Source organism: Parabacteroides sp. AM17-47 (genome assembly GCF_003434625.1).
Lineage (GTDB): Bacteria > Bacteroidota > Bacteroidia > Bacteroidales > Tannerellaceae > Parabacteroides > Parabacteroides distasonis.
In genome coordinates this window covers 57,449-115,119 of sequence record NZ_QTLI01000004.1, presented here as the reverse complement: position 1 = coordinate 115,119, position 57,671 = coordinate 57,449, and the positions used below count along the sequence as shown (strand labels likewise).

Here is a 57,671-nt window from a genome sequence, read left to right as displayed (position 1 = left end):
AAGTAACTTGATTCCATAATTGCGCAGCAATGCGTAAAATCGGCAATAAAGCTCACGGAAGGCTTCCTTATCTCCCTTCAGACACGATTCCCATAGCTTCTCATCGGATATTCCCATATAAATAAACTCCCGAAGATTTCCCGCAAACATACACAAAAAACATTCAATTTCAGTTAAGAGCAATAAAAAAATACAAAAAAGCACGTACACCACCATGAATAACGATGTACGTGCTTCTAAAAAATCACATGGGAAAATCACTTATACCGTTTGCCTTGCCACGGTATCATACCCGTCTGACGGATATGCTCCATCAAGCCATTGAACAAGTTTTTATACGTATCCGAAGATCGTTCCCCTATCGGACTTTGTTCCTTCGGATCTTCCTTTATATTAAAGAATTGGATAGGCTCCCAAGGAGTATTTTGTAAAATCTTGAAATCCCGGTATTGAGATGCGTAATATGCCTGACCTCCATATCGGGAATTACCTTCCCTTCGTACCCAATGCACCATTCGATCTCCGGTATCTTGTTCCTCACCCCGTAAAAGAGGCAAGATACTGATACCGTCGATCTCATGCGATACAGGCACGGCTGTCAGATCGCATAAGGTCGGGAACATATCCGAAAGCATGACGAAATTATCACGTACCGCCGGACGGATCTGGTTCTTCCAATAAATACCTCCGGCTACCCGGATCCCTCCCTCATACATATCCTGCTTCGCGCCTCTGAACGGGCCGTTATTCGCACCCGCATCGTCCTGCCCTCCATTATCAGAGGTAAATATAATGATCGTATTCTCCAACTGGCCATTCTGTTCCAAGGCCTCATACACACGTCCGACGTTATAATCCAAATGCTCAATCAAGGCGACAATCTTAGCACGCTTCTCAGGAAGTGACGGTTCACGCTTTTTCACCTTTTCCAGCCATTCCTGAGGAGGTTGTATCGGGGTATGTGGGGCATTATAAGCTAGATACAAGAAGAAAGGCTCTTGCTTTTGCTTCATATCCGACAGGTAACGGATCGCCCAATCAGAGAAAATCTCTGTAGCATGTCCTTGTGGATCGATCTCTTTCAAGTTCTCACGCATATAATTATTTCCGAAACGACGATGGGTATAATAATCATCCATCATATCCCCTAAAAATCCCCGGTAGAAATCGAAACCCCTTTCCGTAGGGGTATTCGGAGACTCCAATCCTAGATTCCATTTTCCAACCATCGCATTATGATAGCCTCTTTTCTTCAACATCTGGGGTAATAATACGGCATCCTCCGACAGATACCCCCAACTATCCTCTTTATGCGTACGAATGACTCCCGGCACGCCTACCATATCCGGATAACGCCCGGTTAATAACGAGGCTCTACTAGGAGAGGAGACCGGACAGTTCGCATGGAAATTCGTGAAACGAACTCCTTCATTTAATAATTTATCGATATGTGGAGTTTGAATGTCCTTGGCGGCTCCTTGACAGGACAAATCGCCATATCCCAAATCATCCACCAAAATCAGCAGGATATTCGGGCTATCCGGCAAAGCCTTTGTTTGTGCGGAAGCTGCGGAAAAAGCCAATCCGCAAGCCGCTGTTAGTATATATTTATTCATCTAATCTAGTGTTTTTAAATGTCCCATTACATCATATCACATACGGAAGGCTTGATCTTCATTCCTTTCTTATGTTTCTCACCGGCCTCGATCAGTAATTTCACGATCTCCGGATGCTTATCCGCCTGATTGAATCGCTCTGAGATATCTGTCTCCACGTTATACAACAAGGGTTCTGCCGGAGTCTCGATCTTACAGGTACGCAGATATTGGTCCTTGATCGTCTTAAAATAATACTTCCACTCCCCTTTACGGATCGCCATCAACTCACTGCCCCACCAATAATAAACCTCATCACGGGCGGAATGCTTTTCCTCAAACAATAATCCGGTTTGATTCACGCCATCCAATACAAGATCTTTCGGTTGCTCGATACCCGCCATCGAGAGGAAAGTCGGATATAAATCCATCGAGGTCATAATCTCATCGTTGATCGCCGGATTGATTTTTCCCAGCATCCAGCAAATGGCCGGAACCCGGAAGCCACCTTCCCACCAAGTACCCTTGCCATCCTTCAACGGACCTGCGGAACCACCATTCTCATGCTCCGTCAGCCAAGGGCCGTTATCGCTGGTAAAAATAACAAACGTATTCTCGTCCAAGCCATTTTCACGCAGAGCCTTCAACACTTCACCAACGCTCCAGTCTATTTCCTCAACCACATCTCCGTACAGGCCTCGTTTGCTCGTTCCCTCGAAACGGGCATTCGTGTACAATGGGATATGCGGGAAGGTATGAGCGAAATAAAGGAAGAAAGGCTCCTTTGAATGATCCTTGATGAACGATACCGCTTTCTCCGTATAGCGACGGGTTAATTCTCCCTGATCCGGTTCCGATTCGATTTGCTTACCATCCAATATCAATGGAGTCGGAGGAAAATTCCGGGCATGCGCGCCTTTATTCCGAACAGGGCTCATATCATTGGAATAAGGTATGCCGAAATAGGTATCAAAACCATGATCCGTCGGTAAATAGGGAGAAAACGCACCTAAATGCCATTTGCCTACACAGCCGGTCGCATACCCGTTTTGTTGTAAAACTTTGGCGATCGTGACCTCATCTTGTCCTAACCCAGCCTTTGAGTTAGGGAAAAGTACGGCTACCCGATCTCCATATAATCCATTTCGAACCGGCAAACGTCCGGTCATTAACGCGGCCCGACTTGGCGTAGAAACTCCGGCCCCCACATAAAACTGGGTCAGCTTCATTCCTTCACAAGCCATACGGTCTATATTCGGTGTGCGGATCGTGGGATTCCCATAGCAACTCAAATCCCCATATCCCATATCGTCACAGAATATGATTACAAAATTAGGCTTATTGGCCGCATCCGAGGCAGCGTTCAAGCTCAAGCTGTTCGATAATACCGCCGCTGTTAAAACAGACAATGATTTCAGTGTTTTCATATATGTATCTTTTTATTTAAGTAAACGGGGAAAAGGTTCATCTATGATACCGGCAGGACGCTGGTTCCGGCCTTCATATCCCCAATCTCCCATATCACTACGAACCTGTTCGATCCATTGATTCATCTTCGTTACTACTTCGGGATGTTTATCGATGACATTGGTTGTTTCCGACAAATCATTCGCCAAATTATATAAACGAGCTTCACCGACTTCCGTATCCGGGAAGTGAGGGCCTTTGATACGTTCCTTCAAAGGTAAATGATACTTCCAGTTTCCCCAACGTACCGCCTGTAATTGTTGTTTCTGGTAATAATAGAAAGTCTCCGTGGGCGATGCCATCGATTCTCCCTCCAAGATTCCAGACACATTATGTCCATCTATCACCCGGTCGGAAGGAACCGCATAACCGCAATAATGCGCCAATGTCGGTAAGAAATCCATCGAAGTCACCAGATTATCAGTCTCCTGTCCCGCCGGTATTTTAGCGGGCCATCTCATTATACAAGGCACCCTGAATCCACCTTCATACGTCGTACCCTTTTGGCCTCTCAACGGACGGTTCGTACCGCCGAAGTGTTCATCCGCACCATTATCGGAAGTAAAGATAACCAAGGTATTTTGATCCAATCCTTCCTCCTTTAAAGTCTCAAGCAAGACTCCCATCGACCAATCCAATTCCTCGGTCGCATCTCCATAGAGTCCGTTCTGAGACTTTCCCTTGAAAGCGGGAGAAGCCGCTAACGGATTATGAGTCATATTATGGCACAAATAAATAAAGAACGGTGATTCCTTATGAGACTTTATAAACTCCACAGTCTTATTGGTATAACGAATCGTCAAGGAATCATGACCGACAGGAGCCACTATTACCTCCTCCTGTTCCATCAAGGGTAACGGACAATACGTACGATCCATATCGTTACTATAAGGAATACCATAATAATAGTCGAAACCCTGCCGGGTAGGAAGAAATGGCAATTGATCCCCTAGATGCCATTTCCCGATACAAGCCGTCGCATACCCCTGCTCCTTCATCAACTCGGCGATCGTTATCTCACCGGGATTCAAGCCTTTATGCGAAGCTGGAAATAGCACTTGCCTCCCTTTGGACATCAAAGGTGTAGGGTCCGCATTTACATGCATGGAGACTCGCCTTGGATAACACCCTGTCAATAAAGCCGATCTGGAAGGTGTACTCACGCTCGAACCCACATAGAAATCGGTCAGTCGTATTCCCTCTTTAGCCATCTGGTCGATATGGGGAGTACGATGCTTCGTACTCCCGTAACAACCTAAATCCCCATATCCGAAATCATCGATAAATACGATGATCACATTTGGCCCTTCCGCCGCTTGAGTAGCCACGGCCACTCCGGAAAGGGCTAATACCGGTATCAATTTAGATATAAATTTCATTTCATCCTTCTTTTAGTTGAACATTACCAACCCGGGTTCTGATCCAAATTCGGATTCAAAGAGCGCTCGCTATCAGGAATAGGCAGTAAATCGTAATATTCCAGATATCCATTCGGGAACTTCGTCTCGATCACGCTTCCTTCATGATCTTTTATAATCATAGGATAAAGCGTCTTCCCGATTTTCCAACGTTTCACGTCTGACCAATAACGACCTTCCAACGCCAACTCAATTCGTCTCTCATGCCTTACTTTCTCACGAGCCTCTTCACGGCTCATAGATGTCGGCAGCAAAGAGATCTTAACGTCATCCCTTTCCGTACGGATCCGGTTGAGGATAGCGATCGCATCCGCTACACTTCCATTCGTCTCTATAATCGCCTCCGCTTTTGACAATAAGACATCCGCATATCTCAGTATGATATCATTGATATAAGACTGCCCGGAAGGAGGAAGCTTTGACTCATCCTGAATCCGATATTTACGGGTACTTAAATGTTTCAACCGATTACCGGCATGATTAAACGCACCTCCCGGATACAGGTAATTAGGGAAACGATAGCCCAAGAAATAAGAACCCGGAAGTACAGCCGTGAAACCTAAACGAGGATCCCGGTTCTCATAAGGATTATCGGGATCTACAGGAGAGCCGTCGATCGTCTCATAAGCCGCTACCAAATCATCCGTAGGGACATAACGGCTTCCACGGGTCCAACTTCCGGTACCCGTTCCGCAATACTGGTCAATATAGGAACCTTGCGAATTCTCGCCTTCAATATATTGGATATCAAACAATACTTCCTTATTGTTCTCATTAGCCGGATCAAACAAACCCTCATAACTATGGAATAGACCATATTTCTTCAACGCATCAATTTGCTCGACACAAGACAGAACCTCCTTGTATTTACCTTGGTATAAGTAGGCTCGCATTTTCATACCTAAAGCCGCCCCCTTAGTAGCACGCCCCGGCTCAGGAGCATCCACTCCCAGATTGGTGATCGCAACCTCATAATCATCCAGCGCTTGTTGCCAAGTCTCCTCCAAACTCGCCCGCTTCAAGCTACGAGCTTCTTCCGTGGAAATGTCCGTCAATATAATAGGTACCCCACCATAGGTTTCCGCTAGCACGGAATAAGCCAGTCCCCGTAGAAAATGAGTCTCACCTGAATATTTGGCTTTCGCTTCTTCCGATAAATCCACTAAATCCATACAGGCCAACAAATAGTTTGCCCGGGAGATTATCTCGTAACATCTTTTCCAACGATACGTTACGACTCCTCCGTCACTAGAGCTCAATCGCCCGGCACCCAGCTTATTAAAAACCTCATCCGTTCCCCAGTTAAATGCGTTAGGGGTAGCTCCATCCGTTATGCCAAAGCCAAACAAGCCTTGATTATAAACCTCTTTTTCCCTCAATTGAGCATAGACACCATTTAAAAGGAGTTTGATATCCGATTCATTTTCCGGGAAACTCGCCGAAGTAATCTTATCCTCAGGATACAAATCCAAATAATTCTCCATACATCCCGTGAAAGAGACACATAGTATAATTGATAAGCAATATGCTAATAACTGTTTCATACTTTTAGAAATTAAGATTTATACCAAATGTAAATATTCTCGGAGTCGGGTAATAATTGGTACCCGAATCAAACGTATTTCTTTCCGGATCATATCCTTCATACCCTTTTTTCCACATAATCGTAAACAGGTTCTGGGCATTCGCATATACGTACAACCGTTGCATTTTTAGCTTTGAGGTAATCCATTCAGGGAACGCATAACCTAATTGTAAGTTCTTCAATTTCAAGAAATCGATACGATGCACCCAAAATGAGGAGTCATACGTGTCCCATGAAGAGTCAAACCGAAGCATCGGTATATTTGAGTCCGGATTCTCTGGGCTCCACGCATCCCGCCATTTATCAGAAATAGTCAGCCATTCGTATTGCATACGGGTCATGCCGCTCTTCGTAAACGCATTCGCCTGTCCCAAACCTTGGAATAAGATATTTAAGTCAAACCCTTTATAGCGTAAGCCGGCAGTAAGTCCATACGTAATTTTAGGAATCGTATTACCAAGTACTTGTTTATCTTGATAGTCTAATTTTCCATCGTTATTAACATCCTCGTATTTCAGATTTCCCATTTCCGGCTTAAGCCCATTGCTATGCATATGTTGAGCGGCTTCTTCGTCCGATTGATAGATGCCAACCGCTTTATAGCCATACAAAGCCTTATACGGATATCCCTCACGAATCAAATAAAGCTGGTCCGGAGAGTTTCCTCCTTGAAATTTCGTTACTTTATTATCGATATACGTAAAGTTTAGTCCTACGTTAAATCCAAGGCGATCTCTGCTCGTCTCAAGATTATCATAATTCACGACTAACTCAAAACCATTATTTTTCATTTCGCCCACATTCTCAAACGGTGCGGTCTTATCCCCTAATACATTTGGTATTGGCAATTGAACGATAATATCGGTTGTCTTTTTATTGAAGTAATCAGCTTCAATATTCAACTTATTACCTAAGAAGCCCAAATCCACGCCAATATCCAAGGAAGAAGTAGTTTCCCAAGTAATATCCTCATCCACCAAAGCGGTTACGGCAGCACCCGGAGCCAATGAACCTCCATAATTATAACTCAAGTCATAATTTTGGGAGATCACTGTTAAATAAGGCCAATATCCTTCAATGGTTTGATTACCTAATTGTCCCCATGACGCACGTAGTTTCAAATTAGAAAACAGATTCAGGTTCTTAATAAACGCCTCTTCACTCAAACGCCATCCTGCAGAGAAACCCGGAAAAACACCCCAGCGATTTCCCCGTTTAAAACGAGAGGAGGCATCGGCACGGAGATTCATCTCAAATAAATATTTATCCGCAAAGGCATAATTCAATCGACCAAAATAAGATGCCATGCGTAGACCTTCAAAATTTCCCTCTCCCTTGATACCTTCCGTTCCCGCGTCCACTTGGGTTAATCCTTCTTTGGGTGGGTTGGTTCTTCGGGCAAATACGTTCTTTATACTGTAATTCTCCAATTGGGTACCAAGGATAGCGGCAACATAATGCTTATCCGCAAATCGCTTGCTATAGTTTAATGTCGCTTGGAAATTATTACGCATGGTCGATACTTGCTCTCTACTCAACACAATACCATCACGATTGTAATTTTTCGGTATCGTCTCTATGCCAGAATCCGTATATCCATAAAGGGTCTCATTATATTTATCAACCATTTTCCAATTGCCATTAGAGGCCCATGTTACTTGTAAGTTCAAGTCTTTCGTAAAATCCACGGTAGCGAAAGCATTTACAGCCATATAATCCTTGGATGTTTTAGTCGCCCCGTTCGAAGCGTCTATAACCGGCTGATAAGTCGTATACAATAAAGTGCCATCATCCTTAATCGCCTCTACTGAACCGAAACGGCCATCCCGGGTATATGGAGCGATGAAAGGAGCCGCGCCTTGTTGCTGTTCGAATACACGGAACAAATCAAAAGGCTCTTGGGAATTCCTACGAGTATAATTCAAACGAGCGCCAACTCTCAACCATGAATTCACTTTATACTCCACATTTGCCCGGATACCGAACCGCTCCGCCTTAGAGTTCATCAAAATACCTTCCTGACTCAAATAGTTCAAAGACAAGAAGGAAGATAGTTTCTCCGATCCACCGCGAATGGATAAATTATGCCCTGTTATTAAAGCATTCCGATAAAGAGAGTCATACCAATCCGTATTCGGGTATTTATAAGGATCTGTTCCATTAGCGAAATTAGAGATCAATGTTTCCGAGAAAAGAGGGTTCTCTCCCCCATTCACCAAAGCTTGATTCGCCATAGTCATATGCTCGGCGCTATTCGTCACTAAATCAAAATGACGTCCGATCTGCTGCATTCCGACGTAAGAGTTCAACTCTACTTGGGTTTTCTCATTGTTCTTTCCCATCTTCGTCGTAACCAAAACGACACCGTTAGCGGCCTTTGATCCGTAAATAGCCGCACTAGCCGCATCCTTCAAGACTGTGATACTTTCGATGTCACTCGGGTTTACTTGGCTGAATACCCCTTCTACTCCGTCAATAATCACCAACGGGTCCGAATTATTCAATGTACCCCAGCCACGAATTCTCAATTGCGCTCCATCATCTCCCGGCTTACCCGAATTCTGGCTGATCCACACGCCGGAAACCTTTCCGGAAAGTGCTTGAGAAGCATCAGTGATCGGACGATTCGCCAATTCCTCATCAAATTTGACTGAAGAAACAGAACCTGTCAAATTTACTTTCTTCTGAGTTCCATAATCAACAACTACGACCTCATCCAAAGCCTGTGTATCCTCACGAACAGTGATTATTATTTCCTTATTTCCTTGAACCGGGATATCCTGCGGCATATAACCGATATAAGATACCTGCAAGACATCATTTTCCGAGGCCTCAATCAAGAAGTTTCCACCCAAATCGGTAATTGTACCATTATTCGTACCCTTCACCATCACATTTGCCCCGATTATCGGACTACCTAAGGCATCCACCACCGTACCTGTAATTTTATGAGGCGCTTTCCCTATCGGGGAACCAGCATTCTGCTTACTGAATAAGGCGATCTGCTTATTGGTGATCTCAAACGTAAGTTTCGTGGTCTTCAGCATAGAATGCAAGGCTGACTCAATCGGTTGGTCGGATACGCTCAAACTTACTTTCTGACCCAAGTCGATTTTATTACCGTCATAGAAGAACGTGTAACCACTGGCAACCTCTATTTTTAAGATCGCCTCCTTCAACGGTATATTCGAGAATGAAACGGATATTTTCTTGCCTGCAACCTCACCGGCTAACAAACGTAAAGAAAAGAATAGAAGAAAGAATATCGCACATAAACTGTTTCTTCCTTTCATAAATTGTCTTTTATTCTTCATATATTTGCATGATATTTAAAGTTAACATCTTTACGGCTTTACACAAACGGCCAAATTTGAGATAAGCTGTAAATAGATTTTAATTTGAATCAGGGATTTCTCCCGGAAGGCTTAAGTTTCTGCTTAAGCCTTTTTCTTGCATATTATCCGGTTTATCTCATAGGCATTATTTTTTAGAAGGTTCGACATGTGTTATTTTTACGTGATCATTCCCATCGAACATATAGGAAATCGGATTGATACGGGACATGATCCGCAAGATCACTTCCAGCGATTCATCCTTGATTGTAAAGGTATAGGCTTGCGAATCCGGAATGGAAGGATCTACCTCAATCTTCACGTTATACCATTTCTCCAGATAGCGGGTGATGTATCGTAATGATTTCGCCTCAAACCTCACACTCTCGCTTGCCCAGAATGAGTCATAGAACATATCGGCTGAGGTTATATCCAAAGTTCTGTATTTCTTGCTCACGGAGGCTCGCTCGCCCGGATGCAGATAAGCCTCTTGCCCTCCGGCCTCTAAGGATACAGAACCTTGGAAAAGTGTAACCAAGATATTTTCCTCCTTTGAGTAAGAGTTTACGTTAAAGCGGGTTCCATGTACCCTCACTTTCACCCCGGAAGTTGATACGACAAAAGGATGTCGACTATCTTTTGTCACATCAAATAAGGCTTCCCCGCTTAAATCCACCTCACGATTCTCAAAGAAGTTCACCGCATATCGCAAAGAGGAACCCGAGTTTAGCCAAACCACGCTACTATCCGGCAATATAATCTTGGATTTACCACTTAAAGAGGAATAAGACAATTTGCAGGAAGAGTCCGTCCAATATTCCGTCTTGTTATATAAAAAAGAAAAAGTGAGCGAAAGCACCAATAACACTGTAGCTACAGATACCGCCATCCAAAACTTCCACAATGGCACAGATTTCGGCTTTTCATCCTTCCGCAACATCCGGCTTTCCATTTGCCTCCAATAATAATCAGTATCTGGCGTATAGGTCGAAGTCTCCTCCCTAATCTCTCGCCACAATGATTCAAGTTCCCGGAACAGGAGCGTATTCCTTTCCTCTTGAAGCCATTCGCAGAACAGCTTCTCCTCCTTTTCATCCACATCGCCTTTCAAATGAGAGATAATGAATCGCCATGGTATATCTTTATTCATAAAGCATCATTTTTATAGTATGACACTTCAAAAGAGGATAACCCTACATGCTTTTTAGTATTTTTGTTGAAAAGAGAATATCACCACAAATAATGATAGGCATCTCCCAAGTAAGCCCGGATATGTTTCAAGGCTCGCGAGATATGTCCCTCAACAGCTTTTACGCCGATATTCATTTGATCGGCTATATCCTTATTGGATAAGTTCTCCATGCGGCTCTTGTTGAAAATGTCTTGGCACTTTGGGGGAAGAGATAAAATAGCCTCTTGAATCAAACGTTGTAATTCTCGTGTTTCTAAGGTATCATCGTTCTCAAAGCGTTCTAGGGATGAGAAATCATTTGTCGGGACAAAATGCTCGTTGTCTCTCAGATAGTTTAAGGCCCTATTTCGTGCGGACTGAAAAAGATAGGCTTTTATGGTTACTTGAATTTGCAATGTCTCCCGTTTTTCCCAGAAACCAGTGAATATATCCAATACGATATCTTCCGCCGCTTCCGGCTTCTTTATATATAAATGAACGAAACGGCATAAGGGAGCGAAATATAACTCAAACAAATGCTTAAAGGCCAGCCGGTCACCTGCCCTTATCAATCTCAAAATAAACAAATCGTCTATCAAGTCATCCATTACTCCATCCACCTTGTTTATCAACCTAAATGTTCGCTACAAAAGTAATGATTTGTTTGAGATTGAGAAGAAAAAACACGTACATAATACCCTATGAGTAACGTACGTGTTTCTACCAATCTTGTACAAGACAATTACAGATTAATTATCTGCAAAGTCTCCCCTTTTGTATTCAAGGCTTTCAGTGTCATAACTTTCCCTTTTTTCGACAAGATCATGACGGTCGCATTCTCCGGTCGATTCCCCCCTCCTATCACAACTGGGAAATTATTTCCTACGGAACCTTTTGGCCAATAAGCGAAACGATGTGTATGCGCATTTATACTTACATCGAACGGAGCTTTAGCCAGCAAGCCCCCCCACAAGTCCAAACAAGGAAGATAGCTTTTCTCAGACATACCATAAAGAGGGATATGATGTATCAAGACCTTCTTCGCCGCTTTTTTATAGGCTTTTCCTGATAGCTCAGCCTTTAAAAAACCAACTTGCTCCATACGTAAACCCGCAAAATCATTCAAGTCATAATATACCCAAGTTGAATCGGGTTTATCCTCACCACAGTCCAAGATAACGAAACGAGTATCCCCCCAGTTGAAAGCTCCATATGTTTTATCACCAACGTAATCAAAAAGCTCTCTTAACTGAATCGAGTAAGCATTTCGTATTTCATGATTTCCCCGCAAATAAAAAACAGGAACATTTTCCGCCTTGACCTTCTTATTCAAATAAGAAAGAAAATGAACTACTTCCGATTCGTTTCTAGGATCATCTATACAATCCCCATTAAACATTACAAAATCGTAATCAATCCCTTCTATTTGATCTGCCAACAGGTCTAACACTTCGTTTTTCTTATGCAAGTCATTAAATATCAAAGCCGTAAAATCCGTCTCCACCGAAGTAGGTATCGTAAATGAATAAATATCCGAATAAGCGGTTTCGCCAAATTCTTTCTTATAAGCCTCATATAGTGTTATTTCACGGGAACATACCCGATAATAATAAGTTTCTCCCGGTTTAAGACCTGTCAAGCGAACCTTATGATGCTTGTTGTTGCAAATAACCTGTCCGTCAACGATCGTCTCCGCACGTTCTCCCAAATTACGATCCGTACCATACTCCACCCAGCTATGTACAGGCACATTCGTAAACCAAGAGACCGTAATCCCATTCGACAGCGGATTCTGCAAATAAGGTTTTGTCCGGAAAATATCAGCCACACCCGCTTTCAATCGCACATCTACGAAAAGAGGCAAATGATCCGAGGCGATCGGTTCGTCATAAAGCACCTGACGACGTAAGACAGAATATTGATTTCCATTATCAAATCCATAAATAAAATCGATACACCGGTTCGGACTCTGGCCCGGAATCGTGTTATCCTTGTAATTGTTCAATGGCATAAACTTCTCTTGCAAGGCATTTTGAGTAGGAGAACCTTGGATAGAGTTCATATCTCCCGCCAAGAACAAAGGTTTACGTATATCTTTCAACGCATCAAGAATAATCGGAACCGATAGCACCTGATCCTCCTTCGTCAATGAAAAATGCGAACAACACATCACATACTCCTTAAACTCTGCCACCAACAACAAACGCCGCTCTTCCCTGCCGGGAAGGGGCAACATCCAATAGCTCAAAGGTTTCTCCTTCGACAAGATGCCAATACCATACTTTCCTCCTTGGTAATCGATCGAAGGCCCATAAGTATAATACATACGAGTACGATCCGCCAACTCTTTCAGTGCGAAAACACCATTACTCCGAACCGACGCACTATCCAACTCCTGCACAGCTATCACATCCGGATCTACCCGGTTCATGATATCCGCCACACGCTGATAATCCACCACTTCATCCATACCCCGGCAATTCCGCACATTATAAGACATCACACGAAGAGAATTCTCCTCCTTTGACTCAATGGTCGTTTTCTGCGCGCTTAACGTAAACAAACAACTCACCCATAAACAGGCTGCAAACACTACTGACCTTTTCATATTATATCCTTTTTTAACGGGTTGTAAAAATACAACCCGCTTTCCATTCCTCCAATCATATACCATCATTCCAACCCGGATTCTGTGTCAAATTCGTATTCAGCAAACGTTCCTGGATAGGTATCGGATATAGATAATCCTTTTTCTCATCCCAAGTCTTCTTGATATGAGGATTCACCACAATACATCCATGATTTCCATGTTCCAACGTAACATCACTATTCAGTTTCAGATACTGGATTCCTTTTCCTCCTAAATCAGGTTTCTCATTTTCATAGATACAGACATCAATATTGCCATCTCCATCCAAATCAAAAGGACCGATATTCGGGAAATACATACCCTTAAACTGCTCCGTAAAAGTAGCACCCTCTTTCCAGCGCATCATATCATCCCAACGGAAGCTCTCCATCACCAGCTCAATCCTACGCTCCCGACGGATCTCCAAGATCACCCCCTTGTTGCCACCGTTTACATGCGGATATTGTTTTTCCAAATAAGGATCCGGGTTTGCGTTAGCCTCCGCCATATTGATAGAAGGCATATCTACCCGATCTCTAAGCAGCTTAACCGACTTATCCAAATCGGCTTGTGTCAATGTACCTAGCTCAGCCTTTGCTTCCGCATAAATCAATAAAGCTTCCGCAAAACGAAACAAAGGCATATCATTTATATCCTTATTATTCGTATCCCACTTACGTTCCGTCACGAATTTAATCATCTGATATCCAGTCACGGTTGATCCAAACTCCTGCACCAAAGTTTCGTTCTCCCCAATTCGGGTATATCCCGGCGTACGTACCGTCTGGCTTAAACGAGGATCTCTACCTTTCATCTCTTCCGTAAAAAACATCGTATCATAGCCCGGTTGATCCGTAAAACGTTTTCCGTCACGCATCAAATAACTGTTTACGAGTCGTTTCTCCAAACCCGGACGACCGAAAGAGGCAGTCATTGTATAATAATTGAGATTATGATACACTTGGAACTCATCGCTATATCCACGAGCAAGGATCACCTCATCCTTAATAGCCTCGTGCGAAGCAAAAAAGTTCAGATAATCGCTTTCCGGTTTTCCCATACTATAAATCTTATACCCGCTCTTTGTCATCAACTCGTCCGCAGCACTCACCGCCTCATTCAGAAAACGCTCGTAATCTGGCAAATTAAACTCATCGTGATATTTCCGGAAAGTACCCTCATACAAACAGATACGTGCCTTCAACGCCAAAGCCGTCCAATGCGTAACCTCATTAACCTTTTTCTCCTCAGGCAAAAAGGCAATCGCATTATCAATATCGGCCAAAATATGATCCAGTACCTCCGTACGAGATGTACGCGACATCATCAAGCTCTCCTCATCTTTATCATTTAGGGCATGTTCATACCAAGGTACATCGCCAAAACGTTTCACCTTGTCAAAATAGAAGTAGGCTCTGAAAAAACGGGCCAAAGCATCATAACGAAGTCTAGCGGCCTCATCTACACATTTGGAGGAGTTATCCAAATAGAAATTTATATTCCTTAATTCCTCCCATGTCCACCCTCCATCATTAGTCGGTACGATCCGAGTCCCGCGGATTTCATCTGCCAAATCCATCTTGATAATATTATCTACTGCCTCACCATAAATATCACTAGCACTGGGCAATGCGTCATAAAAAGAATTAGAATAAAGCCGCAAATCGTTTTCCGTATCAAAAAAGGTATCTGGAGAAACAGCATCTAACGGATACTTATCCATATCACAAGCCGTCAAGCTAAGCCCTATCGTTATTATATAAAGTAATCTCTTCATTTCGAATAAGTCTTTAATTTATTAGTTAAAATGTAATATCTAAACCTACAGAGAATGTCTTTGACATCGGATAGCTTCGTCCGTTACTATCTGCCACCGGTTGCTCCGGATCAATATAATCTGTAACAAACGGAGTCCACGTAAGCAAATTCTCTCCACTTACATATAAACGGCAATGTTGCACAAAGACTTTTTTCATCCAACGATCAGGAAGCGTATAGCCAATAACCAAGTTCTTCAAACGCAAATAACCAATATTTTGAATATATTTGTCATTCGGATCTCTCAAACATCCACCACTATTCAATGCCGTATATCCTCTCAACAATGGGAAATATGCGTCCGGATTCTCCGGAGTCCAAACCAAGTCATTAAAATTCTTCGGAGTAAACGAGAAATAAGGACGCGAATAGGGTCCCCAGAACTTATCCGCATTTGCGCTTGGATACCAATCCCTACGGCCGATGCCTTGGAAGAAAGCCGAGACATCAAAACCATTCCAACTAGCATTCAAATTAAGTCCATAATTATAGCGAGGCTCTGAGTTTCCTATGATTTCCATATCACCCGGATCATCAGCGGTCTTCTTTCCCGGAGAAATCACACCATCACCATTCAAATCACGGAACTTCAAGTCACCCGCACGCAAATGTCCCCATTCACCCGGAGCCTTTTGAATCTGTGTATTTACCAACTTTTGATCAATCTTCCAGTTTGCGGCTTCTTCGTCTGTCTTAAAGAAACCATCGATCCGGTATCCCCAAATCTCACCAAAACGCTTGCCTTCATAATGATTTGCCAACAACTTGTTAGGATTGTCATAACGAGTAATTTCAGACACCGCATCACCTAGTACAAACGATACGCCATAATTGAACGGTTTTCCTTTCAAGTCGAATTGATCTTTCCAACTGACCACCAACTCATATCCCTTGGTTCGAAGATCTCCTGCATTCTGTTGTGGAGAAGCCGCTCCATATACTGCTGGCAACGTCTTTCCTGGTACTAACATATCTGTCGTATTACGTACATACGCATCACCTGATACGTTCAACCGACTATTCAAGAAACTAAGATCTACACCAACGTTTACAGTCGTCGCCTTTTCCCAAGTCAAGTTGTCGATAATCGGGTTCGGCGAACTTACGTTTTGCGTCTTCTGTCCATCTATCAACCAACTGGATAAGCTTGTATTCATTGTTTCGATATAAGGATAATAATTCGGCTTGCTTGAATTTACTGCCTGATTACCCAATGATCCAAAAGAAGCCCTGATCTTCAAGTTATTTACCACTTCTTTTGCCTTTTCAAAGAAAGATTCCTCGCTTAATCTCCATCCAGCGGATACAGATGGGAAAAAGCCGTAACGCATACCCGATTTAAAACGAGACGTTCCGTCATAGCGGCCATTCACCTCTATCAAGTACCGATCATTAAAATCATAGTTGGCACGGAAAAAGGCACCAAACAAAGCATAATCGTACGCACCTCCACCAACCAACATATCTCCAGTCGCCAATTCCAAATCACTCAACGATTCTGATATTAAATTCTTTCGGGAAGCGAAAAGACGAGAATGTTTCTTATTCTCATAGTTTACACCCGCAGTCAAACCAACCGTATGTTTCCCAAACACCTGATTGTAATTAGCATAAACATTCGCCACATGCATCGGGTCAAACCACATTGTCTTCTTCAATTGATCCGTATTATAATTAGGAACTTCCTGCACAACACCAGGCTCAATAGAGTAAGTCGCTACCGTAGATCGATACCAATCGTCCGCTATATAAAACGAATAAGTATAATCCGCATTCAATTTGATATGTTTCGCAATATCAAATTCCAAACTGGTAGTTGTCGTAAACTCATGGATACCTTTCTCTCCTTTTGTTCCTCCATCCAACAACATCGCATAAAGTCCATCACCAATGGAATAATTATTTTTCAGCGTATTATAAGTAGCCGTACCATCTGGATTCACTGGTGCATAACAGGGTAAAGCATGTACCGTTACATACACAAAGTTAGGATTGCCTCCACCCTCGCGACCATAATAGGTGTAATTCTTGTCGTAATAGGAGGTATTGTTCGTTACCTTCAAGAATGGGAACAATTGCGCATTAATCTTACTACGGAAATTATAAGAGGTAAACTTATCCGTATTAATCTTCATAATACCATCTTTCGTATAGAAATTACCGGAGAGTAAGAAATTGATCTTCTCTGTACCACCGGATAAATTGATACTATGAGATTGAGAGGGCTGGTGAGAATTGAACACTGTATTCCACCAATCATAATTACCATAATAGTTATAGATATCTTTTCCGTTCACGTTCTTCACGACCGTCCAGGGTCTGGAAGGGTCTTCCGTCTTATCATATCGGCGAGCCTCTAATTCAGCCATATCCTCATCCGTATAACGAGTATAAGTATTACCCGTGGCACGACGGAAAGCCTCATCCAACAATGAAACCGCCTCATATCCAGAAGTCATAAAGTCCGTACGAACCGTTGGCTTGGATGTCGCAAAGAAAGTTCCATAGGAAACGCTCATCTTACCAGCCTTCGCACTCTTCGTTGTCACCAAAATCACACCAAACGCACCGCGAGCACCATATACTGCCGAAGCGGCTGCATCTTTCAACACAGACACAGATTCAATATCTTTCGGGTTCACACGGTTGATATCGCCTGGAACACCATCGATCAAGACCAATGGTTCGCCTCCATTAATTGATGCCTGTCCACGAACATTAATAGAACCTCCCGCACCCGGTTCTCCCGTAGAAAAGGTAATATTTACATTTGGCATGGTTCCTTGCAATATCTGAGTCGCATTCGACACTGGCCTATTTTCTAATTCTTTAGCTGTAACTTGAGCTACAGCCCCTGTCAAATTGACTTTCTTTTGTACACCATATCCAACCACAACAACTTCATCTAAGTTCTGGGTATCCTCCACAAGCTTTATATCAACTGTTGATTGATTTTTCACCGCAATCTCCTTGGTATTATAACCTATATAAGAGATTAAAAGTATATCTGAAGAAGAGGCTTCTATACTATAGTTTCCATCTAAATCTGTAATGGTGCCAGTGGTAGAACCTTTTACTATAACATTAGCTCCAATAATAGGTTCTCCATTCTGATCTGTTACTTGACCTGTTATTTTTTTTGACTGCTGATTAATCGGCTTATTCTCTATACGGTTAAACAAATAAATTTTTCCGCCATTCACCTCATAACCCAACAGCGTTCCTTCCGTCAATTTATCCAAGACCTGGGTAAGTTCCGCATTAGTAAAATTCAGACTTACCCTTCGATCTACATCCACAACTTGTTTACTATAAGCGACATTAAAACCCGTTTGATCTGTAATAGCCGCCAAAACTTTCTCCACTTTCGCATTCTCTAATGTTATAGAAACCCGCTGAGCCGAGGCGGTAGCCGTGAAACTCAGCAAGGATATGACTAAAAATAGAAAGGTTAACTTCATGGCATTCGGTATTTTCTCAATTAATATTAAAAGGCACCTACGCCGAGGGCTTTCTTGCTTTTCTTTCATATATTTGTATTGATTTTAATAGTTGGTATTAGAAATTTATTTTTAATACGACTGGCAGCCGAAAAGGGTAGGAGCTTTTCGGCTGTTCTTATGTTATCTATTTATGAGGAATCCATACGCATATCTATTTTAAGGTTAACACTCTGTTTCCTGCTCTCCTATCAAATAGACACACGACAAATCAAAAAGGATGAGTCGTTATAGCTAATTTTTTTATTTTTTCATCCGGACTTCTATCTTACCCCCTTTTTCCTCGAATAGTACAGGCGTGATTTTCTCTAACTCTTTTAGTACCGTGGTTAAATTGACGCTATCCGTCGTTATCGTATACGTATATCGTAAAGCGGCAGAATCCTTCACGTCAAAGGATATATCATAAGTTCGAGCCAATGTTTTCATTACGTCCGATAAAGGGGCGCTCTTAAATACGAGCACATTACGTCTCCATGCCGAATACATCTTGACATCGTGGGAACGGAGTACCTCACAACGTCCGGAAGCCTTGTTATAAACCGCTTTTTCTCCCGGGCGTAATTGATAAGATTTGAAGGATCTTGATTTCAACTCGATAGATCCTGTCTCTAAAGCGACGAATATAGCTTCTTCCTCCGGATAGGCTTTCACATCAAAGGTAGTACCCAACACTTTTATATCCATATAAGAAAGATCCACGATAAAAGGCCGATTCTTGTTCTTGGCGACCTCGAACCAAGCCTCTCCTTCCAAATAAACCTTACGTTCGGAGAGACCGAATTTTTTCGGATAACGAATACGGCTTCCCGAATTCAAATGGACCTTACTTCCATCTTGAAAAAGCAGCTGCATGCGTTCCCCATTAGGTACGTACACCTCGTCATACCCACCATCCGCCAACAAATCCACTTGTGAGTTTATGCGTATGAAAAGTCCTATAATTAAAGCAATCGGTATAAAGACCGCAGCCGCATACGCTATAAAACGGCGTATTTTTTGTCGGCGGAGTTGCCGCATAATATTCTGATACATTACGGCTGAGGGTATCGGATGGTCGATCCATGCCTCTTCCTCCCCCATATGAATCGTTTTCTCATCCTGATCGATACGCTCAGCAAGCCATGCCTGTCCTTCCGGGGTCTTAAACCAACGAACAACCTCACAAGACTCCTCGGAAGTAGCCTCATTATTTAGCGTTTTCTCTATGATCGATAGATCGGGTATTTTCATATGCATTTCCTTTTATCAATTGACACGCAAAGCCATCAATAGGATGAGTTCCACAAATATAAAAGAAATAAAAATAGTCTCTCGAAATGTGCCCGCAGTATTTTTATCGCTTGCGCATAATGTGTTTTTACCGTGGGGACCGAGATATTCATCTTATCGGCGATTTCTTGATTAGATAGATTCCCTTTCAGCTTATACAGACAGACTTGGCGTTTCTGCTCCGGCAAGTGATCGATCGCTTGGTAAAAATGAGACATCATATCTTGTTCCTCTATCTTTATAAGCAGTTCATCCTCATATTCCGGCGCTGATTGTACGATCTCATAATTTTTCTCTACGGCGCTATTATTATTCCGGATCTCATTTAATACGTGATTCTTTAGCATTGTATAGAGATAGTTCCTTAAATTCACGTTCACCATCAGTAGGGAACGTGCCTCCCACAATTTCAGAAAAACTTGCTGTACGGCATCTTCCGAAGAATATGTACTTTTCAAATATTTATAGGCCAACACATACAATAATTTATGATACCGCTCATAAATAACAGTAAACGCATCCTCGCTCCCCTGCCTCAATGAGGTGAGCAGATCTTCATCGCTCCGTATGGATTTCTGAAAAAAAGACATTCGAGAAGACTATATAATATACGATTCGCTATTTAACAGACGTTCCGCTTCCTCCTTCATGGCATCCGGCACCTGTGTAACCGCACCTTCACTGATCGATCGGATAAATTCCGGATACTCTTTACGGTAAACATCCAACATCCGGTTCGCAAAAACAAACATCATCGTATATTGGATATTCGCCAGCCGATCACACATTTTTATAAAAGAAGCGAATTTAGTCTGCCGTATTCCTTGATAATACAGGTCATTCGCCCGTTCTCCCCGGTTTCGTCCTTTTTCATTCGTTAAGGCGTATACGATTTCCGGAACTTGGTCTTCCATGTGCTGTATCACGCCTTCCGGCAAGACTAAGTCTCCCCCCTTGAACTCTTTCAGGAATTTCACGACATCATTATAGGTCATCCGTGCATCTTCTATCGTATCATGCAGATAAGCAGAGGCATACAAAATCAATATATCCGCCTCGGTCTCAGCTACCAGATATCCGTAGCGAGAGACATATGATGCCGTCATTTTCAGATGAAATCCATAAGGCAACACATGATCATATTTCTGATTCACATCATCATGTATACGAAAAGCAGCCTTCTCCATACTGCAGATCCAAGGATAATAACGCTTTACTATAGCGATAAATGATTGTTTTTCCATTTCTTCGATACTAAAGATTAATCTTTACGCATGGCAATAATACACAGTTCCGAAACCGCTGTTTCCGAAACGGCGGTTTCTACAATGCGAAGATATATAAATAATCGAATTAAATCACTATATATCAAATTATTTGCCACGGACTCCCACACGTGCAAGTGAAACATACCGTTTCCTTTCTTTATTATGGATATAATTATTATATTTGCAATAAAATGTATTTATATTATGGAGACAATCGCAATGATGAATCCTTTTGTCGTGGGTAGATATGTATCAGACAAATATTTTTGTGACCGGGAGGGAGAGACAAGCTTCTTGATTAAACAGATTGAGAACGGACGTAATGTCGCATTGATTTCTCCACGCCGTTTGGGTAAGACCGGATTGATCCAACATCTTTTTCATCAAGAATCGATAGAAAAAAATTATCATGCGTTCTTTGTGGATATTTATGCCACTACTTCATTAACAGAGTTCGTATATCTATTAGGAAAAGCCATCTATGACGAATTGAAGCCAAAGAAAACGGTTTGGACGGAACGGTTCTTTCAAATCATAACCTCATTGCGTGCGGGTTTTAAACTGGATATGGTAACCGGAGAACCTAGTTTTGATATTGGGCTAGGAGACATTCAAGCACCACAAACAACGCTTGATGAGATCTTCGCTTATCTAGAGACCGCAGATAAACCATGTATCGTGGCGATCGATGAGTTCCAACAAATTGGCGGCTATGAGGAGAAAAATGTAGAAGCGTTGTTGCGAACCAAGATTCAACAATGCAAGCAGACTATGTTTATCTTCTCCGGCAGTAAACGCCATTTGATGAGTAATATGTTTAATTCCTCTTCCAAGCCTTTTTATCAAAGCGCTATTAGTATAGGACTTGAGCCAATACCCATTCATATCTATGTGGAGTTCGCCAACCGGCTTTTTGAGCAAAGGGGAAAGCTTATTGACAAATCCGTAATAGAAGAAGTTTATCGGATGTTCGATGGCTATACTTGGTTTGTGCAAATGATAATGAACGAACTTTTCGCATTGACCGAAGAGGGTGAGCGTTGTAGTATGGATAAGATAGAAATAGCCCGCAAGAATGTGATTCTAACACAAGAAAGTAGTTACAAGGATCTACTTGCCAATCTTGCTCCCAAACAAAAACTTGTTTTACAAGCTATCGCCAAAGAGGGCAGAGCAGAAGGTCTCACGTCATCAGCATTTATCAAAAAATACAAGCTACCCTCAGCCAGTTCTGTACAATCTGCGGTCAAACCTCTGTTGAAAAATGATTTGATAACACAGGAAGATGGCTTTTATAGGGTATATGACTACTTTTTTGCGGATTGGATGGCTAGAATATATTGACTCTCTTGTATGTAAATGTCAGAAAATAAGCAAATCTTAGTAGGCACTATCCGTTACTGAAGTAAATAATTTACGACTTGAAATGTAAATTCCTTATGCGGTGAAAATGAATTATTTAGACAACATACTTAATCGCTTGCAAAAGGCTTCTCAAGTGATTAGTTATTCACTTCCCAAGCCGTTAACTAGCGGCTAGGTATAGCCGTTAGTTATTCACTCGACAAGCCGTTAGTTATTCACTTCAGAAGCCTATTACACCCTGCAAAACAGATAAAATTAGGGAGAAAAGAAGAGTAATCATCAAATAATATCCAACCGTTCTCTCAGTTGTTTAAAATAGCGATGCGAGGCGATCCTCTCCTCCTCTTGGAAGGGGGGATAGAACTCGCATCGTAAGGTCTTATTCTCGATGAACATCAAATAAGTCAAGTTCACAATGCAATCTTGGCTTATTTGAACAAACGCATTATTGATAGACAACAAATCTTTCGCTGTCGTGCTCATTTTTAGTTTATGAGTAGTACGGGAAGTCAAGACAATCTGCCAGCAACGCTGGTCTCCCAAGAACTGAAACAGGAATATCTCCTCACAACGGACTAGCAAAAGACCCGAAACGGTTTGGATCGCAAATCGACTATCCCGATTCAATATTTTCCGCAAAGATCTCTCCATGCAGGCAACATCCGCAGGTTCTGTCGTATGAAAACGTTCGATGAGTGCCGCTAACTCATCAATTAAATAAGGTTTTAACAAATAATCAAACGCAGAGGCACGTAAGGCATCCAATATATATTTATCGTATACCGTATAGAAAACGACTCTCAAGTTCGGAAGAATATCATCCCGTATATCATCCAGCAAATCAAAGCCAGACATGTCCGGAAGTTCCACATCCAAAAACACCAAATCCGGTTGATACTTAAGGATATGCCTCTTGCCCAATTCCGCCGTTGTCGCTGTATCCAATATCCTGACCTCCGAGAAGGCCAATAGATCGTTTTGCAATTTCTGGATCGATCCAAGGTCATCATCTATGATTATTACTGTTATTTCCGGTTCCATACACGCTTCCATTTTCCAACAAAGTAAAATATTTATTGTTAAGATAAAAAATCATAGAGTACCCACAAATAGGGCTTTTTACGTATAAGTTGCAATATTCACGTTTATCCTATCGTTTTTCATGCTTATCTGTCATTTTTTATTTTATGATCTTGGTTAATTACCATTGATTGATAAACCCTATCTTTGCAAATACAGTTATAAAATAGAAACAATATATTTATGTCTCGAAAAATAAATCTTATTATATTCCTCTGTTTCATTTTATGCGAGGTATATGCCCAATACGTACCCGATGTATTGGGAGATGGCTATTTACGCCGTACCTTCCAGATGCCGGATGATTATGAAGGGAAGGTAGTTTGCACACTGGTCAAGAAACCTCAACTGGATAGCGTAAAACAGGCCGTGCTGTATATCCATGGCTATAATGACTATTTTTTCCAGAAACAATTAGGGGATAGCGTAAACGCTCACGGATATAATTTTTATGCGATGGACTTGCGGAAATACGGACGTTCGATATTACCCAATCAAAACCCGTTCTTTTGCAAGAGCCTAAAAGAGTATTTCGCTGATATCGATACCGCTTTAGCCACCATCCGGTCCGAAGGTAATGAACGGATATTATTAATGGCGCATTCTACGGGCGGGTTGATCACACCTTATTATTTGAATAGCAAGAAAGGGGAGTTACCGATAGACGGGCTTATCTTGAACAGCCCTTTTCTAGATTGGAATTTCGGATGGTTTATGGAGAAAGTCGTACTGCCAACCGTTGCGTTTGTCGGGAGGCTATTCCCGAATCTTACCGTACAAGGACTGGGTGACCCGAATTACGCTTATAGCTTGCTTAAACAATATAAAGGAGAATGGGAGTTTGACACGAACTGGAAAATGATATTCGGGCATCCGAAAAAAGCCGGATGGATCAAAGCCATACAAGAAGCACAACAGGCGGTACAAAAAGGGTTAAAACTGGATTGTCCGATACTAGTGATGTCTTCCAACAAATCTTTTCCGGAAACAGAGACATGGCATGAGGAATACATGACCTCCGACATCGTCTTGGATGTTCAAGACATTCAAAAATACGGGGAGAAACTAGGAGACAAAGTCACGAGAGATACCATACCAAACGGCATCCACGATCTGATCCTATCTCAAAAGCCCTATCGGAACGATGCCTATCAAACTATATTCGAGTGGTTAAAGAAACAATAATGGTTGCACCAAACATATAAATCCTTACCTTTGCGCCCAGACAAAACATTTATATATACATGAAATCAGTGCGATCAATTTTTATAGGTCTGACCTGTCTGGGGATGGCAACGGCTAGTTTCGCTCAAGAAAAAGAGACAACTCCGGAAGCGACTACCTATAAGGCCGAGATATTCGGATCGGTAGCTAGTGGCGATAATACCCCTTTCTGGATGGTTAGCAATCGATACGGAATTGTTCCTTTGGAAGCGAATAACGGATATTTGAATGCGGGAGTATTCCATAATCAAACTTTTGGCAAAGGTTTTCGCTGGGGAGCCGGATTAGACGTAGTGGCCGCAGTTCCTCGTCATCGCAATTTCTTTATCCAACAAATATATGCCGAGTTAGGTTACAAATGCTTGCTATTGAGTGTAGGAAGCAAGGAACGCTATAATTCTCTTTGGGATCGTTGGCTTAGCTCGGGCGATATCGTGCAATCCGCCAATGCCCGCCCGATTCCGGAAGTGAACATCAGTATTCCTGAATTTACCGTCGTTCCTTTAACGAAAGGCTGGATGCAAGTCAAAGGAGACTTTGCCGTCGGTCGTTCTTTCGACAAGGATTATCTGGCTAACTTCACAAACAATAAGCAGACTTATGTAGATAACGTTTTATGGCATCATAAATCATTATTCGTACAGATTAAGGATACACGCAATGACTTCCCGTTATCCGGTGTAATCGGAGTACAGCATTGGGCACAATGGGGAGGAACCTCAACCAATCCTAAGATCGGAAAGCAACCTCAATCCATCAAGGACCTGATCCGGGTTATTTGCGGCAGCGAAGGTGGTGGCGACGCAACAGTCTCCGATCAAATCAACGTACTGGGTAATCATTATGGCTCTTACGATTTCAAATTGGCTTTTACACAACCTAACTGGCAAGTATCCGCCTATTACCAACATTTCTTCGAGGATAAATCCGGTATGATATTCGTAAACAATACCGACGGATTATGGGGAGGACAATTGGATTTACCAAAATTCCCGTGGTTGCGTAAGGTGGTCGTGGAGTATCTGGTTACAAGAGACCAAAGCGGACAGTTCCACTTCATCGATTTTGATCACGACCTACATCCCGGCGTAGGTGGCGGTGGTGATGATTATTATAACAACGGAGAATACACTACCGGAGCCTCTTATTTTAACCGGGCGATAGGTTCTCCTCTGATCACAAGCCCAGAGTATAACGAGGCCGGTTCATTAGGATTCAAGAACAACCGTGTTCGTGACTGGCATTTCGGTGCGGAAGGCGCTATCTCCTCACAAGTATCTTATCGGGTATTAGTCACCGTGATGAATAGTTGGGGTAGACATGCCACCCCTTTCCTTAGCAAGAAAAGAGGAGCTTCCGGACTTTTAGATATCTCTTATCAACATCCCCGTTTATCGGGATGGGAATTTACAGGGTCTTTGGCAGCTGATGCCGGTTCCATGTTCGGCGATAACTTCGGATTCAGCCTGAAAGTAGCGAAACGTGGCATCTTGAAAAGCTGGAAATAATAACCTAAATTATTTATATTCTTCCCACAAGGCAGATGCTATGATTTCTTGAGTCTGATCAGCGAACGCTTGCATTCCTTTGTGGGAAGTGTCTATATTCTCGGTAGAAACCGCCGGATGGATCACCATCTCCATCCGATGACGATGGACATTCAACGACCCGATCGGCAAAACATCAAACGGCCCGTTTAAGGTGATCGGAATAATAGGCAAATGCTGATCCAGAGCCATTTGGTAAGCCCCTTTCTTGAAACGAATCATTTTCCCAGTATACGTACGCGAACCTTCCGGGAAAACAACCACGGAAGCCCCGTTCCGAAGACAACGCTCCGCCTCCAAAACACTACGGGCGGCAGCCTTCGGCGTAGAATTATCGACAAAGATAAAACCGGCGGCACGGCAAGCGGTCCCGACAAATGGAATTTTAGCGATACCCGCCTTCATCACCCACTTAATGGGAACGCCTAAGAAACCATATATCAAGAAAATATCAAACGCACCTTGATGATTTGCTACGAAAACATACGATTGTTTCCGGTCTATATGCTCACGCCCTTTTACCGTCACCGGACAAAGCGCCAGATAGCAAGTCAATCGAGACCAGATCATACCCGGATAATAAGCGAAGATTTTCTCTCCCCCCAATAGACAACCGATGATAACCGTCACAGCCGTAAGTATAGTCAGTACCAGAAATACAGGTACAAAAAACAGCCACAAATAAACTATGTAAAGTATTCTTCCCATACGTAACTATATTATAACACAAATATAGAAGCTAATTTCAATCGTTTCATTATTTTTCTCCGAAAATATTTTCACGATCGGGTTATTATTGCTTTATTTGCGGTAGAAAAGAAAATAATTATAAAATATCTATAACCATGAATGAGTTAATTAAAAATCTAGGAGTGATCGTACTCATTATTGGTGCGGCAGTTTTGGCTGTACCGTTTTTTACCGGTGGTATGACAAATAGTATTCTACTTACAGGTCTGGGATTGGTTCTCCTTGGCTATTTTGGTCATATCGTAATCAACAAACGAGTAGAATAATACACGCTACTTAGATTTAAAAGGAAATGAAAAAGGGCTATTCGATAAATAGCCCTTTTTCATTTATTGTTGCTCCAACCAAACCTTCACCCCTTCAAGCAAGATCTGGTTTTCATCAGCCTTCTGGGTGGAGAGCCGTAGATAAGTCTCATCCAAGCCCCGGAAATTCGAAGCGTCACGGATCAAGATTCCGTAATTATCTAAAAGGAATTGCTTTAAATCAGCGGCTGTACCCTTCTTCAAACGGACAAGGAAGAAAGTCGTAGAGGTCGGGATTACCTCCAAGCCATCCAATTTACTTAATTGATAAATAAAATCCGCGGTCTCACGCTGCCATTTACGGATCGGCAACGTAAATTGCGCCGGATGGATCAAGATATATTTACTTGCCTCGATAGCGATAGCATTTACCGACCAAGGTATGATATACATGTTCACTTTCTCCGCGATCTCCGGAGAAGCAACCAGATAACCGATACGCAAGCCGGGGATATTATAAGCCTTCGAGATAGACTGGACAAGGATTAAGTTCTTATGCGTTTTCACGTCACTCGGCTTTAGCATGTCTTCCGTCGTAAAAGCCACGTATGCCTGATCTATAATGAAGGTAGTCTGCGGATTCGCCGAGATCAAACGGAGAAGCTCCGTGCGGTGGATCAGCTTTCCATCCGGGTTATTCGGGTTACAAATCCAACAGAAATCCTGTCCCTCCAAGGATAACTCCGATAAATCGTCCGATGTCGGGAAGAAAGAGATCTCATGCTCATGCAAACGGCAAGCGTCCTCATATTCAGAGAAAGAAGGAATAGCGATCATGGATTTCGCGCCTCGCCAAGCTTGCGCTAACAAATAAAAAGCGGTGATCGAACCATTCGTCACTACGATATTCTCCTCCTTGATCTCATACCGGCGGGCCAACAATCTTTTCAAGGTAGCGGCATCCGGCTCCGGATAACGAGTCAGCTTATCAAAATGCTCGATCAAATGTTCCTTCAGTTTATCTAAATTAGCTCCGTGCCACACATTCGAGCTAAAGTTTATCTTTACCTCGTTCTTTGCGTTATAAAAATCATCACCGTGTCCGTATAACATATACCTGCTTTTTAATTAATACCTTATCTGTTAAAACTGTCACAAAATTACGAATCTTTTTGGCTTTTCCTATCAATCGCCTTATAGATCGCATCCTGTATGCGAGTACGTATATCAAGCGATCCCAGTTTATTATTTGCCCGGCTAGGATTCACCCGGTTACTCAAAAATATATAAATAAGCTGGTTATCCGGATCTATCCAAAAACAAGTACCCGTAAATCCTGTATGTCCATAGACCGAGGCGGGAGCCAAAGCCCCACAAGGCGAGGCTTTCGGATTACCAATCATCGGCTTATCAAATCCTAGCCCTCTACGGCAAGTCGGGCTCTTGCTTTGTGTAAACAAACGGCTGGTTTCCAAAGAAAGATAGCGCTCGCCGCCATAAGTCCCTTGGTTTAGCATCAATTGGAGCACCTTCGCCAGATCATTCGCGTTCGAAAATAATCCGGCGTTTCCAGAAACACCCCCTTGAAAAGCGGCCGCCTCATCATGCACATATCCGCGAAGCAATTGACGGCGGACAAATCCATCTTGCTCCGTAGGTACAATTTGCAAGGTATCCATTCGCTTCAACGGATTATAAGTGGTATGCCAAGCCCCTAACCCGCTGTAGAAATCATCCCGAAGAAACTGGTCCATCGGAGATTTCATCAGATTTTCCACCATCATTTTCAGCATAATGAAATTCACGCAACTATATACGTACCTACCTCTCGTACCCAAACGGGATTTCTTGATATCTTGAAGGATCGTATCTTTAAAGGAATCACTCACATAGAAATTACGGGCTACCTCAGTCGTAAATCCGGGTTTCCGTGTATCTGATACTATATCCGGAAGATATTTAAAATCATTCCGGACATACGTTTTAGCGTCAAAACGAACCGGATGCGTAGCGTTCTTCACCGAACTATATAAACTGCCTTTATAACTATCCTTATCAATGGCATCCAGATAGAAATTAATAGTTGGAGTCACTCCCGATTGATGGTACAGTAACTCTTTTATCGATAAATCCTTTTTATTAGACTCCTTCAACTCCGGTATAAAATCGGAGATCTTATTGTTCAAGGTGAATTTCTTCTCATCATACGCTTTCATGACCGCCAATAAAGTTCCCGCCGCCTTCGACGCCGAGGCCAAGTCATAGACCGATGACTCCGTGACCGGCTGCCTACTTTCGTAATCAAAATAACCGAACGATTTATTATAGATAATCACGCCGTCCTTCGCCACCAGCACTTGGCATCCAGGATAAGCCTTCTCATCCAATCCCTCTTTAACGATCGACTCAATTACATCCAGACGGTCCGGATTCGCTCCCACCTCTTCCGGCTGGTGATACCCCAAACGAGTCTTTTCCGTAAAAATACCAGTACCCGCATAATACAATCCCGGAATCGAAACCGGAAGTTTCCCTTTCGCCGCAATACCACCGAATATCACTTGGGCCGCATATTCCTGCGCTAAGGGAGTGCCCTCGTAAGCCAACACGACCGCCTTCGCCTTCTCGATCGACTTCTTATATTCCTTACAAGCATATGGTAAGGTAAAGAAAGCATAGACCAACTCTTTCTTCGCGGCCAACTGCCTCAACGCTAAACTCTCGGGAATGCGAATCGTATGTACGCCACAAATGATCACGTCGTATTTTTGCAATTTATTATAAACCTGCTGGACTTGGGCAGCCGTAGAACGCCGTCCAATGCTAAAGCAAGCGATCGAATCATATTCACCCAGCATTTTCTGGAATTCATTACCAACCCCGTCTCCAATCGAGAGCGCCGCGATCTTTTTCTTATTCAACTGTTTAAGAGGTAAGATCGTATCCTCATTCTTCAAAACGGTAATAGCCTCCGAATTCAACTTCGCCGCCATCCATGCCGCATGCGGAGAGTTCAAACGTTTCGATAAGCCTTTTGTTTCGACCGGCTTATAGGCATTCAATCCAGCGATATATTTGTACCTTAATATTTTCAAGCACTTGGCCTCGATCGCTTCCAGATCCAATACCCCTTCCTCGATAGCCTCTTTCACGGCCGTAAAATCATTGATTGGAGCGGCCGGAGCGAGCAAGATATCATTCCCCGCAAGCAAAGCCTTCACCGAAGGATTATCCGTTTTCTTTGTGGAAGCCCCTTTCATCGCTAAAGCATCCGTAAAGCACAGACCTTGAAAACCGAGTTCTTTCTGTAATAGATCCGTCACTACCGCCTTAGAGAAAGAAGCCGGCTTATGACTTTTGTCCAATGCCGGAACATAAAGATGTCCCGTCATTATCCCGGCGAACCCATCATATATATAACGTTTAAAAGGAAGAAGTTCCACGCTATCCAAGCGGGCCCGGTTATGGCGCACGACGGGTAATGTCTCGTGCGAGTCCTCAGAAGTATCTCCATGTCCGGGGAAATGTTTGGAGACAGACAAGATGCCCGTACTTTCCAATCCTCTTGCGTAAGCAATACCTTTCTCCGACACAGCCTCCGGATTCTCGCCAAACGAACGCAGGCCGATCACGGGATTATCCACATTGCTATTCACGTCCATATCCGGAGCGAAATTTATATGAATTCCCATTTCCCGGCACTGCCGTCCCACCTCTTTTCCATATTCCTCGATCAAGGCATTGTCCTCGATAGCGCCTAGCATCATATTTTTCGGGAAACGGGTGGTTCCGCTTAATCGCATGGAAAGTCCCCACTCCCCATCCAAAGAGACCAACATCGGAATCCGGGAAGCCTTTTGCAAACGATTGGTCACCTCCGCCTGCGTCACCGGATCCCCTTTATGGAACAAGATACCCCCGATCTTGATCTCGTTCACGTAACGCATGAGCCGTTGCATATTCCGGTTATCGGATTTAGGATTCGCTATAACCATAAATAACTGCCCGATCCGTTCATCATAACTCATAGCGTCAAACACGGAATCAACCCAATGATTCATCTTTTCCTGATCCACCTCACGATAAAGGTTCGGGACTGTTTGCGCCCCACTCGATAAAAGGGAAATACAACACAAAAGCAAGATACCAATCTGTCTCATCACAACATTATCATTATTACTCTCCAAAAATAAGAAAATATCGCAATAGTAACGTGAATTGTGATAGGGGTTTTTACTATCTTTCCTGTCTCGTAATAAAAAATGAAGTACTTCATGAAGCTAATACTACTCATAATCTTGATTATCTTCGGCTTTCAATCAAGCGCTTGGGGACAAGAGCCGACTCTCAGTATCGAGGCTAAACAAGAGCCGATCCAAGAAATCATGAAAAAAATAGAGCATCAAACAGGCATGACATTCTCCTACGATCCTTCTATTCTCAAAGGCATTTCCCGGATTACATTCAAATCTGATAACCAATCCATATCGGAATGCCTTACCCGGCTATTCCAAAAGCTCCCTCTGTCTTATCAGATAAACGGTACCCACATCATCTTGAAGAAACGCCCCCGCTCAGTAACCATCAGCGGATTTGTACGGGATAAAGCGACTACGGAGTATCTAATCGGGGCCTCCGTTTATGACTCTCGCACACAAAAGGGCACGGCTACCAATAACCACGGTTTCTTCAGTCTAACCTTACCGGTCGGGGCAGTTCGTTTGGAGACTTCCTACATCGGATACGGACGTTTCTCACATACATTCCAACCGCTCGAACGGGATACCGTGATGGAAATTCTGCTGGAAAGCGGTGAAGCATTGGCCGAAGTTGTCGTTACCGGTAGTAATGACACACAAAACCCGATACAAGCCCCTCAGATGGGAACGATTAAAATAACCCGGAAGATGATCAAGACCATCCCGACCTTATTCGGTGAGGCCGATGTGATCAAAGCCCTGCAAACCCAACCCGGCGTATCAGCCGGAACGGAAGGATTAGCCGGGATGTATGTCCGTGGGGGGAATGGAGACGAGAACCTGTATATGATAGACGGAATCCAACTGTATCAGGTCAATCATCTCGGAGGACTTTTCTCCGCTTTCAACGCCGAGGCTTTGAAAGATGTGGATTTTTATAAATCCGCTTTCCCCGCCCGCTATGGGGGAAGGCTTTCCAGCGTAGTGGATGTGCATACTAAAGATGGCAATATGAAAGAGTACCATGGTAGCGCCATGCTGGGATTGACCTCCGGTAACTTAAATTTCGAAGGGCCGATCATTAAAAACCGGACTTCGTTCAACGCCTCCTTCCGTCGCTCTTGGCTGGATGGCTTGTCCGCACCGGGTTTGGCGATCTACAATAAAATTCAGAAAAAGAATGGGGAGAAATTCAGCGCACGCTATGCTTTTACCGATCTGAACCTAAAAGTAAACCACCATATCAATGACCGGAGCCAAGCTTACGTTAATTTCTATTTCGGACAGGATTTCCTAAAAGGAGGAAGTTCCGAGTTCTCCGTAGGTGATGATATAACCCCTTTCGAGAACAAGGACTTTGGAAAGATGCGCTGGGGTAACATCGCATTATCTTCCGGCTGGTCGTATGTGTTTAACAACAAGATGTTCGGTACCGTCACCTTGGCTTATTCCCATTATCAATCCAAACTAAAACAAGAGACTTCACAATACTACGGAACCGAGGGTGACAAAGATTATTCTTCACGTTTTATCGAGACCTCAACCCGAAACGGTATCAATGATTTCGGAGTCCATGCGAACTTCGACTATATTCCTACCCCGGCACATCATATCCGTTATGGCACCGACTATCTTTACCATCGTTTCAGCCCGGAATATATCGAGGAAAAGACCTCCGAGAATTTGTCTCCGACCAAACGAACTACCGGAGACGAGCGCCTTTCAGCGAATGAGTTGGCTGTTTTCGCCGAAGATGACTGGGCGATATCTTCCATTGTCCGGGTTAACGCCGGATTACGCCTGAACATGTATAATATACAAAAGAAGACATATGTCTCCTTAGACCCTCGTTTATCCGTACGCTTTCTGCTCACGAGGAATCTAAGCCTTAAGACCTCATACGCCCAGATGAATCAATACGTACATCAGATCAGCGAAAGTTATATGAGTCTCCCTACCGATATGTGGATGCCGGTCAGCAAGAAGCTGAAGCCATTGGAGAGTGATCAAGTATCCGTCGGCGCTTATTACAATTTACACAAAGACTATTCCTTCTCGGTGGAAGGTTATCATAAATGGATGAATCACCTACTGGATTATAAAGATGGTTACAACTTCTTACCCTCGTTCGTCGGTTGGGAGGAGAAACTGGCCGCCGGTAAGGGGTGGGCCTACGGAGCGGAGTTTATCGCCCGGAAAGAGACGGGGCGTATAACAGGATGGATCGGATACGGACTAATGTGGAGCGACCGGCAGTTCGACGAGATTAATAATGGCAAACGTTTCCCCGCGAAATACGATAACCGCCATAAGCTGAATATCGTCGCAAACTGGAAGATCAACGAGAAATTGGAACTGACCGGAAGCTGGACTTTCATGACCGGAAACCGGGTTACGGTGGCATTCGAGAATTACGAGGATTTGGGCCTCACTCCTGTCCCTCCGCTCTTACCGGAAGGAGGCTTGGACTATTTCACGGAGCGTAATAACGTACGTCTCCCCGCTTACCACCGCTTAGATCTGGGGATTAATATTTATCGACCTAAAAAGAACGGCCATCTCGGTATCTGGAATATCAGCGTATATAACGCTTATTGCCAGATGAACCCGATAACTATCCATAAGCGGTCTTGGATAAACTACAGCCATTATTTCGAGACGTTATCGCTCTTACCGATCATTCCGTCTATATCATATACTTATAAATTCTAAAGAACATGAAACCTATATTCTATTTATCAATCTTATTATCCAGCCTGCTCCTAACCTCCTGCTACAGGAAGTTTGACCTAGAGGAATATCGTACTACACCGAAAATGGTGATCAACTCGGCCTTCTCGCCGGATACAGTCGTAATGGCCAGCATATCCCGCACATGGTTTCACTCAGAGAGCAAGCCGGACGTGACGATTCGAAACGCCAAGGTGGAATTATATATAGACGGGATCTTCAAGGAGGAGATGCCTTGGAAAGAATATTCCTATTGGAAATCTTCTCGTTGGCTCGGAGAGGATCGAGGTGGATGGGTAACAGATACGCTTTATATATCGAATACGGTTCCACTGCCCGGACAAACCGTAAAGATAGTAGCTTCTACCCCGGAATATGGAACAGCCTCGGCGGAAGATAAGATTCCTTCCAAGACCGAAATCAAAGGCCTGCGCATAATTCCCCGTAAAGAAGCTACCGGCAACGGCGGTACCCTTGTCGATGGAGATGGGAATATCTCCTACATAGAAGAAAACGATGTGCTTATCTATCAAATCACTTTCCAAGATACCCCGGGTAAATCAAATTACTATTCTCTACAGATATGGGGAGATGACGACCATCTTGGTGTCCTGTTGGACTTCTCCGTAGATCCCGTATTCACGCAACAACAAGGTATCTTGGATGAGGTTTTCGGCTCTTCGATGGTAAATTGGCGGGGACGGGTATTTTCCGACGAGCTGTTCGACGGGAAGGAATACACGTTGCAAGTAAAAGAACAACTCAGGTCCGATACTAAATATTATACCAAACGCCATATTCGTTTATATTCCCTGTCCGAACCCTATTACCAATATCTGCTATCTTTACAAAACATCGAGAATGAAGGTATCATGGGCGGACTTACGAATGTAGGTCTGGCCGAGCCTGTCCGGATCTACAGCAATGTGGAAGGAGGAACGGGAATCGCTGGTGGATGTCAATGGTTTGAATCCTTGGTAGACATAAAAGATTTAATCAAATAGCGAGCAAAAAAGCATCTATCTATTGCGAATCAAATATTTATTTCGTTACTTTGCACCCGCTTTACGTAATCTCTGTCGGGAAATGTAGCCCGTTAAATTGCGTTTCATTATAAATTACAATTAAAAAGCTATAAACAATGGATTTAATTAAGATTGCAGAAGAAGCGTTCGCTACGAAGAAGGAACTTCCTTCATTCAAGAGTGGTGATACGATCACGGTAGCTTACCGTATCAAAGAGGGTAACAAAGAGCGTATCCAGCAGTATCGCGGTGTTGTTATCCGTATCTCCGGTCACGGCGACAAAAAACGTTTCACAGTTCGTAAGATGTCTGAGAACGTAGGTGTAGAGAGAATTTTCCCGATCGAATCTCCGTTTATCGAAAGCATCACGGTTAACAAAGTCGGTAAAGTACGTCGTGCTAAATTGTACTACTTGCGTGCTCTTACCGGTAAGAAAGCAAGAATCAAAGAAAAGAGAGTGTAATCTCTCCGATTCTATTGCCATACAAAAAGCCATCCAGCGGAATGCCGGATGGCTTTTTGTTTATCGTTTCTTACAATGCCCATCGTAAGCATCTAACAATGCCCATTCAAAGGAGCTTACGATGGGCATTATAAGAACCTTAGAATGGGCATTGAAAGAATCATATATCCAAATCACGCCACGGACTACCGTCCGGAGGACAATTTACAGACGATACGAGTACCATCCGTTGCCTCGATAACGAGAAGTAAGGGGCTACGTATGGATAAGCGATAGATATCACCTTGTTCCATTTGGCCGTTAGTACCTAATAAGTCCCCCTCGAACGAATAAACCATCAATCTACGGATCGCTTGGCGAGCAGTCACGCAGAGTTGGTTCCCGGAGAAAGCGATCGTGACTAGTTCCTCCCTAACGATCGTCTCATTGGCTACCGTACCTTTGGTATACACCGCACGAATAGCGGGCAAGGCCGCACGTAGAATATTGACATCAAAATCATAATTCAACGCTTTCGACAATAACTGATCTAGCAAGTACCATCCCATAAAGGTATGGTCTACGATCGGTTCAGCCTTCAAGTTAATGACATCACCTCTATAGCGAGTCACTTCCGCCCAACCGTTCTCTCCACCCTCTACTTCCAAGTCAACGGGTAATTCCCGAAATTTAGCCTCTAGCTTACCCATATCTTTACCGATCAAGATCTCATGGCTCATCTCCGCCTCCGGGATAAACACGCCATCCAAATACCAACCTTCAAAAGCATAACCCGGTTTCGGCATCGCGATGATCTCGACCGTTTGGCCGGGAATGGCTTCGCCTATCACTTCCACCTCGCCGCCTTTCTCCGTAGATGAAGGATCATCCGGATTCGGCCCGGGTACGATCTCCACCTCATCCACCGGTGCCTCTCTCTTCTTGAAACGAGCCTCGATCGTAGTGGTTCGCTTACTAATAGTCAACGTATAAGAGATGTCGGTAGACAGGCACATACCCGCCTCATCATACCAGCCGATAAAGTCATAGTCTTTCGTAGGCGAGGCGATCACGGTCACCTTATCCCCTAACTCATAGATACCGTTTCCGCTTTGCGATACATAGCCGGCCTCCGGATCGGAAGTGTTCACGTAAAGGCAATACCCGATCTCCGGTTCGGAAGGATCTTTCGGCTTCCAGTCGTACACGGCCCGCAGGTAAACATGCTTGCCCGGCATGGTGAAGCGATAGGTTGCCTCTTCCGACACTTTCTTCCCATCGCTCTCCCAATGGTTGAACACATAATCGGGATAAGCATGGGCGATAAGTGTCACCTCTTTGCCATTCTCATAAATACCTTGGCCATTCTGTTCTACCCATCCAGCCATGGAGGAGCTGACGGTCGTAATCAGATTATAATAACCATTTCCCGGCTCCGATGGATTCTCCTTCGGGTTAAAACATAGCTTGGCTATCAAGCGAGCGTTTTTCTCCGTAAGGGTGAAGGTATATTCCGAGAGGCCGGATAACTCCTCGCCATCGGCGGACTGCCAAGCCACAAACTCATAATTCGTATGCGGATAGGCCCGTACCGTTACTTCCGTACCCGTATCATAAATGCCGGAGGGATTCGTTTGCTCCAAATAAGCGGATCCGTGGGGATCCGTGGAGAGTAAGAGCGTTAGTTTCCCCGGCTCCGGTGGAGGAGTCGGATTGAACTCATCCTGCGCATAGACTTGCCCGATGGATCCTCCGAGGAAGATCCAAAGAGACAAAGCCATCGTAATATATCGAAACAATCGTTTTCTCATAGCGATTACCATTTAATGGAACAAGTCTGACGCTCGCCCGCTTTTGTCGTCCATGTCATGTAATAAATACCAGACTGAGGTAGGGCCATATGTACCTCACCATCCGTCACTTTACCAGCGAAATGAATACGACCCGCCGCATCGCATACACTCAAAGTTTCCACATCACGCAAGCCGGACACGATCAACAAGCCTTCTCGCACGTTCCAGCGAATCGACGCATCGATTGCCTCAACAGAAGTCACCACATCGCTTCTCAGCTCAAAGCGGTCAGAGAGGGTTCCAGCCTCGGCCTCGAAGGTATAAGCCTCTTGGTTCAGGTCGCATACGGCACCCGTCTGCTTATCCACCAACTGAATACCTTTGCCAATCTTCTCTTTCAATGAGATCGTATAGCTTCCCTTAGCAGGCAGGACACATCCAAGGCGTACCACGCCATCCGCTACCGGACGCTCGTTGATAGCCAATCGATTCCCTTGCGTATCCAAGCTATAGAAAGAGGCGGCCTCCGCATTCGGACTGCCGAACTTGGCAGCATCAAGACCGATCTCATACTCCAGCGAGGCAGCCTCGTTGAATACCACACGGGTACGGTCGCTTGCCTTCTCGCCTGCCAACAGCAGGTTGACAACTTGACGGTTATCCACACTACGTAACGCTGAAGCTGCTTGCGTTTCCCTCGGCAGGGCAGCCACACGGCCCTCCGGATTGAATACTAAGTTGGAAGTCTTCTTTTGTACGAAGAAGGCCGTAAGCGGTGCCAGATAGACATCCTTATCATCCTGCGTATAATACTCGTAGTTATTCAAATCGGGAGACCAAACCGTCACCGTAGCGTCCAATCCATCAGCGAACAATCGCTCCACGCTATAATAGGCGGGATACGGATTCCCCACGAAGTTCCAATTGGCATTCATGGCATTATCCGAGGCGTAGGTATTCAACGGAATCGCCACGCTCGCCCGATTAAGGAGGGCTTTCATATCACCGGTCTGGGTAGTAAATCCATCGGCCATCGTATCGTCGCTATTGAATTGGATAATATATCCCTTATTTGCCTTCAAGGTCTCCGAGTCGCAAAGCTGTCGCCAAGACTCACCCACTCCCTTATCGGCACGAGACTTGCCATCGTATTCCCGTACGACAAAGCGAGCGTCGCTGCTTGTCAGCTTGATCTCGGACATCTTCAAGTCGTAGGGGAAGGATACGAAATGCCAATAGTTACTCCTAGCGTTCCAATTGAAGGAGATCGCCTCGGTCTGTATCTCAGCATCCACCAGCAAGGAGGCATCCCGATAGTAAGCAAAGCTCTTCGGTTTCCAAATCTCATTACCCTCAACGGTGAGGCTACCGTGATGCAAAATTACAGCAGGTCCATCCACCTTATTCTGATCATTTACGATGACATTACCACCGTTAACAACCATAAGTCCATCGTCGAAGAAACGAGCCTCCAAGGATCGGTCTACCATACCAACTTGCACCGTCAACTCTTCTTCCTTGGAAACACATTGATCATTCTCATACCAACCAGCAAACAATCGAGGATCATCGGCAGGCATCTCCACCCTCACCGTAATGGATTTACTATCATTTCTTACCATTTGAAGAAGGTCTGATGTATTAGGGAAACTTATACGCACGAATTTACCGACAAATGCTTTGTCCTCCTTACCTGCCTTATAAGTATATATAGTATCATCGGAGACTTTTGTCTCACCATCATACCAGCCAAAGAACAAATTAACATATTTAGCCCAATAATAATCTTCCCAATTTCCATCCTGACAAACCGCCTTCAAAGTCACTATTTCCCCCTCTTCATAGGCACCGCTACCTTCTACCCATCCATAATTTTCATTATTAGAAGTTGACGTAATCAACTGCCCAAACTCCACAATGTTATTTCCGAATGGAGACCAATAGGTGTTTGCTTTATAAGTATCCTTCATGCCTTTCGGGACGTAAACTTTACAGGTGGTCTTATCTACGGATTTAAAAACATCAGCTCCATCCAAACGTACCATCTCTGTAGACTTCAACTTGATAGATGAGACCTTTGCGGAAGCGAAAGCAGAATTGCCTATGGATCGTAAGGTACCGGGGAAAGATAATGTGCCGGTGATCGGACATGCATAGAATGCATTGTTGCCTATATAAGACAAGGACGTATTCAAGAAGTCCACGGAAGTAACACCAGTATTATTAAAAGCGTAACCGTCAATCCGCTCCAATCCATCCGGAAGTTTCAATGAAACGGGTACGCATGAGCTGGAAGAGAAAGTAGAGTAACCGATCGCCTTCAAGTGAGACAATAACGATAAATCAATCTTTTGCAAGCTGTAACAGTCCGAGAACGCAGACTCCCCTATCCTTTCTACAAACTCGGGCATATTCACTTTCCGCAATGCGGATAAACCAGAGAACGCAGAATTACCTATCTCCTTTATCGTATTCGGAAGGATAACTTCTTCCAAATAACGCAACCCTCCAAACGCACTATCCGGCAACCTATCCTCTTCCATCGTAGCCTTGCTCAAATCAGCCTTTTGCAACAGCTCTATTTGCTTAATGACCTCGAAGTCACTAGCGTTCATCGGACCGGTGATACGCAATTCTAAGATAGTAGCCAATGGAATATTCAGTTCCGTCAATTTCGCACCCAGCGAACCAGCCGCCTCCAAGGTCACTACTACAGGATCCGCATCAATCTCTACAATCTTGCTTTCTTTCCAAAAAGCAGCCTCACGATAAGCCTTAGCAAAGCCTTTCGGTACATATACCAACGCATTCTCCAAACCGATCGATTGCGACAAGCCGATCGGCTTCTCAGCCTTCATGATTACTTTCGCTCCTCTTCCCGAGAAAGATCCGTTATAAAAAGCCTCTCCTTTTATAGTCAACACAGATTCCGGGATCGTCAGTTCCATCAATGATTCGTTATAAGGAAACGAACGCTCACCAAGCGTCTTCACCGTAGAAGGAATCGTATAAGCCTCATTCTTCTTTCCCGCCGGATAGAGTAATAAAGTAGCCTTGTCCACCACAAAAAGGACTCCATCGATAGAGGTATAGAAACCGTTATTGATTACGACTTCCTCCAAAGAAGAACACCCTTCAAAAGCAGCTAGATTCAACGTATTCAAGGATACACAATTACTCAGATCTACTTTTTTCAAGCTTTGACAAGAACTAAACGTTCCAGAAGAAATAACTGCGAGCTGTGTGCTTTTACTGAAATCAACGCTAGTGATATTACGACAATTAGAAAAGGCAGATCTACCCAATTGGGTGATTCCAGAAGCAAAAGCGATATCACCAGCCAAGGCACAACCTTCAAAAGCTCTTTCGCCTATATCTTTTAAGGCTGTCAATTGAGAGAAATCGAAACCAGATAATTGATAACACCCATTAAATGCATAAGATTCTATCGTCTTCAATGCCGAGCAACCAGATAACTCCACCGTTTGCAAAGAGGAACACTCGCCAAATACCCAACTCCCCAAACTCGTCAGCTTAACGCATCCCGTCAAATTTACCGTCACTAAATTGCTACAAAACCTAAAAGCAGAAGACCCTATTTCCACTAAATTCACACACGTCGATAAATCCAAGCTCAGCAAACCACTACATTTATAAAAGGCATTATATTCTATCCTCTGCAATTGCGTAGCTTTCGAGAAATCCAAGTCTGTCAAGGTACTACAGTCAGAGAAGGCCTCCCGCTCTATAATTTGAAGTACTCCCGGAAATACCACTTTTCGGAGCGTCAACTTGTTTTGGAAAGAATTAGCTGGGATATAGCGTAAATCTGCCCAAGCGCCACCCATTTTAGGCAACTCCGTCACCCCACTCATATCCAGCACTTGAAGCATACCCATCTGCTCCTTCATCGTCTTAAAGTCCTCCGCTCTCAGTAGCCCATTTACTTTCAAGCTCGTTACCTTGCCCACATCCGCTCCTAGCTCGGATGCCAGCGTATTGGCAGAGGTCAGTGTTACCTCCTTCACCAATTGCGCATATACACTACTACTTATCCCAAGTCCTACGAGAAAAGCAAAAAGAAAGAAAAGTTTTTTCATACTCATTCTATTTGAATTAATAATTGATTTACCCTACAATCATCAACCGCTCCTTATCATCCACACAAAGAAAAAGCGCGAGGCTTAGCCATTGTCACCCACCTCTAGGTATCCCCATACCCTGCCCGGATAACAAACAGCAGCCCCACGCTTCATTATAAGATGCTCCTCTCGAAGTAACTATAACAAGCATGGGCGTCTGTTGTTATTATTCCCGGGCACGAAATTGGGGATTTCAGAAGTGGGAATAATATCTTTTAACGCCTTTTCCACGAAAACGAACCCGCCGAGCTTCCACTCTAACGGCTCGGTACAAAGTACGGAATTTCCCATGAATCCCGCAAACATCCATGCGAATATTTAGAATTCCTCATCCAATCCATAAGGACAAAAGCCGAAACAAACCAAAACAAATGTTTCTTGAACCCTATGTAAATTTCCGCACTACCTAATATATACTTTATTCAGCGACAGCGAACGTTCGTTCGGCGGCAGTGAATATATATTCGGCGGCAGCGAATGATCGTTCGCCGCCGCCAAACGAAGAATACAAGCTTATCTTTTAGAGAATAAGAAGGTTATAAAGGAAGAATACGAACAAGTGTCCTTTTGTATAGAAGGAACCGCACGCAAGTTAAGACACTAGCCCTGTTTATCTTGCAGCTCTCGTATGATTTCGTCAAGAATGTAGAGATCGCTTTTTAAAAGCAAATCTCCATTCCGTAATGTTAGGCATTTATAAGTATCACTATTATAAAAAAGGTCTAATGCTTTATCGGTAGAAATACGCAAACGAGACGCAAGCAGTTCGATAACTCCCCTATATTTACCCTGCATAACCGTATCAGCCGCACCAGGGACAACAAGTGGAGCAGATGTTTTAGGTAAAAGAAACGCTTCCGTAAAGCAGAGGCAACGATCTATGATCTCTTGGTTAATTATGCAAATCTGGTTATTAGGCTCTTGATGGATAAGACGAGCCAAGGCCTCCTCGCGTGTATAATCCCCACGCATATAAAGGTCAATCGTACGAATCACACGGTCATCCGCTATACCTCCTTCTATCATGTCATAAGCTGACCACAAATTTCGACCTTGACGACAGGCCACTACAAAGTCTAACCAATCAGCATCATAAGTTTCGAAACATAAATAGCGATATGGCAAGACACGACAGACATCCATATCCAAAGAATAAACATTCAGCCAAGCCTCATCCTTATGACGTACCTCTGCTGTACGAAGTGCCCAACGAACTGCCTGTTCTTTCAAGTCCGTAACATAGAACCCGATTCCAAAATCCAGATTAGGCCGGCAAACCCCAGCCAAAGGCTCCTCTATACGGCAAGTGGAACCATGATAAACCGTCAACATAGTGTTTTCCCTTTCTCTTCAATACTACGGAAGGGTTTATATCCGTCCGGGAGCCATTGAGGATCACGATAGTAAATATATTCTAAGATGGAGTCTACGATATATGATTTCCCTTGCGTATGCAAGGTATCGTAATAAGAGCGGATATAGCCATTGATCGCTCCTAGTTCCTTCAGTTTATTATATACATCCGAACCATAACGCCCTAATCGTTCCGCGGTACTCTCTATGCAATAAATCATAAATTCCAGTTGCTTCTCCTCTATAGTCATAACCCTATCCTTTTTCTGGTTATAGATAACAAAGTTAGCAAATACTTCTCAGTTATACAAAGACAAATATCATTTTAGTACTACCACTACGGAATCCTCTATTATAGATAATTTCATCCACGGATTTTATCGCATGAGCCGCTTTTTACGTACATTTAAAGCAAATTCATCTAAGCGACATGGAAAAATGGATAAACAAATCGAACTATCGCAAACAGAAATAGAGCTAGCGTTCGCTTCCTTTTGTATAGAAGGAACCGCACGCAAATTGGGGCAGCCTTATCAAGAGGTGTTCGCACGCATGAAACGGGTAGGAATGATAGAGAACTATATCCTACCCAATTATGATATATTGCATACTGAAAGCCGCGAACACGTAATCGACAATATAGATGTAACTTACTTCCGACTATTCAATATACCCGATTCATTATCTGAATTATATAACTTACGATCCACGGATTTGTATTTGCGACCGAAATCTAAGTGGTAAGAGAATCCGATCTCGAAGCCCGGATAAATATCACCAAAACGCTGATCGGTCACATAGGGAGCGATCGCTGAAAGGTTCTTACTCCGGTAACAGGCGGATGATGTAAATTGGGTAGAGAAAGAAGCGCTTAACTGAACCTTCCCGATTCTATAACCGATACCCAACCTATTAAAACGATCGGCCTCACGACTGGTCTCACCCGAAAAACTATAGCTTCTCTTATAAATCAACAGGTTAAAATTAAAGTTCTTCACATCGCTATTCAAAGAGATCACATAGAAGGGATCCGTGTATGTATGCGAATAGCTATTTCCATTCGATTGGAAATGGTTCAAGCCTCCGGAGATATTCATGCGCAGATAATCGCCGAAGGGTGAATAATTCAAATACAGTTCCGGCGTAAAACGATGGAAACTCCGTTGGTTATCGTAGGTACGGATAAAAAGTCCCCGGCTAACGTCATACAGGGTCTCTTCCATGACCATGCGGGGCTGGTATTGGTAAGAGAAAGTAAAGCCGGCCTTGACCTTTGCCGTATTCACATGAAATTCCACGGCGTTGTTATGATATAAGAAAGGGGATAGACCCGGATTACCTCTACGAACCTGTAAGGAATCAATCCATTGCTCCACGTTACTCAACTCAGACAAGGATGGGTTTACATTGCGCAGGGTATACCGATAACGAGCGGATAATACCTCATTGATAGTATAAGTAAGTGTTACCTGCGGGCGGAAATACCACCGATTATAAGAGCCCGAGTTTTCTTGCGATAGATAATTACGGGAGGCGCCCAAACCTACGTTATAAACCAACTTCTTCCAAGTTCCTACGTATTGCGCATACATATACGATTCAGATTCCGTCATATGGGTCGTATAATCACCGGAACCGGAATATACGTTGTCCGTATAAGCCTGCGTATGTTTCAAACCGGCGGAAATGCGACCGGTCTCTAGCTCTTTCTCGTAGATACCCTCTCCGATTACCGAATAGCGCTTTCCATCTACTTTCGTATAAATATCTGTCAAAGGAATACTTTCCAGTTCTTCCCGGTAGGTATGACGGCTATCGGTATTCGAATAAGTTCCCACGACATTGACAGCCAATGATTGTTTACGTGGTAATTTCCGGAAATAATACAAGTCGAGCGAGGGACGGGTATTCAAGGATTTATTATTATCGATAAGATCGGTCGTCATCTTGCTCTCGCTATTCCTTAAAAGGGCACTGCTATAGTTATGCGGATAGTCATAATAATAAAAATTCAGCTTAGCGTTCAAGAAATAATCATCATCCTTCGTGTAGTTATAATTCGCCGTCGTAGTCCAATACATCTCATAATCCCTCCCGGGGATTCCTTCCTGTGTTCGCTGGAAGGTACCATCTGGGGTATGAAAGATTTCCTTCCGGTCTTGCCATGCCTCTTTATACCGGTGTCCGTTCGCAAAGCTGGATAAAGAGAACTCCGAACGTCCTCGGTTATACTTACCATATATATAATCTGCCATCCAAAACGTGTTTAATTGATGGCTTAAATCCACGCCGAGATTTCCTCCGGAAGTCCGCTTGATCGTTATATAATCCAAGACGATATCGATTCCTTCCCCATATCGCAAGCCGGGGTTATCGTGATATTCCACCCGTTTGATATCCTCCGGCGAGAGGGCTGCGACTTCTAAGGAAGAAGCCAACACGCCATTTATACGCAACTGAACGTTTCCATTCGCCATAGAGATACTTTTCGTATTCGGATCTACCCATAGACGAGGTAAGGACATCCGCCTTGTCAAATCCAAGCCATCCATCGAGCGCCGCACTTGGTCTTTAGAGGGGAATATAAGTTGACGGTCTTTCTTCCTTATAATCGAAGAGGCTTGAATGGTAACCTCATCCAAATCGATCGTTTTCTCCTCTTGCGCGTTTACCAAAAAGGCAACGCAAATCAATCCCACAAATAATACTTGTCTTCTCATAAAATTCAAATTTGATTCGAGACAAATGTAAGGAGGGAAACAGCTAAAATCGATTTATACAGGCAAGAAACTAAAGTGCAAGGCATTATACACATACACTGATTTACAAAGCATTAGCGAACGACTTAGAGAGAAAAGTTTATATTTGCCGTTCGAGCACTTATATTGCCGATGATATCCTCTTTCTCGTCCATACCCAGCTTATGGCGGATGTCCGTCTTGCGCTGATAGATCGTACGGACGCTTTGCTGGGTAACTACACTGATTTCCTTGGTAGAGAAGCCGGCGCATAGCAAGCAACAAAGCTGGATCTCTTTTTCCAGCAAACGCCCATCAGACAATCGGACCAGATGCGTATGGAAATTATCATAGACTGCGTCGATAATCGGATACAGGTCATCCCATACCAAAAGCGTATCTACCGGGACATCCTCGTTCGTGATACGAGTCATTTGCTGGAGCAATTCCTTATTTTGTTGCGTGGGAGTAGTCGCCATCAAGCGGATAACACCCAATTGCTGCAACAAGACCTTACGGAAAAAGGCACTATCGGGTTTCTCCTCCTCCGCTACGGATTGCTTGGACTCATTCAAGAGCTGACGCAAGGCTTCCAAACGCTCCTCCATATCAATCAAACGGTTCCTTCGGTTACGGATATATAAGAAAACTCCACCAGCTACCAATATGGAAAGCAAAGAAACGATCACCAAGATAGAGAACGTACGCTGCCGGCTCATCTCCAAGCGAAGATTTTCTCGGCGTAAACGATTTTGATCGACCAATCGTTCCCGCTCAGCCTTCTCCGTTTGGGATTTCACGGTATACAAAGAATCGCAATATTGCCCTAATCGGGAAATATCCACCGGTTTATTTTCCTTTACGCCCAATATAAATTGATAGGCATAATTCAGCGCATGCGAGGCTATATCATCACTGTGACTAAGTTCCAAGCCTAACGTATTCTTCTCGATATACTTCCGGGCAGAATCCAATTCCCCTAGATTGATCCAAGGCATAACATAGGATCCCGGGGTCTCTCGCTCCGGATATCGTTCTTCCAACAAACGTAAATAGCTGATAGAAGCCTTGGGATTAAAATCATACAAGAAATCCGCATAATTACGGGCAAAATGATGGGCATACCATTCGATATTCTTAGCCAAGGCCGAGTCCGCGGCCAAACGAAGATAATAATCCGCCGAGTCCCTCATTCGCAAGCGGCTATAACTCAACCCGGCCATATAATAGGCCATCTCCTTAAATCCAGCTTTTGGCGAGGCTTCCCATTCCTTCGAGTCTGCGATCGTTTCCCGATACAACCCCTCACCAAAGCTCAAGGAAGTCAATCGGTCATAAAAACGTACAAGGTAGGTCGAATCCGAACGGGAATAAGCGGAATCTATCGCCTCTCGGTACAAAGCACGTCTTTGTTCCAACCCCTTCCGGGAATCACCCATATAAATAGCCTTTACGAAATAAGCGGAAAGTAAAGGCTCCGAGGCATGCTCCTTATAATAATCCACTGAGTAGTCGATGAGCGAGTCGTTCACTAAGCTGCGCCCCTGCAAGAGATGAAGCCAAGCGAGCCTCCGTCCATACTCTGCCTTATCGCTATCCGAAAGAGCGGAAAGCGTTATTTGTTCCTCCAGCAGCCAGGCAGCGCTATCTAAGTTATTCTCGTTTACCAACCGGTCCGCCTCCGCAAATTTTTCCCGGACGGATTTACCGCCACAGGAAAGCAACAGGCAGACACTGGCCAGAAATATGTAGACAAACCATTTCGTCATAGCGACAGAGATCCTAATTTCCGGCAAAGGTACATTATTTTCGGAAGCCCGGGCGATTCACCGATATTTTTATCCGTTTCGTCGATTCCTTTTCCCGCTCGGATAAGGAAGCCCTATCTTTGTAAGCAGACAAAGGGTTTATCTATGTTACAATTAAAAAGAAACGACTTATTGATCGGCTTCACGATATCCGTCTTGCTTAGTATTTTCGTGAACTTCGCCCTTCTGATGCGTAAATATGAGTTCGAGACCGGAAACCCGAGCATGGGTATCCAGCCTCCGGATCGCACCATGTATTATTTACTAATCTGGTTCTTCGTGTTCTCCTTCATCTTATTTATTGTCAACAGCTTGATGTATAAGCTCGGGGACAAGCTTTTCCGCAGGAAAGAGTATAAAAGGGTATTGCTGGTTTGCGTAACTTGTATCAGCATCGCCTACGGCATGTTTCATCTGTCGCCGGTTTTGTACACGGCCATTTTCGTAGAATGGCTTGGGGAAGATGGGCCCCAGCCAGCTACCCAGGATATCATGATCCGCATCGACCGGGGCAGGATGGCTACACAAACCATCAGGTCTGCCGAGCGCCGGGGCATACCGGTACCTCCCAAGCCTTTCACGGTCCCTAACTCTTTCATGACGGAGCATCTTTTCGTCTTCCTTACGGTTATGCTAAGTTCCGTACTAATCCGCCTGTTAAGCAGCAAGCAACAAATGAAACTGGAATATGAACAATTGAAGACCGAGAAGTTACAGAATTCCTATAACGCCTTGATGGGACAAATCAACCCACATTTCTTCTTCAACTCCTTAAATGGATTGAACGCCTTGATACAGAGCGGAGAAAAACAACAGACGTTGGCTTATCTGGATGAGCTATCCAACGTCTTCCGGTATATCTTGCAAAGCAACAAGAAAGAGCTGGTTACGCTAGCGGAAGAACTTCAATTCGTAAAGGCGTATACCTATCTGCTGAGCGTGCGCTACGAGGGAAAACTATTCTTCTCCATCCAAGCGGATACCCCTTACTTACTTTGGTATCTGCCGATATTGAGCGTACTCCCCTTGATCGAGAACGCCGTAAAGCACAACGTTATCAGCAAGCAATACCCGCTACAGATCGATATCTATACCACCCATGAGGACAAACTAATCATATCCAATAAAATACATCCTAAGTCGGAAGATAGCAAAGGCAGCGGTATCGGATTGAAGAACCTATGGGGGCGCTACCGGATGCTTACCGGAAAGGACATCCAGATCTCCAACCGCAAGGAATATTTCAAGGTCACGCTTCCTTTACTCAATAAACCCATTCACTCATGAAAGCAGTTATTATAGAAGATGAGACTACCGCCGTTAATAGCTTAAAGGCGATCCTAGCGCAAAATACGGTTACCCCGATCGAGGTGATCGCCGAGCTGGAGAGTATCGAAGAGAGCGTTGAGTTCTTCCGGACATCGCCTCATCCGGATATCATTTTCATGGATATCCATTTAGCGGATGGATCGGCGTTCAAGATATTCGAACAGGTGGAGATAGATGCTCCGGTAGTCTTCACGACCGCTTATGATGAGTATGCGTTACAGGCTTTTCAAGTAAGCAGTATCGATTATTTACTGAAACCTGTCACGCTGGTCTCGCTGGAAAGGGCCTTGAATAAATTACGGCTGTTCGATACCGAGGAAAGGCTGGCGCATATCCGGCAAACGAACCGTACAATCCAGAGTCGCCACACGGTCAGGAGCTTATTGATCATGCTGGCCGATAAATTCTATCCGTTACCGGCTGAGGAGATCCTTTATTTCTATACGGCCAACGAAAAAGTTACCGCCTATACCTTCGACGGAAAACAACATCCCGTAGACCGTACCCTCGACGCATTGGGAGAGCAACTGGACGAGAGGCTTTTCTTCCGGGCCAACCGTCAATTCATCATTTCACGCAACGCCATCAAGGATATAGATCTTTGGTTCGGGAGCCGCCTGTCCGTCAACCTCACCTTACCTGTCCCCGAACGTATTATCATTAGCAAAACCAAGACCCCGATCTTCAAGAAATGGATTCTGAGGGAGGAGGAATAATGTCTTTTCACCCCCTCACGTAAGGCGATTCACCGACCCGATTATACCACTAATCGGTGCTTAACCTTTCTTCACCGAACTTTCCTGTTATTTTGCGGTACAACAAATAAAGGTAAAAAACACTATGCTGAAATGTATCACTTTCGACGGAGACACCTCGACCCTGAACACGCTCATGGGATATTTCGAGAAACTGGACAAGGCTTTAGCCGATGTCCACCAAGCGCTGAGCAAGGAGCAAACAGAACGCCCCATCTTCGTCCGGGAAGGCAGCAAGATCATTCGCCTCCGCCGGGAAGAGATCCTTTTCCTCGAGGGGTACGGCGATTATGTAAAGGTACACCGTATCAATGGCAAGCCCCTGCTCACGCAAGTCAGCTTGAAGCGGTTCGAGGAGTTTCTGGACAGGAATCGTTTTTGCCGGGTACATCGCTCTTACATCGTATCCCTCTCCCACATTAATTATATCGAGCGTAAGCGGATACGTATCGGCGAGGAACTGATCCCTATCAGCGACTCGTACCTGCCTGTCTTGATGAACAATCTGGCCCTTCAAGAATGACAATTTACTTCTTATTAGGCAAATACGCTGACACATCCGTCTCTCTAAAGGGACGAAATAGCAAGAAAGAGGTAGTGGTACGTGTGCTTTTTCGCCAAAAAGAGGCCAATTTCAGACGTGATAGGTGGCGAGACACGTCGCGATAGGCCGCGTAGCCCAACGCATATACCAGCGTTAGGCATCATGAGCGGCCGCGCATTGGGTCGTAAGTACTCGTGAATGGGCATTCGTACCCTGTCAAGACCCTATCGTAACACCGTTTTTATCCTTTTCTTGCCTTAAAACGTGAATTATGATGAATCAGTTTCGCTAGAACGAAAGGCCATTTTTCGGTATTTACCTATCAACGAGACGATTGTCGTTCTTTCTTCTCGTATTTGGGAACGAGTCGTACCTTTGCCCGGAAAAATCGATTCTCGGGGACTTCAGTTATCATTTTGTCATTTTGTCAAATCGCATGTTTCTATGATCAAGACATGATATTTATGGTGATCGCTTGTATAATGTTTAAAGTTTTTTACGTAGATTTGCCAATGGGTCAAAAGCCACTTTATAAAGCTCAAATTAATGTATAAAAAACAGATCGTTCTTATACTGATCGCCTTATCCACCACCTTTATCTTCGATAATGTACGGGCAGCCTCCACGCTAGATAGCTTGGAGCAAGTATTAGCGAGACTACCTGATAGCGCAAGATTAATCAAGCTAAATGATCTAGCTTACCAAAACCCCGATGACTATTCCTATAAGATCTATGCGGAAAAACTATTGAAAGAGGCAGAACAACAAAAAAACAACAAATATCTAGGAAACGCATACTTTCTTCTGATTAAATATCATTATTCACATGATATCGACAGCATGAGATTACTATTAAAAGAAGCGGAACCTGTCTTCCTTAATGGAAATAACCTAGAATACTTTTTCCGGACCAAGACATGGAATATCTATACGTATGAACAACAAGAAAATGATGAAAGGGTATTTAGTGAAGCTAAGCTGATTAATAAATTATCAGAACAACTTAATTACCCGGAAGGTAAAGAAATGGTTGATCAAGCAATAGCACACTATTATTCCTCGAAAAAACTTTTCAAAGAAGCTTTTAATCTATATGAGGATGTTTACAAAAGAATGGAAGCACGTAACTCTTCACCAATAAAAAGGATTAACATCATACGACAGATATTAAACCATAGAGGAGATGAGATCGATGTAAACAAACGCATCTATTATCTGCAAAAACTAAAAACTTATATAGATGAATGCCAGGAAAACAACATTACCCAATTAGATAAAGAAAATCCATTATATTATATAAAATACCTATATCACCGTTCATACTTATTTGTGGCTTACGATTTAGGAGATACAGCTCTTATGCGTTCTCATCTACAAGAAGCTGAATATATGACACAAGAATATCCAATTAAGAATCAAGCCACTGTACTAATGCGATTAAAAGCTCATTATTATATATTATCCAAACAGTATACAAAGGCTATCGATTTATATAATGAGATGATTAAGGATATCTCCCCAAAACACAACCGCCAATATTTAATAGACCTATTATATGAGCAGGCAGATATGTACCATAAAATAGGAAAGGATGACCTTGCCATAAGCCAATACAAAAAATGCATATCCCTCAACGACAGTCTCCGCAGATCTGAATACCTAGATGAGCTGGCTAAAATGCAAATACAACATCAAGAAGACAAAAAAGCCTTAAAGATCAAAGAGCTCCAACTGAAGGTCTCTCATAATACCCTTTGGGAATTAGGGGCTTTACTTATTATATCACTTTTGACTTGTACATTTTTCGGATATATAATTTATTCCCGTAAAAAACGCAATAGGTTCTTGCGCAAGGCCAAAGAACGTGCGGAAGAGTCCGACCGCATGAAATCAGCATTTCTCTCCAACATCAATCATGAGATACGAACTCCCTTGAATGCCATCATCGGCTTCTCCGAAATATTGATCGATGAGGAAGATGAGGAGCAACGCAGGCAATATGTCAATATCATAAGAGAAAACAACGGGATGCTCCAACAATTAATAGACGGTATATTAAGCATTTCCAATATTGAATCCGGAACGATCTCCTTTAAATTCACGAATTTCTCCTTATCTGAACTGATGAAGGAAATCCGGCATATAGCACCGACAAAAATTCCCGGTACCACCAACATTGAATATTCACAAGGCCCCGATAAAAAGATAAAAGCAGACAGATCCTACCTAGGACAGGCGCTAATTAATCTTTTGTTATTTTCGGCTAGCCGGGCTCCAAAAGGAAACATCCGATTCGGCTATAAGATTAAGGATGATACCGTCTCATTTTTTATACAAAATACAGACCTAGAAATATCTCAGGAAGAAATATCCCTCCTCCTTGATTACCGGCTCTTATTGCAAAGGTGGACAAAGGGGGTAGGAATGGGTGTCAACCTCGAGTTAGCCGCCACGAAGACGCTAGTGAAACGTATGGGTGGAGATTTAGAACTGGTTTCCAGAAGCAGACAAGGAATGGTTATTTATTTGATAATACCATTAAAGCCACACAATTCGCAACAATGATACCGCCATCCAATGTCTTGTCCATGCACAAGGGTATAATGTTAGAGTTTCACTTGATAAAACTTCTCGCTTAATGTATAGGTCACCGTAAAGCCCATGATATCCCTTCGCAACGCATTCCCTTGCAATTGGAGGCGATCGTAATAAAACGCCGTATTGATACGGCCATTCAAGACGGGTAACCCCAAGCCGACGCTTACCCGATACGCCCCGCCGGATTGCCCTTTCAACCGCAGGTAAGGCGTGGAAACGGAAACACCCGCTTTATAAGACATCCGTTTCCAATAACTGCTGGAGCTAAATCCATTCGGGAAATAGCATACGCCCAAGCGTAGCTCATGCGAATCCCGGAACTTTACCCGGCTATCGCCCGAGTTCAATACCCCGTATTGCCGGAACAGATAGTCCAACGCATACGTCCATTTCTTATGCGCCAATGAGCTACCGATACCTATATATTGAGGTAGATATTGTGTCACCCTTTTCTGGTTATAGGGGGGTTCCGTGCTGCTTCCCGTCACCGTCACCGTGTTTTTCAATGAGATCCGTTGCTTATAGCCGTAAATGGCGCCGACCGTTAGAAAGGTTTCCCGGGCGATCGGACGATGATATTGTAAACCGAAATCGGCGTAAAAAGAGCGGCCGGACATCTCCCTTGACACTGTCATCGCACTTTGTATCTCATTCTGCGTCATATTTCCAAAGATAAAATTAAGATTCATACCGACCGATAGATGCTTGGTCAATAAAAATCCCTGGGAAAGGAAAGCCTTGGAAAGCCCGCCTGTCCCCGAAAACGTACTGGTTACAAAGGTTCCGGGAGATCCTTCCAACTCTTGCGAGGACTTAAAATAATACCCAACGAAACTATAAGGAGTTACCCCGGCGGACATATACCACCGTCGCATGATACGCCCTCCCAATGAGAAAGCGGAGAAATTTCCGGTGAATGCGTTGCTAGAGCTCCCGTCTGAGCGGTATCGCTCATTCTTCACGAAGGCAGATGCCTCAGCGAACAACTTACAACTATCCAACGCCGTCAATCCGGCAGGATTCTCTATATTCATCAGCATCCCTTCCCGCATGCCGACAGTGACACCCGCCATCGAGGTATTTTGACCATATAAACCGGAAGCCATCTCACCCAGTCCAAACATCGAGTAAGGTGAGGAAGTCATCGCATTCTGCGCGGATGTGCTTGCCGCCATCAAGAGGCAAGGGTAAAGAAGGTATCTAGTAACTTTCATAGACCTTATAAATGAGTTGTAGGGTGACCGGGTTACGTCCTCCCTGATCGTTAAACGTCAAGTTCTTGAACGTGCCGGTGTAATCATCACTATTAAAAACCAACTGAAGATTATGCTTATACATGCCAAAGGCACCTAGCTCCTCTTGCATGAATTGAGTCACGTCGAAATAATAATAGGTGTTCTCGTTAAACGTATTGTCTTCCGATAGCGTACCTCGTTGAACCTCGGAACCGAGATAATCGGTCACGGCATCCGTCACCACATTATTCTCATCGGCGATATATAGGTAGAGGCTGTCCGGCAAGGTATTGTAATCCGAATAAGTACCTTGCTCGGGATAAATCTTAAGTAAAGCGCTCTCGATCTCCACTTGCGTGCCTTGTTGCATCAGATTATTCAAATACGGGAATTCCAGACGGGTATACCAACCCAAGCCTCCGAATAATACGCCCCGGTTACTAAGCTCAGCCGAAGGTATCTCCACTCCTTTCATCGGATATCCTGCCATATCCGTTCCACTACGGTCATGGTCGATATGATTGAACTGGGTATCCGTATTTGGGAAGAACCATAATTCCTTCTCCGTGGAAAGCTCATCGGATAAATGATAATGCAGGACTAAAGCGGCGGAGGAATCGGCTACCGTGAAAGTCAGCAGAGACTCGCTTCCCGCCAAGTCCGGCACGATCGCCACCCCCTTGAAATAGTCCTCAAAGCGATCCTCGGACACCGCTTGATCCTGCGCATGAAAACGGGACAAGAGGTCTTGCCCTAGCGCATCGGGAAGACGGACTTCCAGTTTCTCCCCGCCCTTCGGCTTCGGTTTAAATGAGCAGACCGCCAAAGCCTCGGGAGCGTAAGAGACACTGCTATTATTATATAAGTACCCGTTATCGTTTAAGACAATCTTCTCCGTTAGCTGATAAATCGAGAGGGTTTGTTGGAGGGTCGTGTCTCCTACAAAGCGACCATCGAAAGCGAGAGACAGGACTAGCGAGTCCAGTACGACCGTCTCGTCCGGATCAGTCCCATAGCTCGGTCTCTCATAAGCGATAAAGCTATGCGACGAGACGACTCCCCATAATGAATGTTTGTACCGGCCTACCAAAGCGACGTTCTTACCGGATGTCTCCAACGAGTCGATCAATACCGAGGTCACTACGACCGTGCTGGTATCTATACGAACGTTACGGAAAGCGGAGTCCACCAGATCGCTGCCATACGTACCGTTCTCGTCATAACAGGAAAACAGTCCCAGACAGAGCATCAAGCACCCCAAAGCAAAGAATGTTCTAACCATACTTCTTATTTAATAAGCGAATAATCTTTTATCAATCCGATGGCAAAGAACGTATTTAGCGCAAAACCCGGCAAGATAAACCCATGAACCCACCGGTTTCCTCTGTAAACGGCCCGATACTGAAGATGAAACCGATTTCAAAACCATTCGAGGCCCTAACCTATAAATCCGGCTTATTCACCGATAAAAACCGTATGTTTACCGATTTAATTTGTGGGTCTCGTAAAACCCTCGTTCTTTTGCTTCCGTAAAAACAAAACACGTAGTTAGAATGATACACAAAAGGATTCTTGTATTCTTGATCGCTTTTCTTCCTGTCATCATCAGCTCTTGCAGTGATGATGATGACGATGATTTGATCGGTAAGTGGTACCGTGTCTCTGACATGGACGGATTGGCGCGAAATTACGCCTCCTCTTTCACGATCGGTAACAAAGGATATCTGATTTGCGGAAACGACGGAAAAAATCGTTTATCGGATTGTTGGGAATATGATATGGAACGAGATACTTGGACGCAAAAGGCGGACTTTCCCGGAACCGCCCGCAATTCGGCCGTAGCTATGGCGGTAGATGAAAAGGGATATCTGGGAACCGGATACGACGGTACCAATTACTTGAATGACTTCTGGGAATTTAACCCGACCACCAATACGTGGGCACAGAAAGCGGATTTCCCCGGCTCGGGCCGATATGGAGCCGTGGCCTTCGGGGTAAACGGTAAAGCGTATATCGGATGCGGATACGACGGGAATTACCTAAAAGACTTTTATGCCTTTAATCCGGCGGCAAATAGCTGGACGCAAACGATCAGTATCGGCGGGACAAAGCGTCAGGGCGCTACCAGCTTCGTGATAAATGGAATCGCTTATGTATGTTGCGGACAAAATAACGGCGAATATGTAGACGATTTCTGGAAATTCGATCCCAGCACGGAATCATGGACCCAACTTAGGGATATATCGGATTCCTCGGACGAGGATTATGACGATGATTATACGATCACACGTACGAACGGGGTTGCTTTCGTGATTGATGGAGCCGCTTATCTGACTTGCGGTGAGAGCGGAAGCCTACGTAGCGACACTTGGAAATATTATCCGGCCACCGATCTATGGGAAAACGTGGCTAAATTCAAGGGAACTGCCCGTACGGCGACAGCATCTTTCTCCTCTGGCGAGAAAGGATTCGTAGTATCCGGCAAAAGTGGTACCACTCAATTTGATGATATTTGGGAACTTCACCCGAATGAATATGACGATGATGAGTACTAAGAAAGGACGGGCTTGGTTCGTACCGGGCCTAGTGGTACTGCCGGTATTACTGTTTTATTTATCTTTTTTCCGGGGTGAAGAAATGGGGTCTTCTCCCGGGCGGCAACTGGAGTTGCAAACGTTTCAATCGGGGGATGGCTGGGGGTACCAGATTAGGATGAACGGAAAGGTGTTGATTTACCAACCCACCATTCCCTCTATTGATACGGTAATTGCGTTCCCGGATAAGGAAAGCGCAGAAAACATAGGCACACTCGTATTAAATAAATTGGCCGGGAACAGGAACTTCTCGGTCTCTAGAGAAGAGATACAACATTCACTCTCTTATTTAGGGCAATAGATTTATAATCATTAAATGTTAGGGGCAGGCCGGCTATCGATTAGTAGGCTTGCCCCGTTTTTTCACTTCTTATAAGTCTTATAACCATAAACAGCTAAGGAACCCAATTCCTCCTCGATACGAAGCAACTGGTTGTATTTCGCCATACGATCGGAGCGGCTCAATGAGCCGGTCTTGATCTGTCCGCTGTTGGTAGCTACGGCGATATCTGCGATCGTAGCGTCCTCTGTCTCACCGGAACGGTGGGAAGTCACGGATGTGTAGCCATTACGGTGGGCCATCTCGATAGCGTCTAATGTCTCGCTCAATGTACCGATCTGATTTACCTTGATCAAGATGGAGTTCGCGCAACCCTTCTCGATACCTTTCTTCAAGAACTCTACGTTTGTAACGAACAGGTCATCACCTACCAACTGGCATTTTCCGCCTAGCGTGGAGGTTAGCATTTGCCAACCGGCCCAGTCATTCTCGTCCATACCATCCTCGATAGAATCAATCGGGTATTTATTCACCAACTCACTCAGATAAGCGACTTGTTGCTGGGCGTTACGCTTAGCGCCTTTCTCACCCTCGAATTTCGTATAATCATACACACCATCGTGATAAAACTCGGAAGCAGCGCAATCCATGGCTATCGTCACATCCTTGCCCGGCTCATATCCAGCGGCTTTGATAGCGGCCATAATAGAATTCAAGGCATCTTCCGTACCATTCAATGCCGGAGCGAAACCGCCCTCATCACCTACAGCCGTGCTCAAGCCCCGATCGTGCAATACTTTCTTCAACGCATGGAAAACCTCTGCGCCCATACGAAGCCC

At 44.0% G+C, this 57,671-nt stretch carries 41 protein-coding genes (2 of these 41 running past the window's edge); 14 read left to right on the top strand and 27 right to left on the bottom strand.

The window, feature by feature from the left end; genetic code table 11:
• The 14 genes from DW205_RS04225 to DW205_RS04160 form a co-directional block, all read right to left on the bottom strand.
• Nucleotides 1-150, bottom strand: partial view of an RNA polymerase sigma factor gene (locus DW205_RS04225; RefSeq protein ID WP_227793804.1) — the start only. 432 nt of this gene lie to the left of the window's left edge; the window shows 150 of its 582 coding nt (coding positions 1-150); the start codon lies at nucleotides 148-150; its stop codon lies off the left edge, out of view.
• Nucleotides 151-257: 107 nt separating this feature from the next.
• Nucleotides 258-1,616: a sulfatase gene (locus tag DW205_RS04220; RefSeq protein ID WP_005867192.1), complete on the bottom strand. Its 1,359-nt coding sequence runs from the start codon at nucleotides 1,614-1,616 to the stop codon at nucleotides 258-260.
• Nucleotides 1,617-1,642: 26 nt separating this feature from the next.
• Entirely contained in the window at nucleotides 1,643-3,022 is a 1,380-nt protein-coding gene (locus tag DW205_RS04215; protein ID WP_005867191.1) for a sulfatase, read from the bottom strand.
• A gap of 12 nt (nucleotides 3,023-3,034) precedes the next feature.
• The gene (locus DW205_RS04210; protein WP_005867190.1) at nucleotides 3,035-4,441 is read right to left on the bottom strand and encodes a sulfatase; all 1,407 of its coding nucleotides are present in this window, start codon (nucleotides 4,439-4,441) and stop codon (nucleotides 3,035-3,037) included.
• Between the two features lie 23 nt (nucleotides 4,442-4,464).
• Entirely contained in the window at nucleotides 4,465-6,024 is a 1,560-nt protein-coding gene (locus DW205_RS04205) for a RagB/SusD family nutrient uptake outer membrane protein (RefSeq protein ID WP_005867189.1), read from the bottom strand.
• A 4-nt stretch (nucleotides 6,025-6,028) separates the two neighbouring features.
• A complete protein-coding gene (locus DW205_RS04200) occupies nucleotides 6,029-9,379 on the bottom strand; it encodes a TonB-dependent receptor (protein ID WP_005867188.1) in 3,351 nt (1,116 codons plus the stop codon).
• Between the two features lie 166 nt (nucleotides 9,380-9,545).
• Entirely contained in the window at nucleotides 9,546-10,547 is a 1,002-nt protein-coding gene (locus DW205_RS04195) for a FecR family protein (RefSeq protein WP_005867187.1), read from the bottom strand.
• A gap of 80 nt (nucleotides 10,548-10,627) precedes the next feature.
• Nucleotides 10,628-11,176, bottom strand: coding sequence for an RNA polymerase sigma-70 factor (locus DW205_RS04190; RefSeq protein ID WP_005867186.1), 549 nt, complete (start codon nucleotides 11,174-11,176; stop codon nucleotides 10,628-10,630).
• 134 nt (nucleotides 11,177-11,310) lie between these two features.
• Nucleotides 11,311-13,176, bottom strand: a complete 1,866-nt coding sequence (locus DW205_RS04185; RefSeq protein WP_005867184.1) for an endonuclease/exonuclease/phosphatase family protein — start codon at nucleotides 13,174-13,176, stop codon at nucleotides 11,311-11,313.
• A 55-nt stretch (nucleotides 13,177-13,231) separates the two neighbouring features.
• A complete protein-coding gene (locus DW205_RS04180) occupies nucleotides 13,232-14,974 on the bottom strand; it encodes a RagB/SusD family nutrient uptake outer membrane protein (RefSeq protein WP_005867182.1) in 1,743 nt (580 codons plus the stop codon).
• 25 nt (nucleotides 14,975-14,999) lie between these two features.
• Nucleotides 15,000-18,545 (bottom strand): TonB-dependent receptor, encoded by a 3,546-nt coding sequence (locus DW205_RS04175; RefSeq protein WP_005867180.1) that lies wholly within the window; start codon nucleotides 18,543-18,545, stop codon nucleotides 15,000-15,002.
• A gap of 213 nt (nucleotides 18,546-18,758) precedes the next feature.
• Nucleotides 18,759-19,748, bottom strand: coding sequence for a FecR family protein (locus tag DW205_RS04170; RefSeq protein WP_005867179.1), 990 nt, complete (start codon nucleotides 19,746-19,748; stop codon nucleotides 18,759-18,761).
• Between the two features lie 35 nt (nucleotides 19,749-19,783).
• Nucleotides 19,784-20,377: an RNA polymerase sigma factor gene (locus tag DW205_RS04165; protein ID WP_005854082.1), complete on the bottom strand. Its 594-nt coding sequence runs from the start codon at nucleotides 20,375-20,377 to the stop codon at nucleotides 19,784-19,786.
• 9 nt (nucleotides 20,378-20,386) lie between these two features.
• Nucleotides 20,387-21,031, bottom strand: a complete 645-nt coding sequence (locus tag DW205_RS04160) for an HD domain-containing protein (protein ID WP_005867177.1) — start codon at nucleotides 21,029-21,031, stop codon at nucleotides 20,387-20,389.
• Between the two features lie 228 nt (nucleotides 21,032-21,259).
• Here DW205_RS04160 and DW205_RS04155 point away from each other — a divergent pair, with 228 nt between their 5' ends.
• On the top strand, nucleotides 21,260-22,399 hold the full coding sequence (locus DW205_RS04155; protein ID WP_005867173.1) for an ATP-binding protein: 1,140 nt from the start codon (nucleotides 21,260-21,262) through the stop codon (nucleotides 22,397-22,399).
• 300 nt (nucleotides 22,400-22,699) lie between these two features.
• Here the strand turns inward: DW205_RS04155 and DW205_RS04150 are convergent, their stop codons facing one another.
• On the bottom strand, nucleotides 22,700-23,461 hold the full coding sequence (locus tag DW205_RS04150) for a LytTR family DNA-binding domain-containing protein (protein ID WP_005867171.1): 762 nt from the start codon (nucleotides 23,459-23,461) through the stop codon (nucleotides 22,700-22,702).
• A gap of 222 nt (nucleotides 23,462-23,683) precedes the next feature.
• On the opposite strand from DW205_RS04150, the gene DW205_RS04145 reads away from it, so the two are divergent.
• Together DW205_RS04145 and DW205_RS04140 are read left to right on the top strand one after the other, a co-directional pair.
• On the top strand, nucleotides 23,684-24,685 hold the full coding sequence (locus DW205_RS04145; RefSeq protein WP_005867169.1) for an alpha/beta hydrolase: 1,002 nt from the start codon (nucleotides 23,684-23,686) through the stop codon (nucleotides 24,683-24,685).
• Between the two features lie 59 nt (nucleotides 24,686-24,744).
• Nucleotides 24,745-26,232 carry a capsule assembly Wzi family protein gene (locus DW205_RS04140; protein WP_005867167.1) on the top strand — a complete coding sequence of 496 codons (1,488 nt, stop codon included), beginning with the start codon at nucleotides 24,745-24,747 and terminating at the stop codon, nucleotides 26,230-26,232.
• 9 nt (nucleotides 26,233-26,241) lie between these two features.
• Here the strand turns inward: DW205_RS04140 and DW205_RS04135 are convergent, their stop codons facing one another.
• Nucleotides 26,242-26,979 (bottom strand): 1-acyl-sn-glycerol-3-phosphate acyltransferase, encoded by a 738-nt coding sequence (locus tag DW205_RS04135; RefSeq protein ID WP_005867165.1) that lies wholly within the window; start codon nucleotides 26,977-26,979, stop codon nucleotides 26,242-26,244.
• Between the two features lie 137 nt (nucleotides 26,980-27,116).
• Here DW205_RS04135 and DW205_RS22235 point away from each other — a divergent pair, with 137 nt between their 5' ends.
• The gene (locus DW205_RS22235; protein WP_005854067.1) at nucleotides 27,117-27,287 is read left to right on the top strand and encodes a hypothetical protein; all 171 of its coding nucleotides are present in this window, start codon (nucleotides 27,117-27,119) and stop codon (nucleotides 27,285-27,287) included.
• A 63-nt stretch (nucleotides 27,288-27,350) separates the two neighbouring features.
• Here the strand turns inward: DW205_RS22235 and DW205_RS04130 are convergent, their stop codons facing one another.
• The gene (locus DW205_RS04130) at nucleotides 27,351-28,379 is read right to left on the bottom strand and encodes a histidinol-phosphate transaminase (RefSeq protein WP_005867163.1); all 1,029 of its coding nucleotides are present in this window, start codon (nucleotides 28,377-28,379) and stop codon (nucleotides 27,351-27,353) included.
• Nucleotides 28,380-28,426: 47 nt separating this feature from the next.
• On the bottom strand, nucleotides 28,427-31,426 hold the full coding sequence (locus tag DW205_RS04125; protein WP_005867161.1) for a glycoside hydrolase family 3 N-terminal domain-containing protein: 3,000 nt from the start codon (nucleotides 31,424-31,426) through the stop codon (nucleotides 28,427-28,429).
• A gap of 114 nt (nucleotides 31,427-31,540) precedes the next feature.
• On the opposite strand from DW205_RS04125, the gene DW205_RS04120 reads away from it, so the two are divergent.
• The 3 genes from DW205_RS04120 to rplS all read left to right on the top strand — a co-directional run bounded on the left by DW205_RS04120 (nucleotide 31,541) and on the right by rplS (nucleotide 35,684).
• The gene (locus DW205_RS04120) at nucleotides 31,541-34,177 is read left to right on the top strand and encodes a TonB-dependent receptor domain-containing protein (protein WP_005867159.1); all 2,637 of its coding nucleotides are present in this window, start codon (nucleotides 31,541-31,543) and stop codon (nucleotides 34,175-34,177) included.
• Between the two features lie 5 nt (nucleotides 34,178-34,182).
• Nucleotides 34,183-35,199 (top strand): DUF4249 domain-containing protein, encoded by a 1,017-nt coding sequence (locus DW205_RS04115; RefSeq protein ID WP_005867157.1) that lies wholly within the window; start codon nucleotides 34,183-34,185, stop codon nucleotides 35,197-35,199.
• A gap of 137 nt (nucleotides 35,200-35,336) precedes the next feature.
• The gene (rplS, locus tag DW205_RS04110) at nucleotides 35,337-35,684 is read left to right on the top strand and encodes a 50S ribosomal protein L19 (RefSeq protein WP_005854040.1); all 348 of its coding nucleotides are present in this window, start codon (nucleotides 35,337-35,339) and stop codon (nucleotides 35,682-35,684) included.
• 185 nt (nucleotides 35,685-35,869) lie between these two features.
• Here the strand turns inward: rplS and DW205_RS04105 are convergent, their stop codons facing one another.
• The 4 genes from DW205_RS04105 to DW205_RS04090 form a co-directional block, all read right to left on the bottom strand.
• Nucleotides 35,870-37,474 (bottom strand): InlB B-repeat-containing protein, encoded by a 1,605-nt coding sequence (locus tag DW205_RS04105; RefSeq protein ID WP_005867154.1) that lies wholly within the window; start codon nucleotides 37,472-37,474, stop codon nucleotides 35,870-35,872.
• Nucleotides 37,475-37,479: 5 nt separating this feature from the next.
• Nucleotides 37,480-41,556 carry a leucine-rich repeat domain-containing protein gene (locus DW205_RS04100; RefSeq protein ID WP_005867152.1) on the bottom strand — a complete coding sequence of 1,359 codons (4,077 nt, stop codon included), beginning with the start codon at nucleotides 41,554-41,556 and terminating at the stop codon, nucleotides 37,480-37,482.
• Nucleotides 41,557-42,198: 642 nt separating this feature from the next.
• Entirely contained in the window at nucleotides 42,199-42,930 is a 732-nt protein-coding gene (locus DW205_RS04095) for a DUF3990 domain-containing protein (RefSeq protein WP_005867149.1), read from the bottom strand.
• Complete coding sequence (locus DW205_RS04090) at nucleotides 42,924-43,202, bottom strand: DUF3791 domain-containing protein (RefSeq protein ID WP_005867148.1); 279 nt, start codon at nucleotides 43,200-43,202, stop codon at nucleotides 42,924-42,926. The genes DW205_RS04095 and DW205_RS04090 overlap by 7 nt, the downstream gene beginning before the upstream one ends.
• A gap of 133 nt (nucleotides 43,203-43,335) precedes the next feature.
• Here DW205_RS04090 and DW205_RS04085 point away from each other — a divergent pair, with 133 nt between their 5' ends.
• Nucleotides 43,336-43,695, top strand: coding sequence for a DUF3791 domain-containing protein (locus tag DW205_RS04085; RefSeq protein WP_306801560.1), 360 nt, complete (start codon nucleotides 43,336-43,338; stop codon nucleotides 43,693-43,695).
• Here DW205_RS04085 and DW205_RS04080 read toward each other — a convergent pair.
• Both DW205_RS04080 and DW205_RS04075 read right to left on the bottom strand, forming a co-directional pair.
• Nucleotides 43,602-45,671, bottom strand: coding sequence for an outer membrane beta-barrel protein (locus tag DW205_RS04080; protein WP_005867146.1), 2,070 nt, complete (start codon nucleotides 45,669-45,671; stop codon nucleotides 43,602-43,604). The two genes, DW205_RS04085 and DW205_RS04080, sit on opposite strands and share 94 nt — an antisense overlap.
• A 125-nt stretch (nucleotides 45,672-45,796) precedes the next feature.
• Nucleotides 45,797-47,485: a LuxR family transcriptional regulator gene (locus tag DW205_RS04075; RefSeq protein WP_227793801.1), complete on the bottom strand. Its 1,689-nt coding sequence runs from the start codon at nucleotides 47,483-47,485 to the stop codon at nucleotides 45,797-45,799.
• Between the two features lie 117 nt (nucleotides 47,486-47,602).
• On the opposite strand from DW205_RS04075, the gene DW205_RS04070 reads away from it, so the two are divergent.
• From DW205_RS04070 to DW205_RS04055, 4 genes are all read left to right on the top strand, one after another.
• A complete protein-coding gene (locus DW205_RS04070) occupies nucleotides 47,603-48,784 on the top strand; it encodes a sensor histidine kinase (protein WP_005867144.1) in 1,182 nt (393 codons plus the stop codon).
• Entirely contained in the window at nucleotides 48,781-49,542 is a 762-nt protein-coding gene (locus tag DW205_RS04065) for a LytTR family DNA-binding domain-containing protein (protein ID WP_005867143.1), read from the top strand. Before DW205_RS04070 ends, DW205_RS04065 begins: the two co-directional genes overlap by 4 nt.
• 124 nt (nucleotides 49,543-49,666) lie before the next feature.
• The gene (locus DW205_RS04060; protein ID WP_005867142.1) at nucleotides 49,667-50,104 is read left to right on the top strand and encodes a LytTR family DNA-binding domain-containing protein; all 438 of its coding nucleotides are present in this window, start codon (nucleotides 49,667-49,669) and stop codon (nucleotides 50,102-50,104) included.
• Between the two features lie 567 nt (nucleotides 50,105-50,671).
• Nucleotides 50,672-52,690 (top strand): HAMP domain-containing sensor histidine kinase, encoded by a 2,019-nt coding sequence (locus tag DW205_RS04055; RefSeq protein WP_005867139.1) that lies wholly within the window; start codon nucleotides 50,672-50,674, stop codon nucleotides 52,688-52,690.
• A 41-nt stretch (nucleotides 52,691-52,731) separates the two neighbouring features.
• Here the strand turns inward: DW205_RS04055 and DW205_RS04050 are convergent, their stop codons facing one another.
• On the bottom strand, nucleotides 52,732-53,937 hold the full coding sequence (locus DW205_RS04050) for a hypothetical protein (protein ID WP_005867137.1): 1,206 nt from the start codon (nucleotides 53,935-53,937) through the stop codon (nucleotides 52,732-52,734).
• Nucleotides 53,924-55,240, bottom strand: coding sequence for a DUF4270 family protein (locus DW205_RS04045; RefSeq protein WP_005867135.1), 1,317 nt, complete (start codon nucleotides 55,238-55,240; stop codon nucleotides 53,924-53,926). The genes DW205_RS04050 and DW205_RS04045 overlap by 14 nt, the downstream gene beginning before the upstream one ends.
• 271 nt (nucleotides 55,241-55,511) lie before the next feature.
• On the opposite strand from DW205_RS04045, the gene DW205_RS04040 reads away from it, so the two are divergent.
• A complete protein-coding gene (locus DW205_RS04040; RefSeq protein ID WP_005867133.1) occupies nucleotides 55,512-56,513 on the top strand; it encodes a kelch repeat-containing protein in 1,002 nt (333 codons plus the stop codon).
• Nucleotides 56,500-56,853, top strand: a complete 354-nt coding sequence (locus DW205_RS04035; RefSeq protein ID WP_008778715.1) for a DUF4907 domain-containing protein — start codon at nucleotides 56,500-56,502, stop codon at nucleotides 56,851-56,853. The genes DW205_RS04040 and DW205_RS04035 overlap by 14 nt, the downstream gene beginning before the upstream one ends.
• Before the next feature lie 62 nt (nucleotides 56,854-56,915).
• Here the strand turns inward: DW205_RS04035 and eno are convergent, their stop codons facing one another.
• Nucleotides 56,916-57,671 carry the 3' portion of a phosphopyruvate hydratase gene (eno, locus tag DW205_RS04030; protein WP_005867129.1) on the bottom strand. It continues 528 nt past the right edge of the window, so only the last 756 of its 1,284 coding nucleotides appear in the window; the start codon falls outside the window, past its right edge; its stop codon occupies nucleotides 56,916-56,918.

What these genes read in the sequence shown, in the direction of transcription:
- DW205_RS04220 (WP_005867192.1), bottom strand. Translation starts at nt 1,616, where the DNA reads ATGAATAAATATATACTAACAGCGGCTTGCGGATTGGCTTTTTCCGCA.
- DW205_RS04130 (WP_005867163.1), bottom strand. Translation starts at nt 28,379, where the DNA reads ATGTTATACGGACACGGTGATGATTTTTATAACGCAAAGAACGAGGTA.
- DW205_RS04185 (WP_005867184.1), bottom strand. Translation starts at nt 13,176, where the DNA reads ATGAAAAGGTCAGTAGTGTTTGCAGCCTGTTTATGGGTGAGTTGTTTG.
- DW205_RS04100 (WP_005867152.1), bottom strand. Translation starts at nt 41,556, where the DNA reads ATGAAAAAACTTTTCTTTCTTTTTGCTTTTCTCGTAGGACTTGGGATA.
- DW205_RS04045 (WP_005867135.1), bottom strand. Translation starts at nt 55,240, where the DNA reads ATGGTTAGAACATTCTTTGCTTTGGGGTGCTTGATGCTCTGTCTGGGA.
- DW205_RS04205 (WP_005867189.1), bottom strand. Translation starts at nt 6,024, where the DNA reads ATGAAACAGTTATTAGCATATTGCTTATCAATTATACTATGTGTCTCT.
- DW205_RS04095 (WP_005867149.1), bottom strand. Translation starts at nt 42,930, where the DNA reads ATGTTGACGGTTTATCATGGTTCCACTTGCCGTATAGAGGAGCCTTTG.
- DW205_RS04035 (WP_008778715.1), top strand. Translation starts at nt 56,500, where the DNA reads ATGATGAGTACTAAGAAAGGACGGGCTTGGTTCGTACCGGGCCTAGTG.
- DW205_RS04200 (WP_005867188.1), bottom strand. Translation starts at nt 9,379, where the DNA reads ATGAAGAATAAAAGACAATTTATGAAAGGAAGAAACAGTTTATGTGCG.
- DW205_RS22235 (WP_005854067.1), top strand. Translation starts at nt 27,117, where the DNA reads ATGAATGAGTTAATTAAAAATCTAGGAGTGATCGTACTCATTATTGGT.
- DW205_RS04195 (WP_005867187.1), bottom strand. Translation starts at nt 10,547, where the DNA reads ATGAATAAAGATATACCATGGCGATTCATTATCTCTCATTTGAAAGGC.
- DW205_RS04085 (WP_306801560.1), top strand. Translation starts at nt 43,336, where the DNA reads ATGAGCCGCTTTTTACGTACATTTAAAGCAAATTCATCTAAGCGACAT.
- DW205_RS04135 (WP_005867165.1), bottom strand. Translation starts at nt 26,979, where the DNA reads ATGGGAAGAATACTTTACATAGTTTATTTGTGGCTGTTTTTTGTACCT.
- DW205_RS04040 (WP_005867133.1), top strand. Translation starts at nt 55,512, where the DNA reads ATGATACACAAAAGGATTCTTGTATTCTTGATCGCTTTTCTTCCTGTC.
- DW205_RS04215 (WP_005867191.1), bottom strand. Translation starts at nt 3,022, where the DNA reads ATGAAAACACTGAAATCATTGTCTGTTTTAACAGCGGCGGTATTATCG.
- rplS (WP_005854040.1), top strand. Translation starts at nt 35,337, where the DNA reads ATGGATTTAATTAAGATTGCAGAAGAAGCGTTCGCTACGAAGAAGGAA.
- DW205_RS04160 (WP_005867177.1), bottom strand. Translation starts at nt 21,031, where the DNA reads ATGGAAAAACAATCATTTATCGCTATAGTAAAGCGTTATTATCCTTGG.
- DW205_RS04145 (WP_005867169.1), top strand. Translation starts at nt 23,684, where the DNA reads ATGTCTCGAAAAATAAATCTTATTATATTCCTCTGTTTCATTTTATGC.
- DW205_RS04190 (WP_005867186.1), bottom strand. Translation starts at nt 11,176, where the DNA reads ATGGATGACTTGATAGACGATTTGTTTATTTTGAGATTGATAAGGGCA.
- DW205_RS04180 (WP_005867182.1), bottom strand. Translation starts at nt 14,974, where the DNA reads ATGAAGAGATTACTTTATATAATAACGATAGGGCTTAGCTTGACGGCT.
- DW205_RS04175 (WP_005867180.1), bottom strand. Translation starts at nt 18,545, where the DNA reads ATGAAAGAAAAGCAAGAAAGCCCTCGGCGTAGGTGCCTTTTAATATTA.
- DW205_RS04105 (WP_005867154.1), bottom strand. Translation starts at nt 37,474, where the DNA reads ATGAGAAAACGATTGTTTCGATATATTACGATGGCTTTGTCTCTTTGG.
- DW205_RS04080 (WP_005867146.1), bottom strand. Translation starts at nt 45,671, where the DNA reads ATGAGAAGACAAGTATTATTTGTGGGATTGATTTGCGTTGCCTTTTTG.
- DW205_RS04150 (WP_005867171.1), bottom strand. Translation starts at nt 23,461, where the DNA reads ATGGAACCGGAAATAACAGTAATAATCATAGATGATGACCTTGGATCG.
- DW205_RS04060 (WP_005867142.1), top strand. Translation starts at nt 49,667, where the DNA reads ATGCTGAAATGTATCACTTTCGACGGAGACACCTCGACCCTGAACACG.
- DW205_RS04120 (WP_005867159.1), top strand. Translation starts at nt 31,541, where the DNA reads ATGAAGCTAATACTACTCATAATCTTGATTATCTTCGGCTTTCAATCA.
- DW205_RS04165 (WP_005854082.1), bottom strand. Translation starts at nt 20,377, where the DNA reads ATGTCTTTTTTTCAGAAATCCATACGGAGCGATGAAGATCTGCTCACC.
- DW205_RS04070 (WP_005867144.1), top strand. Translation starts at nt 47,603, where the DNA reads ATGTTACAATTAAAAAGAAACGACTTATTGATCGGCTTCACGATATCC.
- DW205_RS04125 (WP_005867161.1), bottom strand. Translation starts at nt 31,426, where the DNA reads ATGAGACAGATTGGTATCTTGCTTTTGTGTTGTATTTCCCTTTTATCG.
- DW205_RS04050 (WP_005867137.1), bottom strand. Translation starts at nt 53,937, where the DNA reads ATGAAAGTTACTAGATACCTTCTTTACCCTTGCCTCTTGATGGCGGCA.
- DW205_RS04115 (WP_005867157.1), top strand. Translation starts at nt 34,183, where the DNA reads ATGAAACCTATATTCTATTTATCAATCTTATTATCCAGCCTGCTCCTA.
- DW205_RS04055 (WP_005867139.1), top strand. Translation starts at nt 50,672, where the DNA reads ATGTATAAAAAACAGATCGTTCTTATACTGATCGCCTTATCCACCACC.
- DW205_RS04090 (WP_005867148.1), bottom strand. Translation starts at nt 43,202, where the DNA reads ATGACTATAGAGGAGAAGCAACTGGAATTTATGATTTATTGCATAGAG.
- DW205_RS04065 (WP_005867143.1), top strand. Translation starts at nt 48,781, where the DNA reads ATGAAAGCAGTTATTATAGAAGATGAGACTACCGCCGTTAATAGCTTA.
- DW205_RS04155 (WP_005867173.1), top strand. Translation starts at nt 21,260, where the DNA reads ATGGAGACAATCGCAATGATGAATCCTTTTGTCGTGGGTAGATATGTA.
- DW205_RS04210 (WP_005867190.1), bottom strand. Translation starts at nt 4,441, where the DNA reads ATGAAATTTATATCTAAATTGATACCGGTATTAGCCCTTTCCGGAGTG.
- DW205_RS04140 (WP_005867167.1), top strand. Translation starts at nt 24,745, where the DNA reads ATGAAATCAGTGCGATCAATTTTTATAGGTCTGACCTGTCTGGGGATG.
- DW205_RS04170 (WP_005867179.1), bottom strand. Translation starts at nt 19,748, where the DNA reads ATGAAAATACCCGATCTATCGATCATAGAGAAAACGCTAAATAATGAG.